This is a genomic window from Enterococcus sp. 2STP, assembly GCF_032465635.1.
Lineage (GTDB): Bacteria > Bacillota > Bacilli > Lactobacillales > Enterococcaceae > Enterococcus_B > Enterococcus_B lactis.
The window spans coordinates 1-57,671 of the sequence record NZ_JAWDJH010000029.1 but is presented as its reverse complement, the minus strand read 5'-3'; the positions used below and the strand labels follow the sequence as shown (position 1 = coordinate 57,671).

51 protein-coding genes and 1 rRNA gene (1 of these 52 running past the window's edge) are annotated in these 57,671 nt (G+C 38.1%); 31 read left to right on the top strand and 21 right to left on the bottom strand.

Features of this window, described 5'->3' with window-relative positions; genetic code table 11:
• Together pgmB and RWU19_RS12640 are read right to left on the bottom strand one after the other, a co-directional pair.
• Positions 1–265, bottom strand: partial view of a beta-phosphoglucomutase gene (gene pgmB, locus RWU19_RS12645; RefSeq protein WP_123837601.1) — the start only. The gene continues 401 nt to the left of window position 1, outside the view; only the first 265 of its 666 coding nucleotides appear in the window; its start codon is at positions 263–265; its stop codon lies off the left edge, out of view.
• Positions 258–2,552, bottom strand: a complete 2,295-nt coding sequence (locus RWU19_RS12640; protein ID WP_123837602.1) for a glycoside hydrolase family 65 protein — start codon at positions 2,550–2,552, stop codon at positions 258–260. The genes pgmB and RWU19_RS12640 overlap by 8 nt, the downstream gene beginning before the upstream one ends.
• 258 nt (positions 2,553–2,810) lie before the next feature.
• Between RWU19_RS12640 and RWU19_RS12635 the strand changes: the two genes are divergently transcribed.
• Positions 2,811–4,976, top strand: coding sequence for a PTS transporter subunit IIBC (locus tag RWU19_RS12635; RefSeq protein WP_123837603.1), 2,166 nt, complete (start codon positions 2,811–2,813; stop codon positions 4,974–4,976).
• Positions 4,977–5,164: 188 nt separating this feature from the next.
• On the top strand, positions 5,165–5,995 hold the full coding sequence (locus RWU19_RS12630; RefSeq protein WP_104764721.1) for an endonuclease/exonuclease/phosphatase family protein: 831 nt from the start codon (positions 5,165–5,167) through the stop codon (positions 5,993–5,995).
• A 101-nt stretch (positions 5,996–6,096) separates the two neighbouring features.
• On the opposite strand, the gene RWU19_RS12625 is transcribed toward RWU19_RS12630, so the two are convergent.
• The gene (locus RWU19_RS12625; protein WP_123837604.1) at positions 6,097–7,797 is read right to left on the bottom strand and encodes a hypothetical protein; all 1,701 of its coding nucleotides are present in this window, start codon (positions 7,795–7,797) and stop codon (positions 6,097–6,099) included.
• A 258-nt stretch (positions 7,798–8,055) separates the two neighbouring features.
• Here RWU19_RS12625 and RWU19_RS12620 point away from each other — a divergent pair, with 258 nt between their 5' ends.
• Both RWU19_RS12620 and RWU19_RS12615 read left to right on the top strand, forming a co-directional pair.
• The gene (locus tag RWU19_RS12620; RefSeq protein ID WP_123837605.1) at positions 8,056–9,216 is read left to right on the top strand and encodes a class C sortase; all 1,161 of its coding nucleotides are present in this window, start codon (positions 8,056–8,058) and stop codon (positions 9,214–9,216) included.
• A 15-nt stretch (positions 9,217–9,231) separates the two neighbouring features.
• A complete protein-coding gene (locus RWU19_RS12615) occupies positions 9,232–9,675 on the top strand; it encodes a GNAT family N-acetyltransferase (protein WP_123837606.1) in 444 nt (147 codons plus the stop codon).
• A gap of 484 nt (positions 9,676–10,159) precedes the next feature.
• Here the strand turns inward: RWU19_RS12615 and RWU19_RS12610 are convergent, their stop codons facing one another.
• Positions 10,160–10,690, bottom strand: a complete 531-nt coding sequence (locus RWU19_RS12610; protein ID WP_002314051.1) for a phenolic acid decarboxylase — start codon at positions 10,688–10,690, stop codon at positions 10,160–10,162.
• Positions 10,691–10,794: 104 nt separating this feature from the next.
• Here RWU19_RS12610 and RWU19_RS12605 point away from each other — a divergent pair, with 104 nt between their 5' ends.
• Complete coding sequence (locus RWU19_RS12605) at positions 10,795–11,349, top strand: PadR family transcriptional regulator (protein ID WP_002293202.1); 555 nt, start codon at positions 10,795–10,797, stop codon at positions 11,347–11,349.
• A 156-nt stretch (positions 11,350–11,505) separates the two neighbouring features.
• Here the strand turns inward: RWU19_RS12605 and RWU19_RS12600 are convergent, their stop codons facing one another.
• Positions 11,506–11,979: a MerR family transcriptional regulator gene (locus RWU19_RS12600; RefSeq protein WP_010731904.1), complete on the bottom strand. Its 474-nt coding sequence runs from the start codon at positions 11,977–11,979 to the stop codon at positions 11,506–11,508.
• A gap of 137 nt (positions 11,980–12,116) precedes the next feature.
• On the opposite strand from RWU19_RS12600, the gene RWU19_RS12595 reads away from it, so the two are divergent.
• The 3 genes from RWU19_RS12595 to RWU19_RS12585 all read left to right on the top strand — a co-directional run bounded on the left by RWU19_RS12595 (position 12,117) and on the right by RWU19_RS12585 (position 15,054).
• Positions 12,117–13,589, top strand: a complete 1,473-nt coding sequence (locus tag RWU19_RS12595) for an MDR family MFS transporter (protein WP_002293204.1) — start codon at positions 12,117–12,119, stop codon at positions 13,587–13,589.
• On the top strand, positions 13,586–14,296 hold the full coding sequence (locus RWU19_RS12590) for a DUF4811 domain-containing protein (RefSeq protein ID WP_123837607.1): 711 nt from the start codon (positions 13,586–13,588) through the stop codon (positions 14,294–14,296). The genes RWU19_RS12595 and RWU19_RS12590 overlap by 4 nt, the downstream gene beginning before the upstream one ends.
• A 473-nt stretch (positions 14,297–14,769) precedes the next feature.
• The gene (locus RWU19_RS12585; RefSeq protein WP_123837609.1) at positions 14,770–15,054 is read left to right on the top strand and encodes a DUF1905 domain-containing protein; all 285 of its coding nucleotides are present in this window, start codon (positions 14,770–14,772) and stop codon (positions 15,052–15,054) included.
• Positions 15,055–15,096: 42 nt separating this feature from the next.
• On the opposite strand, the gene RWU19_RS12580 is transcribed toward RWU19_RS12585, so the two are convergent.
• Genes RWU19_RS12580 through RWU19_RS12570 form a run of 3 tightly spaced genes read right to left on the bottom strand, consistent with a single transcriptional unit; the run spans position 15,097 to position 17,624 of the window.
• On the bottom strand, positions 15,097–15,516 hold the full coding sequence (locus tag RWU19_RS12580; RefSeq protein WP_002315934.1) for a hypothetical protein: 420 nt from the start codon (positions 15,514–15,516) through the stop codon (positions 15,097–15,099).
• A gap of 1 nt (position 15,517) precedes the next feature.
• Positions 15,518–16,102, bottom strand: a complete 585-nt coding sequence (locus RWU19_RS12575; RefSeq protein ID WP_002293209.1) for a UbiX family flavin prenyltransferase — start codon at positions 16,100–16,102, stop codon at positions 15,518–15,520.
• A 46-nt stretch (positions 16,103–16,148) separates the two neighbouring features.
• Positions 16,149–17,624 (bottom strand): UbiD family decarboxylase, encoded by a 1,476-nt coding sequence (locus RWU19_RS12570; protein WP_002329604.1) that lies wholly within the window; start codon positions 17,622–17,624, stop codon positions 16,149–16,151.
• A gap of 180 nt (positions 17,625–17,804) precedes the next feature.
• Here RWU19_RS12570 and RWU19_RS12565 point away from each other — a divergent pair, with 180 nt between their 5' ends.
• Positions 17,805–18,116 carry a hypothetical protein gene (locus tag RWU19_RS12565; protein ID WP_002320403.1) on the top strand — a complete coding sequence of 104 codons (312 nt, stop codon included), beginning with the start codon at positions 17,805–17,807 and terminating at the stop codon, positions 18,114–18,116.
• Between the two features lie 262 nt (positions 18,117–18,378).
• On the opposite strand, the gene RWU19_RS12560 is transcribed toward RWU19_RS12565, so the two are convergent.
• The gene (locus tag RWU19_RS12560) at positions 18,379–20,715 is read right to left on the bottom strand and encodes an ATP-binding cassette domain-containing protein (RefSeq protein ID WP_123837610.1); all 2,337 of its coding nucleotides are present in this window, start codon (positions 20,713–20,715) and stop codon (positions 18,379–18,381) included.
• Between the two features lie 141 nt (positions 20,716–20,856).
• On the opposite strand from RWU19_RS12560, the gene RWU19_RS12555 reads away from it, so the two are divergent.
• Together RWU19_RS12555 and RWU19_RS12550 are read left to right on the top strand one after the other, a co-directional pair.
• Positions 20,857–21,525, top strand: a complete 669-nt coding sequence (locus tag RWU19_RS12555; protein WP_002315931.1) for a response regulator transcription factor — start codon at positions 20,857–20,859, stop codon at positions 21,523–21,525.
• 2 nt (positions 21,526–21,527) lie between these two features.
• Positions 21,528–22,571, top strand: coding sequence for a sensor histidine kinase (locus RWU19_RS12550; protein ID WP_025477355.1), 1,044 nt, complete (start codon positions 21,528–21,530; stop codon positions 22,569–22,571).
• A 233-nt stretch (positions 22,572–22,804) separates the two neighbouring features.
• On the opposite strand, the gene RWU19_RS12545 is transcribed toward RWU19_RS12550, so the two are convergent.
• Positions 22,805–23,686: a LysR family transcriptional regulator gene (locus RWU19_RS12545; RefSeq protein ID WP_123837611.1), complete on the bottom strand. Its 882-nt coding sequence runs from the start codon at positions 23,684–23,686 to the stop codon at positions 22,805–22,807.
• Positions 23,687–23,847: 161 nt separating this feature from the next.
• On the opposite strand from RWU19_RS12545, the gene RWU19_RS12540 reads away from it, so the two are divergent.
• The 10 genes from RWU19_RS12540 to RWU19_RS12495 all read left to right on the top strand — a co-directional run bounded on the left by RWU19_RS12540 (position 23,848) and on the right by RWU19_RS12495 (position 32,433).
• Positions 23,848–24,576, top strand: a complete 729-nt coding sequence (locus RWU19_RS12540) for a DUF554 domain-containing protein (RefSeq protein ID WP_002293223.1) — start codon at positions 23,848–23,850, stop codon at positions 24,574–24,576.
• Between the two features lie 155 nt (positions 24,577–24,731).
• On the top strand, positions 24,732–25,049 hold the full coding sequence (locus RWU19_RS12535) for a PadR family transcriptional regulator (protein WP_002293224.1): 318 nt from the start codon (positions 24,732–24,734) through the stop codon (positions 25,047–25,049).
• A complete protein-coding gene (locus RWU19_RS12530; protein ID WP_024635435.1) occupies positions 25,042–25,650 on the top strand; it encodes a DUF1700 domain-containing protein in 609 nt (202 codons plus the stop codon). Before RWU19_RS12535 ends, RWU19_RS12530 begins: the two co-directional genes overlap by 8 nt.
• A 14-nt stretch (positions 25,651–25,664) precedes the next feature.
• On the top strand, positions 25,665–26,495 hold the full coding sequence (locus RWU19_RS12525; RefSeq protein WP_123837612.1) for a DUF4097 family beta strand repeat-containing protein: 831 nt from the start codon (positions 25,665–25,667) through the stop codon (positions 26,493–26,495).
• A gap of 137 nt (positions 26,496–26,632) precedes the next feature.
• Positions 26,633–27,121 (top strand): DUF5348 domain-containing protein, encoded by a 489-nt coding sequence (locus RWU19_RS12520; protein ID WP_002293229.1) that lies wholly within the window; start codon positions 26,633–26,635, stop codon positions 27,119–27,121.
• Positions 27,122–27,168: 47 nt separating this feature from the next.
• Positions 27,169–28,041, top strand: a complete 873-nt coding sequence (locus RWU19_RS12515) for an SPFH domain-containing protein (protein ID WP_002293231.1) — start codon at positions 27,169–27,171, stop codon at positions 28,039–28,041.
• Between the two features lie 169 nt (positions 28,042–28,210).
• Positions 28,211–28,573, top strand: coding sequence for a YxeA family protein (locus tag RWU19_RS12510; RefSeq protein ID WP_002310770.1), 363 nt, complete (start codon positions 28,211–28,213; stop codon positions 28,571–28,573).
• An 8-nt stretch (positions 28,574–28,581) separates the two neighbouring features.
• Entirely contained in the window at positions 28,582–29,334 is a 753-nt protein-coding gene (locus RWU19_RS12505; RefSeq protein WP_002312797.1) for an ABC transporter ATP-binding protein, read from the top strand.
• Between the two features lie 13 nt (positions 29,335–29,347).
• Positions 29,348–31,150, top strand: coding sequence for an FtsX-like permease family protein (locus tag RWU19_RS12500; protein WP_123837613.1), 1,803 nt, complete (start codon positions 29,348–29,350; stop codon positions 31,148–31,150).
• Positions 31,151–31,383: 233 nt separating this feature from the next.
• The gene (locus RWU19_RS12495) at positions 31,384–32,433 is read left to right on the top strand and encodes an aldose epimerase family protein (protein WP_123837614.1); all 1,050 of its coding nucleotides are present in this window, start codon (positions 31,384–31,386) and stop codon (positions 32,431–32,433) included.
• Positions 32,434–32,478: 45 nt separating this feature from the next.
• On the opposite strand, the gene RWU19_RS12490 is transcribed toward RWU19_RS12495, so the two are convergent.
• The 6 genes from RWU19_RS12490 to RWU19_RS12465 all read right to left on the bottom strand — a co-directional run bounded on the left by RWU19_RS12490 (position 32,479) and on the right by RWU19_RS12465 (position 39,514).
• Positions 32,479–34,635: a glucosaminidase domain-containing protein gene (locus tag RWU19_RS12490; protein ID WP_123837615.1), complete on the bottom strand. Its 2,157-nt coding sequence runs from the start codon at positions 34,633–34,635 to the stop codon at positions 32,479–32,481.
• Between the two features lie 359 nt (positions 34,636–34,994).
• On the bottom strand, positions 34,995–36,368 hold the full coding sequence (locus tag RWU19_RS12485; RefSeq protein ID WP_123837616.1) for a PTS transporter subunit EIIC: 1,374 nt from the start codon (positions 36,366–36,368) through the stop codon (positions 34,995–34,997).
• On the bottom strand, positions 36,368–36,763 hold the full coding sequence (rbsD, locus tag RWU19_RS12480; protein WP_002293242.1) for a D-ribose pyranase: 396 nt from the start codon (positions 36,761–36,763) through the stop codon (positions 36,368–36,370). Before rbsD ends, RWU19_RS12485 begins: the two co-directional genes overlap by 1 nt.
• Positions 36,764–36,784: 21 nt before the next feature.
• Positions 36,785–37,708 carry a ribokinase gene (gene rbsK, locus RWU19_RS12475; RefSeq protein ID WP_123837617.1) on the bottom strand — a complete coding sequence of 308 codons (924 nt, stop codon included), beginning with the start codon at positions 37,706–37,708 and terminating at the stop codon, positions 36,785–36,787.
• Between the two features lie 108 nt (positions 37,709–37,816).
• Complete coding sequence (rbsR, locus tag RWU19_RS12470) at positions 37,817–38,830, bottom strand: ribose utilization transcriptional repressor RbsR (protein WP_002293245.1); 1,014 nt, start codon at positions 38,828–38,830, stop codon at positions 37,817–37,819.
• A gap of 81 nt (positions 38,831–38,911) precedes the next feature.
• On the bottom strand, positions 38,912–39,514 hold the full coding sequence (locus RWU19_RS12465; RefSeq protein WP_002293246.1) for an isochorismatase family protein: 603 nt from the start codon (positions 39,512–39,514) through the stop codon (positions 38,912–38,914).
• Between the two features lie 184 nt (positions 39,515–39,698).
• Here RWU19_RS12465 and RWU19_RS12460 point away from each other — a divergent pair, with 184 nt between their 5' ends.
• The 3 genes from RWU19_RS12460 (at position 39,699) to treC (ending at position 45,435) form a co-directional block, all read left to right on the top strand.
• Positions 39,699–40,400, top strand: a complete 702-nt coding sequence (locus RWU19_RS12460) for an ABC transporter ATP-binding protein (protein ID WP_002310780.1) — start codon at positions 39,699–39,701, stop codon at positions 40,398–40,400.
• A gap of 9 nt (positions 40,401–40,409) precedes the next feature.
• Positions 40,410–43,121 carry an FtsX-like permease family protein gene (locus tag RWU19_RS12455; protein ID WP_123837618.1) on the top strand — a complete coding sequence of 904 codons (2,712 nt, stop codon included), beginning with the start codon at positions 40,410–40,412 and terminating at the stop codon, positions 43,119–43,121.
• A gap of 685 nt (positions 43,122–43,806) precedes the next feature.
• Positions 43,807–45,435 (top strand): alpha,alpha-phosphotrehalase, encoded by a 1,629-nt coding sequence (gene treC, locus RWU19_RS12450; protein ID WP_104764739.1) that lies wholly within the window; start codon positions 43,807–43,809, stop codon positions 45,433–45,435.
• A 61-nt stretch (positions 45,436–45,496) separates the two neighbouring features.
• On the opposite strand, the gene RWU19_RS12445 is transcribed toward treC, so the two are convergent.
• The gene (locus RWU19_RS12445) at positions 45,497–46,678 is read right to left on the bottom strand and encodes an AI-2E family transporter (RefSeq protein WP_002293256.1); all 1,182 of its coding nucleotides are present in this window, start codon (positions 46,676–46,678) and stop codon (positions 45,497–45,499) included.
• 249 nt (positions 46,679–46,927) lie between these two features.
• Here RWU19_RS12445 and RWU19_RS12440 point away from each other — a divergent pair, with 249 nt between their 5' ends.
• Positions 46,928–48,451 (top strand): zinc ABC transporter substrate-binding protein AdcA, encoded by a 1,524-nt coding sequence (locus RWU19_RS12440; RefSeq protein ID WP_123837619.1) that lies wholly within the window; start codon positions 46,928–46,930, stop codon positions 48,449–48,451.
• Between the two features lie 67 nt (positions 48,452–48,518).
• On the opposite strand, the gene RWU19_RS12435 is transcribed toward RWU19_RS12440, so the two are convergent.
• The 3 genes from RWU19_RS12435 to RWU19_RS12425 form a co-directional block, all read right to left on the bottom strand.
• Positions 48,519–49,247, bottom strand: a complete 729-nt coding sequence (locus RWU19_RS12435; protein ID WP_002293258.1) for a LytR/AlgR family response regulator transcription factor — start codon at positions 49,245–49,247, stop codon at positions 48,519–48,521.
• A gap of 12 nt (positions 49,248–49,259) precedes the next feature.
• Entirely contained in the window at positions 49,260–50,540 is a 1,281-nt protein-coding gene (locus RWU19_RS12430) for an ATP-binding protein (RefSeq protein WP_002373258.1), read from the bottom strand.
• A 140-nt stretch (positions 50,541–50,680) separates the two neighbouring features.
• Positions 50,681–51,283: an accessory gene regulator B family protein gene (locus RWU19_RS12425; protein ID WP_002293263.1), complete on the bottom strand. Its 603-nt coding sequence runs from the start codon at positions 51,281–51,283 to the stop codon at positions 50,681–50,683.
• Between the two features lie 245 nt (positions 51,284–51,528).
• Between RWU19_RS12425 and RWU19_RS12420 the strand changes: the two genes are divergently transcribed.
• Both RWU19_RS12420 and RWU19_RS12415 read left to right on the top strand, forming a co-directional pair.
• Positions 51,529–51,735: a hypothetical protein gene (locus RWU19_RS12420; protein WP_002293266.1), complete on the top strand. Its 207-nt coding sequence runs from the start codon at positions 51,529–51,531 to the stop codon at positions 51,733–51,735.
• A 184-nt stretch (positions 51,736–51,919) separates the two neighbouring features.
• Entirely contained in the window at positions 51,920–52,639 is a 720-nt protein-coding gene (locus RWU19_RS12415; RefSeq protein WP_016853096.1) for a deoxynucleoside kinase, read from the top strand.
• 79 nt (positions 52,640–52,718) lie between these two features.
• Here the strand turns inward: RWU19_RS12415 and RWU19_RS12410 are convergent, their stop codons facing one another.
• Positions 52,719–53,402 carry a YoaK family protein gene (locus tag RWU19_RS12410; RefSeq protein ID WP_002315912.1) on the bottom strand — a complete coding sequence of 228 codons (684 nt, stop codon included), beginning with the start codon at positions 53,400–53,402 and terminating at the stop codon, positions 52,719–52,721.
• A gap of 219 nt (positions 53,403–53,621) precedes the next feature.
• Here RWU19_RS12410 and RWU19_RS12405 point away from each other — a divergent pair, with 219 nt between their 5' ends.
• The 4 genes from RWU19_RS12405 to RWU19_RS12390 form a co-directional block, all read left to right on the top strand.
• Positions 53,622–55,808 carry an ATP-dependent helicase gene (locus RWU19_RS12405; protein WP_123837624.1) on the top strand — a complete coding sequence of 729 codons (2,187 nt, stop codon included), beginning with the start codon at positions 53,622–53,624 and terminating at the stop codon, positions 55,806–55,808.
• Positions 55,809–56,157: 349 nt separating this feature from the next.
• Complete coding sequence (locus tag RWU19_RS12400) at positions 56,158–56,568, top strand: Spx/MgsR family RNA polymerase-binding regulatory protein (RefSeq protein ID WP_002286258.1); 411 nt, start codon at positions 56,158–56,160, stop codon at positions 56,566–56,568.
• 13 nt (positions 56,569–56,581) lie between these two features.
• Positions 56,582–56,938, top strand: coding sequence for a Spx/MgsR family RNA polymerase-binding regulatory protein (locus tag RWU19_RS12395; RefSeq protein WP_002315910.1), 357 nt, complete (start codon positions 56,582–56,584; stop codon positions 56,936–56,938).
• Positions 56,939–57,610: 672 nt separating this feature from the next.
• Positions 57,611–57,671 (top strand): 16S ribosomal RNA (locus tag RWU19_RS12390); the annotation flags it as partial.

The window sequence follows — 57,671 nt, the reverse complement described above, 5'->3', positions numbered from 1 at the left end:
CGATTGTCTGGATCATCTCTAAATAATAATCATTTTTTCTTTTTGCTAATTCTGCAAATTCTTCCTTTGAAAAAGAGTGTTCTTTTCCGCCATAAGCTAAAAGCAAAGAGAGAGAGTCTTCTCGGCTGACGCCTTTTAGCTGTTCGTTGAATGTGCGGTCGATCGTAATGCCGATTTCCTGACCAAGCTTTTGCCAAGCACGATAATGGAATTCGGCAGTATCGGTAATGACGCCGTCTAAATCGAACAATACCCCTTTAAACATTTGCTTTCTCCTTTCTTAGCGTTATTTCTAGGCGATCCTCTAAAGTGTAAGACTGTTCATAGACGAAAAGTTCCAGAGGCGTACCTTCTAATAACTCGAAAGTAACTTGTTCATCTGTAACTGAGATGAATAATAAACGTCCGCGATAATTGATATGGAAAGAATAAGCATTCCAGGTTTTTGGCAGAAATGGTGCGAATTTCAATTGATCATGGGCGGTTTTCATTTGAGCGAATCCTTGGACGATCGACAACCAGCTGCCAGTCATGGAAGTGATGTGCAAGCCGTCTTCTGTGTCGTTATTGTAATTATCCAAATCCAAGCGAGCTGTTCGTTGGTACATTTCTACAGCTTTGTTTTCCATTCCTAATTCTGCTGCTAAAATCGAATGGATACTTGGTGAAAGGGAAGACTCATGGACAGTCATTGGTTCATAGAAATCAAAGTTTTTTTGTTTTTCTTCTTTTGTAAAAGTATCGTTGAAGAAATAAATCCCCTGTAATACGTCTGCCTGCTTGATGAAGCAAGATCTAAGGATTTTGTCCCAAGACCAATGCTGGTTCAGAGGAAGATCGCTTGTGGGAATATCGGATACAGGCATGAGATCTTTATCTAAGAATGTGTCATGCTGGACAAAAATACCTAATTCTTCGTCCACTGGGAAGTACATGTTCTCTGCGATATCTTTCCATTTGGCTAGTTCTTCTTCGCTGATAGTGATAGCAGCTTCTTCTTGATAAGTTAAATAATTTTCTCGCGTGTAACGCAAGACCCAAGCTGCGATCGTATTTGTATACCAATTGTTATTGATGTTGTTTTCATATTCGTTTGGTCCAGTCACTCCGTGGATCATGTATTTATTTGCTCGTTTTGAAAAATGGACACGGTCTGCCCAGAAGCGGGCGATTTCTGCTAAAACTTCCAGACCTTCATTTTTTAAATATTCCGTATCACCGGTGTAATTCGTGTAATTGTAGATTGCATAGGCGATTGCACCATTTCGGTGGATCTCCTCGAAAGTGATTTCCCACTCGTTATGACATTCGACGCCAGTGAAGGTGACCATAGGATAAAGCGCGCCTTTCAATCCTTGCTGCTGAGCGTTGTGGATCGCTTGCGGCAGTTGGTTATGCCGGTATTTCAGAAGATTCTTAGTTACTTCGGGTTTGGCTAAAGCGAGATAAAGAGGGACTGCATACGCTTCTGTATCCCAGTAAGTGGCACCGCCGTATTTTTCTCCTGTGAATCCTTTGGGTCCGATATTCAATCGTTCATCTTCGCCGTAGTAAGTAGAGAATAGTTGGAACAAATTGAACCGAATACCTTGCTGTGCTTCTTCGTCTCCTTCGATGACCACATCGGCAAGCTTCCATCGTTCTGCCCAAGCCGCTGTTTGTTCTTCTTTTGCTTGGATATAATTGTTTGTCTGATTTGCTAATTCTGAGACGGCTTTTTCTGCTTGCTGCGCTTCTGGGATATCTCGACTAGTAAGAACGATGATTTCTTTCTCTACTGTCCATGTCTCGCCTTGAGATAATTCAGCAGACAGGCAACCATGTAAGGCTAAAGTATCTTCGTGATAGTCAGGAACGACTGCTTTTCCGTTAACGAAATGACGCATTGCTGCAGTAACAGTGAATTGTTCGATCCCGAAGTTGTTTGGAATAGTTTTGGTTGTCAAATAGCCGATTTCTTCTATGGTTCCACGATCGATCTCATTCCAAAAATGTTCATCATAGTTGCTGTCTTCGTTTTGGACATTTCCATCCAATTTCGATACGAGGTCGACTGTTCCATTACCTTCAAGCATTTCTATAGTCAAATGGATGTAAGCTGCTTCTTTTTTGATAATGCTCAAAAAACGTTCAAAGGAAATACGTACTTTATTAGTAGAAGTAGTGATTGTGAACGTACGAGATAATACACCGTTTTTCATATCTAGTTCCCAATAAAAGTCTTCTGGTTCCAAAGAAGCCAAGTCGATCAGCTGATCGTTGATCGAAATATCTATTGCGATAAAGTTCAAGGCATTGATCACTTTTCCAAAGTACTCTGGATAACCGTTTTTCCACCAGCCGACACGTGTCTTATCAGGATACCAGACACCTGCCAAATAAGTACCTTGATGGTGGTCCCCTGAGTAAGTTTCTTCAAAGTTCCCACGCATCCCCATATAACCGTTTCCAATACTTGTCAAAGATTCTTGCAGTCGAAGATTTTTTTTATCTAATTGGGTCGTGCTGATTTTCCATGGATCAATAGCAAATAGTCGTTTGATCTGTTTCATTGTTCTCCTCCTAATGAGCTGTTTTATACGTTCATAATAAACGCAACCGATTGCGCAAGTCAATAGACAATAGGAAATATTTCATAGAAAAAAGCATAAAAATAAATTTTTTTCTAGCTATTTATAGAAGGGGACTTATGTATTATGGGTTTTAAAGAATGGTATAGACAGAAGAATAAAAAATAAAGCATTTACAAAAAAGAAAACGCACGCTATAATACATTTAACGAAACCGATTGCGTAAAGGAGCTAAACGGAATGAAAAAGATATTTAGTTTTGAGTTTTGGCAAAAATTTGGAAAGGCTTTAATGGTTGTGGTGGCAGTGATGCCGGCAGCTGGATTGATGATCAGTATAGGGAAATCAATTCCTTTGATCAATCCTGAGTGGACGCCGCTTGTTACAACGGGCGGAGTAATAGAAAATATTGGTTGGGCAATTATTGGGAATCTTCATATTTTATTTGCTTTAGCAATAGGAGGAAGTTGGGCAAAAGAACGGGCAGGTGGGGCATTTGCTGCTGGGATCTCATTTATTTTGATCAATCGGATCACTGGGGCCATCTTTGGTGTCACAAGCGATATGCTTGCGAATGAAGATGCGTTTACTCACACTCTTTTCGGTACGAAAATCATGGTTAAAGGGTTCTTTACAAGTGTGTTGGAAGCACCAGCTTTGAATATGGGTGTATTTGTAGGGATCATCGCTGGTTTTGTCGGGGCAATGGCTTATAATAAGTACTATAATTATAGAAAATTACCGGATGCTTTGTCTTTCTTCAATGGAAAGCGCTTTGTTCCGTTTGTCGTTATCTTATGGTCAACGATCGTGGCATTGATTCTTGCTGTTGTGTGGCCAAACGTACAGGCCGGAATCAATAATTTTGGTTTATGGATTGCAGAATCACAGGAAAGCGCACCGATCCTAGCACCGTTTTTATTTGGTACATTGGAACGTTTGCTATTACCGTTCGGATTGCATCATATGCTGACGATTCCTATCAACTATACACAGCTTGGCGGATCGTACGAGATTTTATCAGGCGCACAGGCAGGAACACAAGTTTTTGGACAAGATCCGTTATGGTTAGCTTGGGCCACTGATTTAGTGAATCTTAGAGGTGCAGGGGATATGTCGCAATATGAATTTGTGTTGCATAACTGGACACCTGCTCGTTTCAAAGTAGGACAAATGATTGGTTCTTCGGGTATTTTGATGGGGATGGCATTTGCGATGTACCGTAATGTCGATCCTGATAAGAAAGCAAGATATAAATCAATGTATTTTTCAGCAGCGTTAGCTGTCTTTCTAACAGGTGTAACAGAACCATTGGAGTTCATGTTCATGTTTGCGGCTGTACCATTATATGCCATTTATTCAGTCATTCAGGGAGCTGCATTTGCGATGGCAGACATTTTACCATTGCGGGTCCATTCATTTGGAAATATCGAATTGCTGACGCGGACACCATTAGCTATCAAAGCGGGTCTAGGTGCAGATCTTATCAACTTCGTGTTATGTGTGATCGTTTTTGGTGTTGTTACGTATTTCTTAGCAAATTTCTTGATCAAAAAATTCAACTTTGCTACACCGGGGCGTAACGGAAATTATGACAATGACAGTGAAGAAACCACTGTATCTAACAGTGGAACAGGAACTGCAGACCAGCAAGTGGTGCAGATCATCCATTTGTTGGGCGGAAAAGAAAATATCAAAGATGTCGATGCCTGTATGACTCGTTTACGTGTAAGTGTAAACGATCGGGAAAAAGTTGGGACTGAAGAAGCCTGGAAACGAGCAGGAGCAATGGGACTGATCGTCAAAGACAATGGAGTCCAAGCAGTTTATGGACCAAAAGCAGATGTCTTGAAATCAGATATCGAAGATCTGCTGCAATCAGGAGCAGAGATTCCAGAGCCGCAAATGGTTTCTACAGGAAATGGACAAGCAGATAGCAAGAAATACTTAGGCATAGAACAAGAACTAGTTTCCGCAGCTTCTGGGGAAGTGATTCCTTTAGCTGAAGTAAAAGATCCAGTATTCTCACAAAAAATGATGGGTGATGGTTTTGCTGTTATTCCAACGTCAAGAGAAGTTGTTGCGCCGATCGCTGGAAAAGTGACAAGTATTTTCCCTAGCAAACATGCAATTGGGCTAGAAACGAAAGAGGGCGTCGAAGTTTTGATCCATATGGGGATTGATACAGTCCAAATGAATCAGTCAGGTTTTGAGATTGCTGTCAAAGAAGGACAAGAAGTAGGAACAGGAACGAAATTAGCTGAAATGAATCTTGAAGTGATCCAAAACGAAGAAAAAGATCCAACGATCATGATCGTATTTACGAATGATAAAGTGGAAGAAGTAGTGATCAAGCAATTAGGGACAGTGGCAGCTGGTAAAGTGATCGGCTCCATTAAAATATAAAGGGAGGTTGTGAAATCAGCGTCCTGACCTGAGTATTAGAGAGACAAAACGGAAAAATAGCTCCTCATATTTTGCCGTTTTTGAGCTAATACCGAAGGTCAGCTGATTGAACACTGTTTACTGGGGAGGTTGTGACAAAATTTTGTCACAACCCCTTTTGTTTCGAAATGAAGAGAAGGAGAAGAACCATGAAATTCATGACATTGAACACACATAGCTGGCTTGAGCCAGAACCAGATAAAAAATTACAGGAATTAGCAGATAAGATCCTGTTAGAAGATTATGAAGTGATCGCTTTACAAGAAATCAACCAATTACTGGAATCTGAAGAAGCAGACCCTGCAAAACTAATGAAGTTCTGTCCAGTAGAGAATCAAGTTCCTATCCGCAAAGATAATTTTGCCTACTGTTTAGTCCAGCTTTTAAAAGAACAAGGAAAAGAGTATTTTTGGAGTTGGGAAATGAGCCACATCGGTTATGATAAATATGAAGAAGGAAATGCGCTGCTTACGAAAAGACCATTGGAAAGTCAGGTCCTCACCGTCTCCGAATCTCAAAAGAAAGAAGATTATCGAACGCGCAAGATCTTGATTGGAAAAACAAAGATAGATGATCAAGATATTTTTGTCTCTAGCTGCCACTTTTCTTGGTGGACAGATAAAAAAAGCGGCTTTTATTTTGAGTGGAAAAACTTGGAAAACTACTTTTTTGAAACCCGCGCACCACTTTTTTTCCTAGGTGATTTCAATAATCCGGCAGATTCTGAAGGTTATCATATAGTAAAGGAAAGTGGTCTTCTTCTTCAAGATTCGTATGTTATCGCGAATGAAAAAGGCAAAGCTGCTACTGTAGAAAAGAAGATTGATGGTTGGGAACAAAACACAGAAAAATTGCGTATAGATTTCATTTTTGTCCCTGAAGGAGTACAAGTAAAAAAATATCAACGGATTTTTGACGGGATCGATAGTCCAATCATCAGTGATCACTATGGGGCTGAAATCGAAATAGATGGACGATGAACGAACAAAAATATGACACAAAAAACTAAACAAAAAAAAACTCTCCGATCGATCCTACCGTTCGGAGAGTTTTTTTTGATTGGATGTATCATCCGTTTTGACTAAGCATGTAGATGCTTGTATCTATGATAAATAAATAAGCACAGCAAGGTAAACCAACCAATCAAAGTAAGAGAAAGAATGAAATAGAAATAGATCGGCGTTCGATAATGAAGCGTGAGCTCGTTGATCCCTTTTTGCTGATTCACGATTGGGGTCCCGATATCCGTTAATTCATAATCAGTCAATGTTTTTCCATTTTGCTGTAGTACAGTCCGATCATAAACGATAACAGGGATATGAACCGTTTTGTCCCCAGTATTTTTCCACTTGATTGTCAAAAGACCGCCTGGATGTGTTTTTATGAAAGTTGTTTCGTTTTCTAATATTTCTTCGTTATATCGGTCGTATTTGTTGTCTTTTGTCTCCTTATAGATTGGCAGATAGTCAGGGGTGGTTTTTTGAAAAACGAATAAGCTGGTAGACATATCTTTGCTGAAGAATGTTTTCCTTGCTTCTTCCGGTGTATCGAAGAGGTAAGTATGTCGACTGACAAATGTTTCATTCTCCCACTTTTCTAGATGCTGGTATAAGTTTTGGATCGTCTGTGCAGAAAAAATAAGAATACCCAATATACCTAAAAGACGGAACCACTTTTGCTCAGACCATTGATTTAGTGATAGGGCAAGGTAAAGCAGAAGCAATAGCGTAAATGGGACGAAAAATCGAAATGGAAATTGAATTAAGCTAATAAAAGGCACATTTTTTTCGATCAATGTCGTCCATGGAATCAAGCTAGTAGAAAGAAAAAAGAAAACAAGACTTGTATACAACACGATTTTTTGGAACAAGGTGTTCTTTTGTTGAAAGAAAATAAAAAGCAAAAAACCTGACAATATCAATATCGGAAAGGCTTTAGGATAATGAAGCCAATAACTGCCATCCAGGTCGATCGCCTTTTGACTCATTTCTCTGTTAACAAAGGGAGGAAGAATCTTATTCCCGCTGTAAACAATAGCCAGTCCTGCCCAAATATTTGCTGTCAGGACAAAATAAAGCAAGACCGACTTGATCAGTGGAAGCAGTGCTTTTCCTTTTTCAGTCTGGTTAAAAAAGTAATAAAGATAAAAAGGAATATACATCAAGGCTAACATGATCGAAGACAGTAGATGAATCTGCGTCATAAGTCCAACTGAGATCGCAACTTTGATTACAGGAAACTTTTTATGAAGGACGAAATCAACAATAGGGATCATGCATAAAGGATAGAAACAAGTCCCCCAACTAGTGAATCCTTGATTGATAGACCAATATTGAATAGAATACGTACTCATGAATAAAACGGCTACTGGTACACTTACCCAGTTCCGAACATTGACATATCTTAGTAAGATCAGCATAGAAAATCCTGAAATAAGATAAAGAATAAAATTTGAAAGAATCTGATAGTGAAACCAACTACCTGCAAGCAACACGATCAATCCTTGTAAATAAGCAAAAAATGGGCCGTAAACGGCATTAACGATCCTACCGCTTTGCTGGAATCCATAAAGGGAAGGAAAATAGTGGAAATCCCCATGTTTGATTTGTTGCGCAGCATCGTAGAACCGATTGTAATGGAAGGGGGCATCAGCACCCAAAATTAGTTTATGTGTGAATAAATGAGGCATGAGAAATGCCAAAGCAATGAAAAAAATTGCTAAAAACGGGCCATATTTTTTCAATTGTCGAACTCCTTTGCAAACTTTAGATAAATTCATCATATATCCTATGCGGTAGGGAGGCAAGAAATTAGAAAATTCATGAAAATATTTATGAATTTTACAAGAAAAACATAAGTGAAATTTCTAAGGAGAGAGGATGTGGCAAAGCCATGTCGCATTCCTTGTTTTGAGTCAAAATTTTCTTAATACTCGAAACAAAGTAGCTTTTTCACAATCTCATCGGCTTTCATTTTCTATTTTTTTCCTGAACCCATATAATAAAAGAAAGAACAAAAAAACTTGCAAGGGAGGACGCATGTGAAGCAGAGAAAGCAAAAACAGTCTCGTCGGCTTTTGTTTCGTTTATTTTTATTGATATGTATCGTCGTAGGGTTACTAATCGCTTTGTATCCATTTTATGTGGATTCTTTAAATAGTCTTATGGATCAAAAACGAATGGAACAAGTACAAAAACGAACCGCAGCCGAAAATGAAGCGCAGCGAAAGAAAATGGAGGAGCAAAACCAACGATTAACTGACCAAGGATTCAATCCTGGGGCTGATCCTTTCGATGAACAGAACAGAAATGAAAGCACGACATCCAGCCAATTAGAGGAATGGCTGATTGGAAGTGTCAATATACCTAAAATCCAAATAAATATTTCACTTTATGACCGGCTTAACGGCATGATTCTTGAGAATGGAGCAGGCGTCTTACAAGGAACTTCTTTCCCACTTGGTGGAAATTCGACGCATTCAGTGATTTCTGCTCACAGCGGGTTACCCAATCGACGATTCTTTACCGAGTTAGATCGTTTAGAACACGGAGATACGTTTATTTTGACTGTTTTTGGGGAGAAATTGGCTTATCAAGTTGGGAATATACAAGTGGTACTGCCAGATGACACGTCTGTTCTAACGATTGAAGAAGGAAAAGACTTAGTTACCTTGCTTACATGTACACCGTATATGATCAACACGCATCGTTTGATAGTGACGGGACATCGGATTCCTTATAGTGAATCGGTAAAAAACGAAGAAGAAAAAGGAAATCAGGAAAGAACTTTGCGACAGTTGCTTATTCTTGCAGGAACGATAATAGCTGTAGTCATACTGTTACTGTTTATTGGTCGACTGATTTATCAGTATCGGTTAAGTAAAAAAGTGCTTGATTTTTCATTTATTATAAGTGATTCAGCAGGGAATCCAGTAAAGGGTGGCTCATTTATTTTGAAACATAAGAAAAAAACACTTACTAGAAACGGTGTGCCGTTTTCAGTGCAAAGCGATCATTATGGGAAAGTCAAGCTGGATCAATTGCCTGGTGGGACTTATCGAATCGTGTCAGTTGATGATCCTAAAGTCGCTGCTTCTTTTGGTATCAGAAAATTAAAACAAGAAAAGATGTACTTTTTTGAGGGGCGAAAACTGGTGAAAGAGCTTCAAAAAAATGGTTTTTGGTTTAAACTCAATGACTAAGTAAGGAGAGAAAAAATGATTCGTACAACAACAGAATTGTCTGCTGAAGAACTGGAAACTGTTCTATCGATTTGGCTGCATGCTAATTTGGATTCTCATGGATTCATCTCACCAACTTATTGGGAGAGTCAAATAGAATCTGTTAGGAAAGCTTTGCCAGAGGCAATGATTTACTTAGCAGAAATAGATCAAGAAATCGTCGGTTTTGCTGGGGTGATTGATCAGTTCATCGCAGGGATTTTTGTAAAGAGGGAATATCGGCAACAAAAAATCGGTACGCAACTAATGAAAAAAATAAAAGAAACCAATAAAACACTGACTTTGACAGTCTATCAAAAAAATCAATCAGCTATTCATTTCTATCTTTCACAAGGCTTTGCAATTCAAATACTGCAAAAAGATGAAGCAGTAAATGAGGAGGAGCTTGTGATGCAATGGAATCAAACCAATGATTTTTGATGAACAGAGTAATGAAATAATGCTCCCAGCCTAATTTTTGCTGGGAGCATTATTTCATTTTGAAGTCACTAATTTAACTGTGTGAAGATGCAGTTGTTACGACCTTTGATAAACGGTGTTCAAAAGCTTGCATCTGCGGTAATAAGTCCAACCAATTTAAAAACATAAGGAACTGTTTTTACTTGGCTGTTCTTATTACTTGATGCAGAACAGCTTTTTCACAACCTCTCCACTAAACGGTATTCAATCAGCTGACCCTCGGTATTAGCTCAACAAACGGCAAAATATGAGGAACTATTTTTCCGTTTGTTTCTCTAATACTCAGGTCAAAACGCTGATTTCACAACCTCTTGATAAACGGTGTTCAATCAGCTGCTTCTCGGTAATAAGCCCACTAGCCTAGAAAATATGAAAAGCTATTTTCTGACTAGCGTTCTTATTACTCAAAGCGTAACGCTGATTTCACAACCTCTCTTTCACAACCTTATTTTACTCGTTTATAATTTTCATCGAAGTATTTTCCGCTACGGATATCATCAGGCATGCCATCATATGGCGCTTCACTAATGACATCTTCATTGTCTATACCTGCATCACCCATATAAGTGATGGTAGCAAATTCAGGAACAAGTAATTTTGGATAAGTTTCATATTTTTCACGAGCTGCTTCCATTTCTGCGATATGTTCATTTTGGAAAGTAACAGTGATTTCTGGATGTTCTTCAACCCATTTAGGGAAAAAGATCATTCCGTGAAGTTTCTTTTCATTTGGCATAAAGTCTAATGCCACGTCTGTCCCTGTTGGTTCTGTCCAAGTAATTTTGAATACGCCATCTGTCAATTTAACGATATCAGCTTCTTGGTCTTTTACCCAACGACCTTTGACCATTCCGCCGTGGATACGGTAATCGACAGTATGGTCATTTTTTGCATACCATTCATATTCCCAACCGTTGTCATACGTATAAATAAAGTGAGTTCCAATAAAATCTTCCAATTCTTTAAATTCTTTCATGATTAAGCATCTCCCTCTAAATTAAAACATGTAATAAACTACATGTTTTTGATTACTCGTTTATGATAGAATGGATTTAAAGATTTGTCAAGGAGGAAAAACTGATGGCAAGAAAAAATACACTTCGCTATATTTTATTAGGGTTATTAAGTAAGAAGCAGATGACAGGATATGAATTGAATCAATCATTCAAAAATGAAATAGGAGAATTTTGGCAAGCAAAACATAGTCAGATTTATCCTGAGCTGGCAAAAATGGAAGAGCAAGGAATCATTCAACATCAAGTAGAGATCACAGGCGAAAAATTGGAAAAAAAAGTTTATGAATTAACAGAAGAAGGGAAGGAACAATTAGCAGAGTGGATTCATACACCGACCAATGAACTGCCGGTTAATCGAGACGAATTCGTTTTAAAATTGTATTTCGTCAAAGACGTGAATGATCCGGCATTAGTAGAAATCATCCAGCAGCAGCGTGATCTTCATGAAGAAAAACGACTTCATCTATTAGAGCGGAAAAAAACAATCTTTCCTACAGAAAAAGAAAAACATGAAAATTACGGACATTACTTGATTTTAGCGCATGCGATCAATCGGGAAACAGAATATGCAAGTTGGCTGACGGATGTATTGGAAGAAGAAAACAACCGAAAAAAATAAACTAAAAAATATCCGAACAGTGATGGATGCTTCCTTTCTATGTGAAAGAAATACAGATCACTGTTCGGATATTCTTATGTTCAAACAGGCTTTTTCTAAGTGTTATATGTATCATCTACTTTTTAAAAAGTCTGATGTTTAGGAGATTAGCGGGGCTTAGAATTCTTTTAACAGCTGATCGTAGTCAGCTTTTTCATCGACAGGAAGGAGTTTGTAAGACAATTCGTCTGTCTCGTTGTCATGAATGATGTACATCTTCGCATTCTCTTCTTTGAAGTTACCGATTTGTAAAATCGTATAGCGTTCGTCGATTAATTCGATATCTTTGATTGCTTTTGAAAAAACTTTGCGGACATGATGCATTTTCTTTTGTCGGATTTCTGCCTTTTCTGCAGCTTTAGATAAGGTAAATCCGTCATCTAAGTATTTTTTGATCAGTTCTACTTTTATAACTGTAGGCAAACGATATTTTCTAGGACAATTCGCATCAGCTTCGATCGAACGAATGAATCCCTTTTGTTCCCAATACCTTAATTGACGTGGAGACACACCGACGATATCACTTAATTCACTGATGCCAACAACCAATTGATCGTTTTCCAACAAACGTTTAAGGGAAGCCCCAACCATTTTTGTCACTCCTTTTGTCCTCTTACTTTCCTTAATTATAGCTGTATTAACTAATGTGTCAAGTAGGTTGACAAATGGTAGATTTAGGACTAAAGTATTCTAGTAGTTTCAGAAAAAATTCAGAAAGAAGGAGAAATATGAGTAACAACCAACCCGTAGATATTTACGGAAAACCATATAATCGGACACTTTTAGTTGTTGTCTTATTAATTGGTACATTTTGTACCGTTTTGAATCAGACCTTATTGACGACAGCTTTTCCTACATTGATGAAAGCTTTCGATATTTCAGCGTCTGATGTGCAATGGTTAACGACTGGTTTCTTGCTAGTCAACGGGATCATGATCCCAATAACAGCATGGCTGATCAATAAATTCAGTTCAAGAAATTTATATCTTTCTGCCATGACGATCTTTTTGATCGGAACGATTACTTGTTTTACAGCACCTAATTTTAGTACATTACTAATCGGTCGCTTGATCCAAGCTTGCGGTGTGGGAGTATCGATGCCATTATTGCAAAATATCATGTTGTCTATTTTCCCACCAGAAAAAAGAGGATCAGCAATGGGGATGTCAGGAATCGTTATTGGGCTTGCTCCTGCTTTAGGCCCTACATTATCTGGTTACATCATTGATAACTACCATTGGCGTGACTTGTTTGGTATGGTACTGCCAATCGTTGTTCTTGTCTTGGTTTTAGCATTCTTCCTAATGAAAAGTGTTATTCCACTGTCAAATCCTAGCATTGATATTTTATCAGCTATTTTGTCAACGATTGGATTCGGTAGTTTGCTTTACGGATTTTCTAGTGTAGGTGATGATGGCTGGGGAAGCTTGAAAGTAATTGGTTTCTTAGTCGTTGGTGTGATTTTCATCGCCTTGTTCTCATGGCGTCAATTACATTTGGAACATCCATTCTTGGAACTTCGCGTATTCAAATCATCTACATTTACGATTGCAGCTGTTTTAGCCGGTGTAACGAATATGGCGATGGTAGGGGCAGAAATGGTCGTGCCGTTGTATATCCAAAACATTCGCGGAGAATCAGCATTCCATTCTGGCTTGATGTTGTTGCCAGGTGCTTTGATCATGGGGGCTATGATGCCCGTTACAGGTGCGATTTTCGATAAATACGGCGCGAAACGTTTAGCCATTACAGGGATGTTCATTTTGACAGCCGCAACTGCACCATTTGCTTTCTTGACAAAAACGACTCCAGTTTTATATATCGTGATTCTTTATGCGATCCGTATGTTTGGGATCTCCATGGTCATGATGCCGGTAACGACTTCTGGTATGAATGCATTGCCAAATAACTTGATCAGTCACGGGACAGCGGTAAATAATACATTCCGTCAAATTGCAAGCTCGATCGGTACAGCTATTTTGATCAGTGTGTTGACGAATGTGACAAAAGCAAATATCCCAAGCAAATCTGTATTGGACAATACACCATTAGCTTATAAAGATCAGGCAATCAATGCCACACTGTCAGGTTACCATGCCGCGTTTATCGTAGCGATCATCTTTGGAATCCTTGGCTTTATTATTGCCTTTTTATTGAAGAAAAAAGAACCTGTTCTAACGAAAGCGGGGGATAATGCATGATTATTGGAGTTTTGATTGTCAGCTTGCTTGCTTTTGCTTTAACGAACGTGTTCGCTAAAAAAACATGGCAAACCTTTTTATCTTTGATTTTCGGACTAATCTTCGTCGCTTCACTAAGTTTGATCGTCGCTAATTTGTCCAATCACTTTGGAATGGAAAAAGTAACGGAAACGAAAACAGAAAAAATTGTTTCCAGTGCTGATTCCCAAGGAGCAGATATGCTTTTGTATAAAGCTTTAGGGAATGGAAAAGAAAAAGTGTATCTTTACCGAACGAATGAAAAACAAGAGAAACCAAAAGCAACTGGTACGGATAACGAAACAAATAAAGTAGAAAAGACAGACGGCGATGCTGAAAAAGTGACGAAAACTACTTATTGGGAATACAAAAACGACATGTATAAATTCTGGTTCAATATTGCTGATAACAATCACGAATATGACAGCCGAGTGAATACATTCAAAATCCCAGAGACATGGGTAGAATTAAGTACGGACCAAGCATCCAAGTTAGCTGAATTAGTGAAGAAACAGCAAAGTACGATGGAAAGTGAAGCAAAAGCTTATGTGAAAGACGGTATGGTAAAAGCAATGACTGAAAATCCGCAAATGAGCAAAGCAGAACAAGAACAACGTACGAAAGCCTTAACTGCTGAATTCCAACAACAAGCATTCGCGAAATTAGTGAAAGAAGCAAAAGGCGAATAATATTTTGAACACCGTGTAGGAGGTTGTGAAAAAGCTGCTCTGCATCAAGCAGTAAGAACAATCAGATAAAAATAGCACGCCATATTTTTCATCTGATTGGGCTTAGTGCCGTAGATGCAAGCTTTTGAACACCGTTTAAGGAAGAGGTTGTGAAATCAGTGTTTTGACCTGAGTATTAGAGAAAAAAACGGAAAAATAGCTCCTCATATTTTGCCGTTTTTTGAGCTAATGCCGAGGGTCAGCTGATTGAACACCGTTTAAGGAAGAGGTTGTGAGCCTGCCGTTTCACTCTGAGTCACAAGGAGCAATTTCAAAAAACAGCTTCTCATGTTTGTTGAATATTGTGACTTGTGGCCGAGGAGTTGGCAGGAGAACACCGTTTATTCAAAAAAAGGGAACTGCGACAAGACTTTTGTCACAGTTCCTTCTTTTTTTGCTATGCTATACTAGATGTAAAAAATAGGAGGAATAAAATGAGGAGAACTTATTCTTTTGAATCAAAAATCTATGCTTCCGAAGTCGGAAAGGGTGGCGCATATATTGTTTTTCCATATAATATAAGAGAAGAATTCGGTGCTGGAAGAGTGAAAGTCCAAGCAACTTTTGATAATGTGCCGTACGAAGGCAGTATCGTGAATATGGGCGTGAAAAATTTAGATGGTTCGGTCTGCTATATCCTTGGACTACGAAAAGATATTCGTAAAAACATCGGAAAAGATATTGGTGATATCGTAGCAGTTACAGTGAAGCAAAAATAAAAACAAGAGGTTATGACAAAAGATGTGTCACAACCTCTTCTTTCATAATGGTTTTTCACCATCTTTATAATAAACGGGTTCTTTGATATGGAAATCTGTTTTTTCCAACCAATCTAAAATCTTGTAACCTAACTCTTCTGACATAGGAAAAGAAGCGTTGATTTGTGCATTGGAGATATGGTCAACATGGATACCGGAAGTGATCGTACAGCTTCCTGGAACGGCATTTTTGATGACCACAGCTATTTTTTCGGCTAAGACATCGTCTTTGTGGAAACGACCATCGTGGCTAGGGAAACGTACAGTTTGGATCTCTGTATCACGAGAAAATGTAGTGACTGTTCCGATATGTGGTGTATCTCCGCCTGTTAAAGTAATCAATAAGTCTTTACCGATTACTTTAACAGCGGCTTGGATCGTGAAACCTAGTTTTGTTACTTCAACTATCGTTTCTTTTTCCATATTAATCACCTTGCCAACGTTTTGAATGTTCATTTACAATCCCAAATTGATCCAAAAGTTTCATTGTATGGTGATCAACAAGATCTTGGATCGTTTGAGGCTGATTATAAAAAGCAGGGATCGGTGGTATGATTTGCACACCTAGTCGTGCTAATTTAGTCAAGTTTTCCAAGTGAATGGCATTTAATGGCGTTTCACGAGGGACAATGACTAACTTTCGTTGCTCCTTCATTGTTACATCAGCAGCACGTGCAATCAGGTTGTCGCCTAAACCAACAGAGATACCTGCGACTGTTTTCATACTTGCCGGTACGATGATCATTCCATCGGTCAAAAATGATCCGCTGGCGACAGCAGCACCTAGATCTTTGTTTGAATAATGGTAATCAAACAGGCTTTCGAATTCATTTAGGGATAAGTCGGATTCCAGCTTTAAGTTCTGTTTTGCCCATGGACTGATGATTCCGTGTGTTTCTACCATCGGATATTCTTTTAGTTTCTTCACTAGGTTGATGGCATAAATGGTGCCCGAAGCGCCACTTACACCAATCACGATTTTTTTCTTCCGTTGTGCCAATTGTTCCATTTTCCGCACTCCTTTTTATGATGTCAAAACAGTTGCAGATCATTCATTATTTCAAATATTTTTCCCAATCTTCTACTTCTTGGAATTTTGCACGTACAAAATGTTCTTTCATATCGAAAGGAACTGTACCGTCAAAGATAGTTTTTGCACTCATCCCACGGAAACGAATAGAACCAGGATTATATTCTGGTAATTCTGATGGGTCCAATGGATGGTTTCTCATTCCTGGGAGCACAATAATGTCTTTATCTCCTTGGAAACGAGTGTTGAAAGTCCAAACTACATCGTTCATGTCGAAAATATCAACATCTTCATCGACTAAAATGACTGTCTTCAATTCTTTGAAGGCTGATAAGGCAAGAATAGCTGCTTGGCGTTGAATACCTTCATCCGCTTCGTTTTCTTTACGAATCTGCATGATGGTCATCAATTTACCGCCACCTGCAGGAGGATTGTAGACATTTACTACTTTTCCTGGAATAGCTTTATCAACCAAGGCAAGAATACTTGCTTCTGTAGGAATACCGGCCATAGATACGTGTTCTTCACTTGGACCAATCGTTGTTTGCATGATTGGATTGTCTTTTCGATGAGTAACTGCTTTGACTTTTACTACTTGTACAGCTGGATTAGCATCCCCAGTATAACCAGGAAATTCTGGCATTGCTTTCCCTGAGTTCGTGTTGATATCTTCTTGCATTGTTTCATTTGGCATGATTTCTGCTTCAATGATGAATTCAGCACGAGCAATACCCACTTCATCGACTGCTACACCATCAACGATTTGAATAGGTTCGTTACGCAAAGCTCCTGCACACCATAGTTCGTTGTAGCCAAGTGGAGTGGTAGGTGGTTCGAAAGTCGTACCAATGGCAATTGCTGGATCTAAACCAATATTGATAGTGATAGGCATTGGTTTATTCAATGCTTCAAATTGTTTTTGGAAGTGACCAATGTGGCGTCCACCAGGCATGATGTACATACCGATCGTATCTTTGTCTTCTAGGACCATACGATGGATCGTTACATCGCTCATTGTTTTTTCTGGATCTGATCCTAAGACTACACCCATCGTGATGTATGGACCTGCATCTTCAGGAGTATTTGTAGGTGCAGGCAAAATGTTGCGAATATCGAAGTCTGCATCGGTAGCTAGATGAACGACTTCTTGTGCTGGAGCGTCTGCTTTGTCTACTTTCACAGGTTTGATTGGATTTTCTACAGCGTCTTTCAAGAAACGGCCAAGTGTTCGATAATCATGGTGCAAAATTTCACCTACACGTTTACGACTAGCCATTGTCCCGATGTTCACACGTGTGCCGGGGAAACCTTTGATATTGTTGAAAGTCATAGCTGGTCCTTCTTGGGTCGGACGTTTTACTGTACCGCCAGCACCGATATAACGGTAAACACCAGATAATTCTGCTTCAGGATCGATTTCAATATCTGTTTCGTGATATTGACCTGGAAGTGTTTTTAGTTCTTCGATGACTTTTCTTAAATCATACGGTTGATCTGTCATGAGAAATTCCTCCTTAGTTGTCTTTACCTATCTATAGTAAAAGGTACAAAGGAGGAAAACAATTCAACTTGTTTGATAAAATATTCCTTAATGGAATGGATACGGTTTTTTGATAATAGAATAAATTATGATATACTTATCACAATAAGAAAGCGCATACTAAATGCTAATGGAAGGAAAGTGAAAAAAATGGAGGAGTCATTTCCTAAAGCAGTAAAAGTGGAAAATATAGCGAATATTTTGAAAGTTACATTTGAAAACGGGGAAGTAAAATACGTGAAATCTCATTGGACAGAAGAGATAACCGATGCCTTGCAATTTGGAAAAAAAGGAAGAGGAAAAAGAAAAAATCTTCTCGCTTTGTCTACTAATATGTGGATTGGGACTGAAGTAACGATTGAAGCAGATGGAACAGTATTCATAAATGGAAAAGACAAATATACACCGCAAGAACTGTGGCTCAAAGGGGAAAACCATATTCCAGAATTATAAATAGGCAAGAGGTTGTGACAGAAGTGGTCAGCTTCAAGAAATAAGAAGGAATTTACGAAAATTGCTTCTCAAATTTTTGTGACATTTCGGCTTATTTCCGAAGAAGCTACTTCAGGAACACCGTGAATCAGAGGTTGTGACCGAGGAGTTGGAAGGAGAACGCCGTTTATCGAGAGGTTATGAAAAGCTGTTTATTCAAAAAAAGGGTGGTGACAACAATTTTGTCACCACCCTTTGTAGTAATTGGAAAAAACGAATAGCTTTATTCTGCACGCAAAGCGATAGCAGCGTCTTTTTTCGCTGCCATTCGTGCAGGAAGATGACCGCCAAGCATCGTCAATACAGTAGAGACAATCACTAGAATGATCGCATGGACAGGATTTAGTTGCGCAACATTTTTTAGATCCGTCATGCTGTACAAGATGCTATTGATAGGGAATGTAGCTAGCCAGGCAATAAACACACCTAGTATCCCAGAAGAAATACCTAAAATACACGTTTCTGCGTCAAATACGCGAGTGATGTCTTTTTTCCGTGCACCTAAAGCTTTTAGTACACCGATTTCTTTTGTCCGTTCAATCACAGATGTATAAGTAATGATACTGATCATGATCATACTTGTTACTAAAGAGATCCCTGCAAAAGCAATGAGGACATAAGTGATAGCATCCATCAATCCGCCAGTCAGTTCAGTCATCGTTCCAGCTAAATCAGTATAAATGATTTTATCTTCATCTGATTTGCCTGTATTGTAATCATCTAAATAATCCAAGATTTTTTCTTTGTCTTCAAAATTGTTCGGATAAATCATGATACTTGAAGGCAAGCTGTCTCCGCCTAAATAACTAAGCAATGTTTGTTTGGCATTTTCGTCAACTTTTTCAGTAGTTAAGACATTTACATCACTGTCTTTTTGGGCTTTGACGATTTCGGATTCTTTGTTCTCATTGACGATTTGAGTCGTTAATTGGTCACTATAAGCGATTCCTGGCGATAAGAGATTCATTGTAGAAGAAGACTTCACGCGTAGGATTCCTGAAATCTTCAATTCATCTGAAGAATTCTGGTACATCGAATCATAATCTGTATTAGGAATGAAATTCCCAGTTGGAAGTTCTGTATAGTAAGTATTGTTGTTTACTAACTTGAATGTTGTACCGACGATCTCATCGAAATCAAGTTTTTCGTCTTCCTTCACATCAAATCCAAGATTTTTCAATGCATTGATATTAGTATTATTGTTGCCGTCTACGATCAGCACGACATCTGTTGCTGAGGCTGGATAACTTCCGGCAAGTAAAGAATAATTGTCTTTTAAAAAGTTTTCTTTGCTAGTGTCAAGCTGTGTAGGGAAACTTGACACTCCCACACCTGTCATTGCTGACATCGTACTAGACAAGGAAAGAGATTCCGCATCAGGGTTTTGATTCGAGAAGCTGACAGGCTGTACTTTGCCATTTACATCACGTAAAAGATTGATTCCTGTTGTACGAGTAAACCCAATATTATTACTTAAATTAGGATCGATGCCTGTTACATAATCGACGTAGGTTTGATCGATTTTATTCGTATGCTGTGCTTTGTCTTCTTCGCTGACTTTTGCTGTGATCGTTTTGCTGTCTGGATACTCTGCTTTGCTTGCACCTAATCCAGCATCGTCACGGGTCTGGTTAGTCGTTACCTTAGAAATAGTGATCGGAAATTTCGCCATCGTTTCAGCTTGCGTGTTATCGATTTGCTTTTGGAAACCAGAAGAAAGGGAAAGGACGATCGCGATTCCGATGATCCCGATACTGGAAGCAAAGGAAGTCAAGAAAGTACGTCCTTTTTTTGTTCGGATATTGTTGAAAGAAAGCTTCAACGCTGTCCAAAAACTCATCTTCGTTCTGCGTAGGTTAAATTGATCATCTTTTGGTCGTTCGATGTGAGGATGGGAATCCGTTAAGATCTTACCATCAGAAAATTCAATGATCCGGTCTGCATATTGATTGGCCAGTTCAGGATTATGTGTGACCATGATCACTAATTTTTCTTTCGATAACTCTTGGATCAGTTCCATGATCTGGATACTTGTTTCTGTATCTAAAGCTCCGGTTGGCTCATCACACAAAAGGATATCTGGATCATTAGCTAGCGCTCGAGCGATTGCTACCCGCTGCATTTGTCCACCAGATAGCTGATTTGGCTTTTTGTGCATATGATCTGTCAAGCCGACCCGATGCAAGGCATCTTCTGCCCGTTTTCGTTTTTCGTCTTTAGAAACACCACTTAATGTCATCCCAAGTTCAACATTTTCAATAATGCCTAAATGACCAATCAAGTTATAACTTTGGAAAATGAACCCGATAGAATTGTTTCGGTAGGCATCCCAGTCGTTGTCTTTGAAGTCTTTAGTAGATTTTCCGTTGATCACCATATCACCGGAATCATAATTATCTAGTCCACCAATCACATTCAGCATAGTCGTTTTACCAGAACCACTAGGACCTAAAATCGCTACGAATTCTTTTTGTCTGAAAGCGACAGATACACCATCCAATGCTTTAGTGGTGGTTTCGCCGACTTTATAATATTTTTTTATATCTTTTAATTGAAGCATAATCACCCTTCTCCCGTATTGAAATATTCGGTATACTAATAAGTATATCAGAACAATGATCGTAGTATACAAAATAAATGTTAACTGAAGATGAACTGCAAGAAAAAATCTAGAAATTTTTCAAAAAACAGAGGGAGAACAATGAATCGTATTTTAATAGTAGAAGATGATCCGCAATTACAGTTGCTTTACCGTTCTGTGTTGGAACGAGCGGGCTTTTCAGTCATCACTGCACTGAATGGAGAGGATGCGCTGAAAAAACTAGAAGCGACACGTATAGAATTGATCATTACAGATATCATGATGCCGAAAATGGATGGCTATGACTTGCTAGACTCATTACGTAGCACCAGATTTGACACACCTGTTCTGATGATTACGGCAAAGGCCGATTTTGAGGATAAGAAACGCGGGTTCAAACTAGGAGCAGATGATTATATGACAAAACCCATCGATGTCAATGAGATGATCCTACGTGTAGAAGCATTGCTTCGACGTTCAAAAATCAATTACAGCAGTAGCTTGATGATTGGACAAACAAAATTAGAGCTGGATACTTATACAGTGTTACAAGATCAGCATTCGTTGATTCTGCCTCAAAAAGAATTTCTGCTTCTGTATAAATTACTGTCTTATCCCAACAAGATCTTCACTCGCCAACAGTTGATGGATGACATTTGGGGATTAGATACGAATACAGAAGAACGAACGATCGATGTACATATCAAACGTTTAAGGACCCGTTTTGAAAAGACGGAAGATTTTCAAATCATGACAGTACGGGGACTAGGCTATAAGGCGGTTATTTAAAGATGAAAAAAAAGCTATTTTCACAATTATGGATCTATTTTGCCAGTATTGTCTTCATTTCGATCTTAGTGACACTGCTGTGTTTTCTCGGTTTTATTTTCTTATTGTCTCGGCATTCTATCTCACCTGCTGAATCGGCTGGAAAACCAACGCTATACCCGTTATTCGTCTTTGCAGGGTTCAGTATGATCGTGGGTACAGGAATATCGATTTTTGTTGGGCGGCGTATTCTGCATCCAATCAGTGCACTAGGGACAAATATGAGTCTGGTAGCAACGGGAGATTTTTCGATTCGAATGGATGAGCAGCAGAAAGTAGCAGAAGTACAGCAACTGTATAAAGATTTCAATGTTATGGTCCAAGAACTCAATAGTATCGAAACATTGAGGAATGATTTTGTGTCCAGTGTATCCCATGAATTCAAAACACCATTAGCAACGATCCAAGGATATGTACAATTGTTACAAGCCCCAAATCTCTCTGACGAAGAACGCCAAATATTTTTATATCGGATTATCGAAAGTATCACGCAGCTTTCACAATTAACAGAGAACATCTTAAAATTGAACAAACTGGAAAACCAGCGTATCCAACTGGAAAAAAAAGAGTACCGATTAGATGAACAAATTCGAGAAGTAATCGTTTTTTTGCAGCCTAAATGGGAGAAAGAACAGCTAGAATTGGATATCGAACTGGCTGCAGTAAATTACACAGGCAATGAAGAGTTTTTGTACCAAGTGTGGTTGAATATCATGGATAACGCCATAAAGTACAATCAAGTCAATGGACAGATTCATATCAAACTATTTGAGACAGCCACAGAGATTGTACTGGAAGTGACCGATTCAGGTGTAGGAATGAATGAAGAGACCAGAGATCGAATGTTTGAAAAATTTTATCAAGGAGATACAAGCCGTCAAATTTCTGGGAATGGGCTAGGACTTTCACTGGTCAAAAAAATTCTAGAACTGCATGATGGTCGTATTGATTATAGCAGTATCGAAGGAGTAGGAACGACAGCAATGATACGGTTAAGTAAACAATAGGAAAAAGAATAAAACCCCCTAAAAATTCGATTGAAGGTTTTTAGGGGGGGAGTCGTTTTTTTGTGATTAGGGAAATGTTCTTACGGTTCTTTCGACATAAAATCGCTGCTTTCTTATTGAACTACGAGAAATGATAGATGTGTCATTGAAACAAGGATATGATGCAAAAAAGAGAGCGAAAGTCATGAGTCGCTCTCTTTTTTGGATGGATTGATAGACAGAAAATGAAGGGCCTAGTTCTCTTCTTGTTTCAAATACTCCCAAAATGTGTCTGAAGCCAAAGAATGTTCACCGATTTTACGCGTAAATGCGAGATAACTTTCTTTTGTTGGAGAGATGGGGAGGATCACAGTATTTTCTTTTAACAGATTTTTGACTGTTTTTTCCATAACAATAGCAATCCCCATGTCATTTGCAATCATATTGATGATCAAGTCGGTCCTAGATCCTTTATAAGAGATTCTCGGTTCAAATCCAGCTTTGCGACACAAGTCCAGCACAGGTTGATACAAGTTCGTAGTAGGGCCAAGAACCAAAAAATTCTCCTTTTTCAGTTCACTTAGATCCAATTTCTTTTTAGCAGCTAAAGGATGGGTTTTAGGCAGAACTGCTACAAAATCGTCTGTTTCAGTAGGTAGCCACTCAATCGAACTTGGTGGGGCCTGGAAGCTTCTGGCAAAGTGGATCGTATCACTATGCTCATTTGTATCGTCATAAGTCAGTTCGATACTTTCCACTTCTTTCAACTGGACCGTAAATTCAGGATGACGTTTCAAAAATTCGGTAATCTTGGAAAAGCCTTGGTAATTGATCATGGTTGGTATCGTTAAGATATTTAATGAAAGATTGTTTTCTTGCGTATAGGTTTCAAGCACTTCTTGCATGGCATGGTATTGTTCTACGACATTTTTTACATAAGGGAGCAACAAGCTTCCAGCTTCGGTCAACTCGATTTTTCTATGGGCACGTTCGAATAATTTGACGTTTAATTCTGTTTCTAACGAAAGAATCTGTTTAGAAATGTTTCCTTGGGTGGTGAATTGTCGTTCAGCAGTTTTGGTAAAATTCATCGTTTCGGCTAAATCAAGAAAAACTTCAAATTTATGGATATCCATCATATTCCTCCTACTTATTCCAATAAAGAATACTTTAACACAAAAAATGAATTGGTGTAACCTACTCTGTCTGGTACAATCTTTCTTGCAGTGAAAGCAGTGATTGCAGAAAATTTTCTGTAATAATTTTCGCTTTATAGAGAAAGAGAGGAGTTTTTTTGATGCCAACTGGAGTTTTGATCAATGTAGGTTCCGTTTTGCTTGGCGGACTAATTGGCGGATTAGTAGGAAATAAATTAAGCGAACACTTTAAAGCGCAGCTGACGATGGTTTTTGGTGTGTGTTCAATGGGGATGGGTATCTATTCCATTGCGCCAATGAAAAATATGCCAGCTGTTATTTTTGCTTTGGTGATAGGAACAGCGATTGGACTGATTGTTCATTTAGGTAATGGGATTAACAAGGGCGCTGCGTTGATGCAAGTGCCTATTTCTAAAATCTTTCCTAGTGAAAAGCTTGGTATGACCCACGATGAATTTATCAGCACATTAGTGACGGTCATTGTTTTATTTTGTGCAAGTGGTACGGGGATTTATGGAAGCTTAGATTCTGGGATGACTGGAGATAGTACGATTTTGATTTCTAAATCTGTCCTTGATTTTTTCACAGCAGCAATTTTTGCATGTAATTTAGGATATGTCGTTTCCGTAGTAGCGATTCCCCAATTCATTATTTTTTATATCTTGTTCTTATTGGCAAAATTTATTTATCCATTGACTACACCAGATATGATCTTAGACTTTAAAGCTTGCGGTGGATTCTTGATGGTTGCTACCGGTTTTAGAATGATCAACGTGAAAATGTTCCCAGTAGCTGACATGATACCGGCGATGATCGTTATCATGCCACTAAGTTGGATGTGGACGAATTGGATCATGCCACTGTTATAATAATAATCAAAGAGAAGCCATTTTTTGCTGACTAAAAGGGATCAAACCTTTTAGTCAGTTTTTTTGTATTTGACAAACTGATTTTGAAACTATATTATATTTCGTATAATATAGATTGTAATAAAATATTACACTTGAGAATAGAAGGTGACGTAATGCACATCCAGATTCCAACTGTTCTTCTTGATGGCACTGTGTTAGCAGCATTAAGCAAAGAAGATATGTATGGTTATGCCTTAACAAAAATCGTACAAGAAAGTCTCTCAGTCAGTGAATCTACACTTTATCCGGTTTTGAGAAGATTGAAAAAAGAAGGGTATCTTGAGACCTATGATGAACCTTTTGAAGGTAGGAACCGTCGATATTACTCGTTGACACCAATAGGAAGTCGTCATTTAGAAGAAATTATTGATGAATGGATTGTTTTTCGAGATTCTTTAGACCGATTATTGGAGGAGAGCACAAATGAATGATTATTTGAATGAAGTTGTGGATCATCTTCAAGAAATTCCTGAAGACGATCGTTTTGATTTGATCCAATATTATGAGGAATATTTTTTAGATTCCGGAAAAACATTAGATCAGGTCATTGATGAATATGGTACACCAAAGCAGTTTGCTTTAAAATTAAAAATCAGTTACTTTTCAGAAGAAGAACAAGCAGAAGACGAGTTAGTGAGGAGTCCAAAAAGACAAATGCGTCTGATTTGGTTAATCATTATCGGTTTATTTGCTTCTCCTGTCCTCATTCCACTAGCATTGGGGTTTATATTGGTTATTGGGGGACTATTGATTGCTTTGCTGGCGCTCATTTTTAGTATCTATGTTCTATGTATCAGTATCTTAGGTATTGGCTTATTCATGATCATCTCAGGAATCAGTGTGTTTGGTCAATCGATTCTGAGTGGGTTATTCTTTATCGGTGTTGGTCTGTTCGCCACGGGAAGCGCAGTATTTATTTCGCCACTGTTGCTGAAAGGAACAAAAGGGCTTTTTTATGTCATGATGAACTTTGTTAAATGGATGGGACGGCGTTTTATTACAAAAAGAGATCTGCATTCAGCGGGCGCTTGAAGGAGGACAGATAAATGAGATTGAAACATTTTTTGATTACCGGTATTATCCTGATGGTTACTGGCGGACTCCTAGCAGGTGCAACTTATACATTAGGCGCTCAAAAGAGTCTGACTTGGGATGATGGCCCTCGATTGATCGATATGGTGACGGAGACGAAAAAAATCAAAGAGGCAAACAAAATCGTCATCCATGCAGAACATCAAACCGTGTCAGTCATACGCGGGTTGGATTTTGAGATAAAAACGACCTACGATAAGACAGAAAAGCCAGAAATAAAGGAGAAAAATGGTGTATTGACCGTGAATGCAGTCAAAAAATCAGAAGGTGCGATTATTAGTTTGGAAGACACCAGTGCACAAATCACTATTGTTGTCCCTGCAGATCAGGAATTATCTGAATTGACAATCGAAGGGAATAATAGTGCAATCGACATCAACGAAGTATCGATCAAAAAAGTAAATACTATGACACACGATGGTTGGATATCATTCAATGAATTTACGGGAGGAACAATAACGGCGAAAGATGAATTAGGTTCTCTTCGTTTAGATGAAGTCAAGGTGGATAACTTGACCGTCATAGGAGAAAGCAGCAATTTACATCTAGAAGACAGTTTGGTCAGCAAAGAAGGAAAAGTCACTCTAAACAGTAGTAATTTATCTTTGCATGAGATGGAAAACAGTGGCTATACTCTCCAAACATCTGGTGAATCTCATATTGAAAAAGACTACCAGCCATTAACAAGTACTTTGTTAGAGCAAGGACAGAAACGGTTGAAGATCACTGCCAAAGACACTTCTATCAATATCACGACAGATCAAGAAGACAATGAAACAGATTGATCGAGCAATCAACTGGATAGTTTAAGAAAAAACAGCAAAGATCGGAAGGATCTTTGCTGTTTTTCATCGCTTAACACACATAACTATAGTAAAATAAGTAAGAACATATCTATAAAGAAAACAGGGTGAAAAAGTATATGAAGGCAGAAGAAGGTCAAAGAGAAAAGTTAAAAACAGAAATGGAAAGATTACATACTTATATCACTCAACTAAGTCAAACCTTCTATGATCCAGATAAAGAAAAAGTGATGGTCAACTATCCGAACAATTCAGAAGGTCGTCAATTAGAGCAAGTGTACCATGAAGTTTTCAAACATTTATTGACGGTGAAGAAAGAACTGGACTATTATTCTTTACCGATTATCGATACAGGAATATTGAAGTATGATGGGGAGAAGGAACGATTTATCTTTAAATCTGTTCGGGAAGACTTGCCTCTTTCAGCAGGAATGGATCTAGAAATCTTGGTAGAAGACTATTTTACAGAAGAAAAACACTGGGTTCGAACAAGATTGGATTATTTGCCGCAAGCAGCCGGAGGAACACAAGCAAGCGGTTGGTACATCACTGAAGACAAAGATTTGGAACTAGAAGGTGCAATGGCGCGAATTCGAAAAAAGGATTAAAAAGCAACACTATATTTATTGAAGGATAAAGGAGCGCAGAAAGTAGAATGAGAGAAAAAAGAGCAATTTATATCAATGGTTATGCAGGAATCGTCGGTTTGGTCGTATTAGCTTTAGTTGGTTTATTTTTCTTCTATTTAGGCATGTGGCAAGCGAAAGTTTGGGCACTATTTTTAAGTATTTTTCTTTGGCTGATCGCGTTACTGTTGCTAAGTTCGGCAACTGTAGTCAGCCCTAATCAAGCAAAAGTGATTTTGTTTTTTGGACAATATTTAGGTACGATCCGGGAAAATGGCTTTTTCCTTACGATTCCTTTGGCACAAAAAATGACTGTTTCGTTGAAAGTTCGGAATTTCAACAGTTCTGTTTTAAAAGTCAATGATTTAGACGGAAATCCCATCGAAATCTCAGCGGTAGTCGTGTTTAAAGTCATTGATACAGCAAAGGCATTATTCGATGTAGCGTATTATCAAGATTTTGTAGAAATCCAAAGTGAGACAGCCATCCGGCATATCGCTAGCCAATATCCGTATGATACCTTCAATGATGATGATTTGACGCTTCGAGGAAACACTACGGCAGTGTCTGACGAGTTGAAAAAGGAGTTGCAAGAGCGTTTAGCAGTAGCAGGTGTCGAAGTAATCGAAACACGATTGAATCATTTAGCCTATGCAACAGAAATCGCCAGTGCCATGCTGCAACGTCAACAAGCAAGAGCTATTTTGTCTGCTCGACAAACCATTGTTGAAGGAGCTGTCACGATCACTCAAATGGCTTTGGAACAAATCGAAGAAGGACAAGAAATCAATTTCACCGATGATCGAAAAGTCCAATTAATCAATAATTTACTTGTCTCAATCATTACAGACAAAGGAACGCAACCCGTTATCAATACAGGCGATATGAAAGACCGTAAGTGATATAGTTTTTGTAAGATAGGAAGAAGGAGTTTAGGACGATTGTCTTAAACTCTTTTTTAGTTGTTCAATGAAAATGACAAAATTGAAAGAAGAATGATAGATGATTCGAAGGCATAATTGTTCGTTTTTTTCTATAATCAATATATAAAGTAAGAGAGAAGGGGAAAAAGTGAAAAAACTTCTGATCGGACTACTTGTTTTCATCGTTGTGGCACTTGCAGGGGTGAAAATCGCAGATTACGTAGTGATGGGCGGAGAAGAATACTATGTACAGATTACGACAGATGGTGCAAAAACAGTCTCCAAAGCAGACTCTGGACAAGAAACAGTCAACTATAGATATATCCTGCCTGGTTATACGAAAGAGGGTAAGGAAAAAGAACTAGATTTCAATGGGCAATTGACTCGACCGCTTCGTAAAGGAGCATATTTGAAAATCACCTGGAACAAAAAGAAAGGTGTCACTTCATATGAAGAAGTCGAAAAAAAAGATGTGCCGAAAACAGCACTAGAAAAACTAATTAAAGGGTAGGGAAAGAAATGAACAAAATAGTCGAAGTACAGAATGTAACAAAAGTATACGGGAAAAACAATGAGAAAAAGACGCAAGCATTAAGCGGCATCAGCTTCGATGTAGAAAAAGGTGAATTTATTGGCATCATGGGTGCTTCCGGTTCAGGTAAATCAACGCTTTTGAATATTTTATCCACATTAGACAAACCAACAGATGGACATATCCGAATCAATCAAAAAGATGTGACGACATTAAAAGGAAATCAACTAGCAGATTTTCGTGCGAATGAAATCGGCTTTATTTTCCAAGATTTCAATTTATTAGAAAGTTTGACAGCACAAGAAAATATCGCTGTTCCTCTTTCTTTACAAGGTGTCAGACCAAAAGAAATCAAGCAACGTGTCCAAAAAATTGCAGAACGTTTATCGATTGCTCATATTTTGGAAAGCTATCCTTCTGAGATTTCCGGTGGACAAAAACAACGGGTCGCTGCCGCACGTGCGTTGATCACACAACCAACGATTTTATTAGGCGATGAGCCTACAGGTGCGCTGGATTCTAAAAGTGCCCGTGATCTTTTAGATACGATGGACGAATTGAATACAAAAGATCATGTATCGATTCTTCTAGTGACGCATGATCCATTTTCTGCAAGTTATTGCCAACGTATTTTATTCATCAAGGATGGCGGTATCCATCAAGAAGTGAAACGTGGAGATCAAAGCCGGGATTCCTTCTATCGGGAAATACTATCTATTCTTGGAAACTTGGAACAGTAGGGGGAGATTGACTATGCTTTGGAAATTATCACTTACTGGGATCAAGAGCCGTTTAAGAGATTACTTGGTATTATTCTCAGGATTAGTTATGGCATCTGCCATTTTTTACATGTTTGAATCAATGGCGAGCAACGAAGCCTTTTTGAAAAGCAATACGGTCGTTGCTTCTACAGTTATCATTTTCCGATTAGGTTCTGTTTTACTAGGGATCATTACCTTCGTTTATATTTTATATGCGAATTCCTTTTTGATGACGATGCGGCAAAAAGACTATGCCATGTTTATGATGCTAGGAGCAAAAGGTAGAAAAATCGCACAGATGATTTTTTCTGAAACATTCGTAGTAGGGATCGTGGCTACTTTAGTAGGTTCAGCTGTCGGGGTAGGTTTGACAAGTATCGTCCACCGATTATTAGTGGATCAGTTAGATATCAATATTTCGCATTTTACATCTTTTAGCATTCATGGGTTGTTGATCACTGTTTTGTTTTTTGCTGTTTTGTTTTTATTAGCAGCTGTTGTCAATGCTTTTTCGATTGTCAAAAAACCGATTTTAGCATTGATTCGTGCGGATCAGACACCAACAAGAATCAAGCAGCATAAATTCTTGTTCTTCCTTGAAGTAGTACTAGGGATTGCTTTTCTAGGCTGCGGTTATTATATGATGAAGAACGTGGAGACCTATCAAGTTTTTGGTATGGGAGTAGCTCTAGTCACGATCGTATTGGGAACTTATTTCATTTTCCATTCTGTGATCATTTTCTTTTTATCATTACTAAAGAAATCAGAACAGATCTCGTTGAAGAAATTGAACAATTTCACATTGTCACAGTTAAGTTTTCGTATTCGTGAATATACACAAATGCTCTCCATGGTTGCTATGCTGTTTGCCTTAGCACTGGGCGCTTTGACGGTAGGATTAGGTTTTAAAAATGAAATTGCAGACTTGACAGAAAATGCTACTGGTTATGACCTAGTGATGAATAATCCTCGGGCAGAAGATCAGCAAAAAATCAAAGAACTTTCACCAACACTTTCTGCTTCTTATACTCAAAAAGAAGATGCGGGAACGATTTACTATAATGCAAGTGAATTTGCGGCTCAACCATTGATCATGATAAAACATGAAGATGGAACACCGCCGAAGATCACGAAAGAAAAAGTTCCTGCTGAAAAAATGAATGAACTGACTGTGCAAGACGAGCTTCGTGGCTATGAATTGCCGGAACAGCAAGAAAAAGAAATCAAAGTAGTCAGTCAATCAGAATTTGATCAACTGAACTTGCCACAATCTACTTTACAGCTAGTTCAGGTAAAAGACTTCCAAGCAAACTTGGAACCAATCAAAGCACTGGCTACACAAAATAAAACAAACAATCCATCTTTGCAAAAAGTAGAGTACAGCAACCAGAAGTATGAAATGTATGAAGTATATAATAGTATATTCTCTGGTTTTGAATTTATGGGATTCTTCTTAGGTTTAGCTTTCTTGACCATGCTTGCTAGCTGTTTGATGTTCAAGATCTTGTCAGGAAGCAAGAGTGACATCGCTCGTTATGAAATGCTTGAAAAGATAGGAACACGACGCGGACTGCTTAAACAATCGATCCGTAGAGAAGTAGGTGTGTTATTCTTAGCACCAGGAATCTTAGGTGTAGTCCATGTCTTATTCGGATTACAAATGTTTGGTCTATTCATGCAAAATCCATACAAAGATATTTGGGTGCCATTTACGATCTTCTTCGTATTGTATTTCATCTACTATGTACTGACGACATGGTTGTATACTGGAATCGTATTGAAAAAGAGGTTGTGACAGAAGTGATCAGCTTCAAGAAATTTCGGCTTATCTCCGAAGAAGCTACTTCTGGAACACCGTTTGTTCAGAAAGAGGGACTGTGACAAGATTTTTGTCACAGTCCCTCTTTCGTGATCTTTTATTAGAATATAGTAAATTTTTTCTCGTTACTCACGGAATAAGCTGTTAAGAAAACGGTTTCCATGTATACTGGAATCAGTACAAATGAAAGAAAAGAGGGTGCAAGGAACATGGAAATCAATGAACAAAATTTTGGCGGAAACTATCACTTGATCACGATCACGAATCAAAATGGGACATCTTTGTCTGTCAGTGATCTAGGTGCACGAGTCGTCCATTTTCAAACAATGATCGATAATGAAAAACGAGAGTTGATTCTAGGCTTTGATGAAGCAAAAGAATATCTGGAAAAAGATCCTTATATCGGAGCTTCAATCGGACGTATGGCTGGACGGATCACGAATGGCACATTCAAATTAGATGATGAAACATTCAAAGTAAAAACAGATCCAGATACTGGCCATTGTTTACATGGCGGTGCACCTAGCTTTGAATCCAAGCAGTGGCATTATACAGTTATTAATGGTGAAAACGAAGCCTCGGTCATTTTCTATCAGACTAGTCCAGACATGGAAAATGGATTTCCTGGCACTTTAGACGTAGAAGTACGGTATACACTGACGAATGATGATACATGGCGAGTGACAGTCCAAGGGATCAGTGACCGGAAAACGGTATTCAATCCGACGAATCATGTTTATTTCAATTTAACTGGTGATCCAGCACAGCCAATCGACGAACATACGCTTTGGTTGAACAGCCGATTATTCGCTACGCTCAATAAAGATACGACGCCTACAGGAGAAGTGGTTTCAGTAAGCGGTACAGCATTTGACTTTCAACATCCTAAAAAATTAGGTGAGGTATTCGCCAGTGATTTTCGCCAATCAACGATGGTAGGCGGTATCGATCATCCATTTTTATTAAAAAAACAGGCTGATCTGCTAAATGCAGCGGAATTGACGAGCCCTGATGAAAAAGTATCAATCCAAGTAAAAACAGATGCTTCGGGAATCGTGATTTTTACCGCAAATTTTGGAGAAGATGGGCCAGAAATGCGCGGGAAAAAATTAGTAGATCATGGTGGTATCACATTTGAGACTCAAGAATTGCCAGGTGCAGAGCGGCTTGAAAGCTTTGGAGATGTCACTCTGGAACCTAACCAAGTACGCGAGTTTGTAACGGAATACAAAATAAATAAATATAAAGAAATAGAATAAATTAAAAAAGGGGAGGTGACACTGTCACACTCCCTTTTATTTATTCTATTTCTTTAAAGGCAGATCAAGCCAGAATGATTTGTCTAAACTTAACAAAGTTAGTACAGGAACAGTTGCAGCTTTAACTGTACGAGTAGTTGTCTCTGGTATCTGTCTTGCCGTGAAGTTGTTCCACAAATCCCAGATCGAAGCGACACGGAAGATGGAAGAAGCATTGTTGACGCGTTTTATCGTTGAAAATTCTAATCCTGTGATTGGCACGCCATCTGTTGTCCATTTGATTGGCACATCGAATCGCTTAGACATATGGAGGATTTCAGTGCTTGCTTCTTCAGTTGTTGCTGCTTCTTTTTTCGGTTCGTCATATTTTGTCAGGTCGTACGCTTCGATGATCGCATTTAATTTTTGTGAATATTGGCGATCTGTAGCATAACGTCCTTCCAAATATTTGGTTGCTTCTTTGTAGTCTTTTGTTTCCGACTTCCAAGTTGGTTTGTAGAAATCAGGATTGCCAGTCAGTCCATTTTTGATCAAGTCGGCATAGTCTTCCAAACTTTCCTTGTAAGAAGGATACTTACGGAATTGTGCGCGGATTTGGTAGCTTTGTCCGGAACTATCTTGTTCAAGTGTATTGAAGGTCACGCTGCTTCCTTTATACGATCCTTTGATACCAAAAAGGTTATGATTTGGTTCGCTTGATAATAAGCTGTTTCCAGATCCACTTTCCAGGATGGCTTGAGCCATCATGACTGATGCGTAGATTCCTTCTTTTTGGCCGATTTCCTGTGCATCATCTGCAATCTTTTTCAGGAACTGATCAGTTGTTTGGTTTTGACTGAAATGGAACGAGCCATCTAATCCATCTAAAATAGATGAGCCGCCTGTCAGCGAACCTGAAGCAGCAGGTAAACCTGCTAAGTTTACTCGGACAGCAAAATCAGGCGTGAAATCTGAAATAGAAGTTACTCGAACTTTATCTCCTGGTTGGGGCGCATGGATAAATTGTCCGTTCCCAATATAGATACCTACATGGTGAGTAACACCGGAAGAAGGTCCCCAGAAGACGAGATCGCCAGGTTGGGCCTGACTTACTGGAATCTGCGTACCTGCATATTGCTGTTCGCCTGTCCAGCCACCGATATAATGACCGGTTGCTTTCATATATACGTAATAAGTCAAACCAGAACAGTCAAAAGTATTTGGACCTTTTGCTCCCCATACGTATGGTTTTCCAAGATGCTTGAATGCTTCTCGAACGATTGCTTGTTGGACATTTGTTGCATTTGTAGGCAATACAGCATCAATTGGTGATTTTACAACAAAATCAGAAGAAGCAGAAGATGGATTCTCTATACCGCTTTGATTTGCTGTATTTGGACGAGACGAAGCATTGTTCGTTCCGCCATTCGATGAACCATTGTTTGGATGGTTTGGTTCTCTCTGAGTATTTCCATTGTTATTCGATCCAGATGGGTTTGTTTGATTCGAAGAATTCCCGCTGTTCGAATTATTGTTATTATTATTTGAATTATTTGAACCATTATTATTGTTGCTATTGTTGCTATTGTTGTTATTACCCTCATCTGGTTTATTTGGCGTTTCCGGATCTGGTGTACTAGGGACTTCTTCACTAGGATCAGTTGGTTCCTCTGTTGAAGTATCCGGTACAGGTTCAAATTCTGCAGTAATAGATAAATTGTTCGTACCTACTGTAAAAGTCTTTGCCTCATAGTTCACTTCTTTAGCACCATTCACAGCGACGGAAGCAATTTGTTCACCTTCAGCTGGCGTAATAGTGTAAGTCACCTTTGTTCCTGCTGATAAACCTTCTACCGTTCCGCTTTCTGTGATATTCAAAGGTTGCTGTTCAGCGGTATCCTCTGACGAAGCAGTTAATTGGATCTTCCCTATCAAAGAAGGAGCAATCGTAAGGGTATATGTCTCGGCTGGTTTTTCATTTTCTGATGGATCAGCCGGATCAGTTGGTTCGGACGATTCTGTTGATGAGTCAGTTGTTCCGGTTGTGCCTTCTGTAGAAGAATCCGTAGTTTCGCTAGTAGATGAGCTGGAAGTAGACGTACCTGTTGAGACTGTTTGATCGGTTATTTGATTATCTACAGCAAATACGGCATTAGTCGACAAAACAGTAGGAGCAATCAGCCAAGTAGCAGCTAGCAAACGCATCGTTTTTTTGTTTTTCATAATAAACTAGTCCTTTTCCTTTCATTGATTTTCTGTTTTATTCAGCATTCATAAGTTATTCGATTGAACAGATAATCGTGTCGAAAAGCTTTTTCTTTCCATGAATCTGCTTGTGTATTCTAAATAAAACAAGTTGTAAAAAAGCAACGAGCAGTCATTCGTTGTGGTTTGATGTTCATTTTATTGCATAAACCATCTTTGTTTGGGGATAAACAAGTGGGGATAAAAATGGTCATGCATATGTAAATTATACCAAAGATTGGAGAGCATCACAAAAAATTTATAAAAATAACGATCCTAAAAAAGAAAAAAACTGAAATATGTGATAAGCATCTCATACTTCAGCCTTTTTTCGTTCATTATTCGTACGACATTAGGTCCTCATCAAACCCGCTAATAAGGGTGGTGATCATTGCTACGACTAGACTAACAGCCAATCCTGCTAAGTACCAGAAAAAAGTACCGGAAATAAAGGCTGGCAATGTGGTCAGGCTACCAAATACAAAAGCGATCGCTTTCACTTGAGCAAATCCCATGACAGCTCCACCAGCAGCTGCACCGATGCAAGCAGCAACAAATGGTTTTTTCAATGGAATCGCGATTCCGTAAACAGTAGGCTCGGTCACTCCCGCAAGTAAAATCGAAGCGAAAGCAGAACCAGAAATCGAACGTGTTTTTGAACGTTTACTTCGGAGGAATACCCCTAAAGCTGCACCAGCCATTCCAAAATTAGCTGCTCCTGTCAACGGAACGATACGGTCGAACCCATAAGCTGAGATATTGCTGATCATGACAGGATTTACAGCCCATTGGATACCAAATATCACCAAAATGTTCCAGCCTCCAGCGATGATTGCTCCACTGATCGGTCCGTTAATATCCATCATCCAAGTAATTGCTGCAGCTAAACCTTCACCAAGATAAACACCGGCAGGTCCGAAGACCATTAATGTCAAAGGAACCGTGATGACTAATGAAAGTAAAGGTACAAATACTAATTGCATGTTTTCACGAATATATTTTTTAAGGAATCTTTCGACAAAAGAATAAAAGAAAATACCTAAAATCGCCGGCATGACAGTAGACGTGTACTGCATCAGCACTACAGGAATCCCCAGAAAATCAGTAGCTGCTTTACCACTATCTGAAAGTAAAGAGGTCAAATTTGGCTCAATCAGCGCTGCAGCAATGACAGCCGCGATATATCCATTCACTTTAAACGTTTTGGCGGCAGAAAAAGCGAGAAAGATTGGCAGAAAATAAAAGACAGCATTCGACGCAGCAGACAAAATATGATAAGTCCCGCTCGTTTCACTAAGCCAGCCAATCGTAGTTGCTAAAACAACCAGACCTTTTAATATACCAGAACCGGCAAATAGGGGAATGATTGGCGTAAAGATTTCCGATATCAAACCAAATAGTTTTTCGATCGGATTTAACTTTTCTTTCGGAGCTGAATGATCGATTTGACGTGTCAATTCCTTATAAGCAGGGGCCAATCCCTGATCCATAATTACTTCTGCATATCTATCGAGTAAAATGAAATATTTGATGGAAGGGATTTGCTGCTTTAATTTTTCTACATTTGCTGCTGGCTGTTTTTGTAATTTGATACGAAGCCGAGTCGCACATGGGAGGACAGAATCAATATTGTCTTTTCCCCCTAACTGATCAATCAGCAGATGAATCTGTTCGGACAGTACCATCTGTTCAGGATTCATTGTCGTTTCCATTAGAAGACCACTCCACTCACTAAGATAATATTGGCATAAGGTGTCATCTCGCCTGTACGAATAAATGCATGGCAGTTATTCAAATCTTTTTTCATTTCTTCATGTGGGATAAAGCTAATCGGTGTATCTGGTAACAGTAATTTGATTTTTTCCAATATTTCCGGATTCATTGTCTTTATTTCTTCTGCCAATTCAATGGATTGTACTTCAAGTTCTTCTAAAACGTTCTCTAAAACAGATAAAAAGCTTGGAAGTCCGTTTGAAACAGCTAAATCTATTTTTTCAGTACCAAAGGGAACAGGCATGCCTGCGTCCCCGATACTTAATTTGTCAAAGTGTCCCATTTGTGCGATTACTCGTGAAATATCTGAATTGATGACTTTTCCTTTTTTCATGTTTGTTTCTTCCTCTCGTTGTTAATTTATGACTGCTGATTGTTCTAAAGCTTCACGGTAAGGGATAGAAGGTTGCGCACCGTAAGACTGTACGGCAATAGAAGAGGCTAGATTTCCATAAAGGATCGCTTCTTTCAAGTTACCAAGGTCTGGCTGAAGTGTGCTGCTCAATGCCCCAATAAATGTATCACCTGCGGCTGTCGTATCGACAGCATCTACTTTAAAAGCAGGGACGATACCGTGTTCTTTTTCTGTGTGGTAGAAAGCACCGGCACTGCCCAATGTAATGATTACTGTTCCAATGCCTAATTCATGCATTTTTTCAGCTGCTGCGACCAAATTGTCATGGTCTGTAACTCTGATTCCTGTAATAATTTCTGTTTCTGTCTCATTTGGTATAATGATATCTGTCTTTTCGAGTAGTTCAGTAGGAATGGTTTCTCTAGCTGGTGCAGGATTCAGGATCGTTGTTTTTCCTGCGTCTTTTGCAATAGAAAAAGCTAGGATCGTCGCATCTAAACTACTTTCGAATTGAGCAATAATAAAGTCACTGTTTGTAATCAATTCTTTGTTCTTTCGAACTTCTTGTTCATGGAAAGCATTATTTGCGCCTGCATGAATCAAGATACTGTTTTCTCCTGCGGCATCCACCATAATCATTGCTTGTCCGGTTGCGGCGCCCTCAATTTCAGCAATTCCAGATGTATCGATGTTTTCTTTTGTCAGTAGATCCAACAATTGCTGTCCTTCACTGTCAGTTCCAACACCTCCAATAAAAGATGTTCGTGCGCCTGAACGTTTGGCTGCCACTGCTTGGTTGGCGCCTTTGCCTCCGCCAGCGTGAAAAATCTCATGTGCATGCATCGTTTCTCCTGGTTTTGGCATTTTGGTTAAACGAAGGGTAGTGTCTATATTAATACTTCCAATTACTGTAACCGTGTTCATTTCACAAACCTCCAACTATCTCATTTATTTTGATGGGAAGAATTATTTTTTAAAACGTTTTAGTAAAACGTTTTAATAGTTCGATAAAAATATAGCACACCTTGAAAGCTATTTCAAGGGTGCAGTCGAAAATCTTTTTTCTAGTCGTACAGGTAGCCGTTTTTCTTCCCACTCTTTTTCTGGGAATTGGATTCGATCTAACAATAATTGGGCAGATGTTTGCCCCAATTCGAAGATTGGTTGTGCGATTGTCGTCAGTTTTGGCTTGATATATTCGCACATATCTATATTATCATAGCCAATAATGCTATAGTCTTCTGGGATGCTTTTTCCAGCTTCCTCTAATCCGCGATATAATCCAAAAGCTAATTCATCATTTAAAGCAAACACACCAGTTGCAGCAGAATCAAGAAGTTTGGCTGTGATTTGGTAGCCGCCTTGTTTTGAGAACTGTGTAGGCAAGAGGATCAGTCGGTCATGAGGGATTTGGTAAACATCAAGAGCAGATTTAAACCCATCAATCCGAGCGTGGACATTTTCTGGCAGATTTTCAGGATAGACAAGGGCGATCGTTTGATGTCCTAGACTAAGTAGGTGCATACCTGCCAGATAACCACCGCGAAAATCGTCTGTTCGTACGGCATCACTAAATCCTTCAGATTTTTTTTGATCCAAAACAATGAAGGGCCGGCCTTGTTTTTTCAAATTTTCGTTGATTGCATTCGTAGAGACAGCAGAAGTCGCAATAATGAATCCATCCACACCTCGACGTGTGAGCTCGGCTAGGTACTCGATTTCTTTTTGATGATCAGAATCAGCATTACATAATATCGTGACGAAGTTCTGATTGTACAAGATATCTTCAATTCCTCGCATCAATGTACTGAAGAATGGATTCGTGATATCAGGAACGAGTACGCCAATCGTTTTCGTTTCCTTGGTAATCATTTGTCTAGCAAAATAATCAGGTTGATAGCCTAATTCTTCTTTAGCAGCTAAAACTTTCTGAACGGTTTTCGGACTGAATTTCTCTGTATTTCCATTTAATATCAAGGAGACAGTTGTGATTGAAACACCGGAAAGTTTAGCGACTTCTTTGATTGTGATCTTTTTTTTCACCATGTTCATACTCCTATCTAAATCCTGTGGTTATTTTCCCATGAAATCAAAAAGAAGTAAATGAAAATCACATACGCTAGTACCCTATTTGCTTTGTTGGATCGCTTCGATTATTTGTTTCGTTGAACGTACTCGTGCAGTTTTCGGAAATATCTTTTTTATGAACAATTGATGCGATTCTTTGTCGCGATCACTACAAGCATCTTCAGCAAGCACGACATGGTACCCGTGTTGAAAGGCATCTAATGCAGTAGCATATACACCGTTTGTTGTCGCTACACCGCTTAAAATGATGGTTTCGATTCCACGACGGCGAAGTTGAAGATCAAGAGAAGTACCAAAAAAAGCACTTGGATTGTATTTTGTGATAGTCAACATATTGTCTGTATCTTTCAAAGAATCCTTCAAAAGTAAATCAGTGAATTCTGGAGGTACAGAAGCAGCAGTCATTCCACCCATATCAGTTTGTTGACTCAAATAAGGGAAAGTGGAGATGTCTACATTCACTAAAACTTTCAAGGCAGCGGTACGTTTCAATGTTTTTGCTAACGAATCATTGTTTGTCAGAATAGATGCTGCAGTGTGTGGAGAGAGTGTACCGTTATTTACGATCCCTTTTTGCATGTCGATCGCGACAAAAGCAGTTTTTGATAAATCAAAAATCATATTTTTCTTTAAATCATTCATGATGTTCCTTCTTTCAAATAACAATGTTTTTTATGTAAGTAAATCATAAATCGTTTATTTGTCAACTAAATAAAGAATTCCTTTCTTTAGTCTAGAGAAATTCAATGGTAAAATGAATAAGTGTGAGAAAACGCATTCGATGCATAGATATAGCGAGAAATATCGTGAAAATGGAGGAATCAGAGTGAAGTATGTCGAAGTAAAAAATGAATACAAACGATACAAGATGGGAGAAACGACCATTACAGCAAATGACGATATTTCTTTTTCAATTGAAAAAGGCGAATTAGTGATTATACTTGGCCCTAGTGGAGCGGGAAAGTCAACGATTCTTAATATTTTAGGTGGGATGGACACACCTGATGAAGGGCAGATTATTATTGATAACACAGATATTGCACAATTTTCAGACAAGCAGCTTACTGCTTACCGACGAACAGATGTAGGGTTCGTCTTCCAATTCTACAATCTCGTTCCTAATCTAACAGCAAAAGAAAATGTGGAATTGGCAACGGAAGTTTCCCCTGATGCGCTTGATCCTGTCGAAGTATTGACGCAAGTGGGCCTAGCTCATCGATTGAATAACTTTCCGTCCCAATTATCAGGAGGCGAACAGCAGAGGGTTTCCATTGCTCGAGCATTAGCCAAAAACCCTAAACTGCTTTTATGTGATGAGCCGACAGGTGCACTGGATTTTGAAACAGGAAAGCAAGTATTGAAATTATTGCAAAATGCTAGCAGACAACACGGCAATACTGTTTTGATCATTACACATAATTCTGCTTTAGCGCCCATCGCTGACAGAGTTATCCACATCAATGATGCGAAAGTAAGGTCAGTTGAATTGAATGAGCATCCTTCATCCATTGATGAGATTGTATGGTAGGAGGATTTTATGAAAACAAAAACATATCTTAAAGCAGGTTTTCGCGAAATCCGGCAATCTAAAGGGCGGTTCATTGCAATCATCCTTATTGTCATGCTAGGAACACTTTTATTCGTAGGTGTCAAAACTGCTGGACCTGTCATGCAAAAAACGATGGATCACTATGTTGATACAGCAGGACTTTCTGATTTGCAAATCGTTTCTACTGGTGGTTTGACACAAAAAGATATCGCTCAAGCAGAAAAGATCCCAGATGCAAAAGTAGAAACAGGGAAACAGTTCTATTATTCCAATACTGGCAAAAATGAAGTGATTCAAATCTTTTCTTATAACAAAAATAGCAGGCAGAACAAGCTACAATTAATTGATGGAAAACGCCCGGAAAAATCCAACCAACTTTTATTAGATGAAAAAGCGGAGAATGAAGGGTATAAAATCGGTGATGTCTATCAGATTGATTCAGATGAATTGAAAGAAAAAGAGTATACCATCACTGGCTTTGTCCGTTCTCCATTGTTCATCAACAATTTGGAGAGAGGATACGCGAATGTCGGAAATGGTAGCGTGGATTATTTTGTCTATTTGCCTGAATCCAATTTCAAGACGGATATTTATTCTGTCTTATATCTGGATTTTACGAACGTAAAGAATTTGAATACGTACAGCAAAGCTTACAAAGATAAAATGGAGCAAAATCAAGAAAAGGCAGAAAAGTATTTACAAGATCGACCCGAAGAACGCTTAGAAGAGCTGAAAAAATCGGCAAACGAAGAATTAGAACCAGCACAGCAAAAAATAACAGAAGGCAAAGCACAAATAGCACAGGGAAGAACACAGTTAGAAGATGCTAAAAAACAGTTAGCGCAGCAGTCAGCAGCTATCCAGCAGCTTCCTGAAGCGCAACGGACAATCGCTGTACAAACTTTGTCTCAACAAGAAGCTCAACTCGCTGAACAAGAAAGGCAGTTAGTTGAGAAAGAACGAGAACTAGCTTCTGCAGAGGAAGAATGGAACGAAAATGCAGAAAAAATTGAAAATTTAACTAAACCATCATACCTATACAATGAACGTTCAGAAAATGTCGGGTTTCAAGAATTTGGTGATCTGGCTGAACGTATCGCAGCAATCGCCAATGTTTTTCCTGTTTTCTTTTTCTTTATTGCCGCATTGATCACCTTTACGACAATGACGCGTATGGTAGAAGAAAACCGCAGGGAAATCGGAACATTGAAGGCGTTAGGTTATACGAAAGTTGAAATCGCAAAAAAATATGCAATCTATGCAAGTCTAGCCTCAGGAATAGGCATTGTTTTAGGAACGATATTAGGAACGAATCTTTTACCAAGGATCATTTTTGAACTATCTAACGAGCGATATGACATTGGGAGTGCCCTTGTTTTTTATGACTGGCCACCGATTTTACAAGCAGCTGCCGCATTCTTCATTGCCGCATTTGGCGCTGCAATGATTGTTTTGTTCAAAGATCTAAGAGAACGGCCTGCTGCACTGCTTCAGCCGAAAGCACCGAAGCCAGGGAAACGTATTTTTCTTGAATACATCACTCCGCTGTGGTCACGCCTTAGCTTTAATCAAAAAATCAGTTATCGAAATCTCTTCCGATACAAGTCAAGAATGCTTATGGCGATTATCGGAATTGCTGGATGTGCCGGTCTGATGGTTGCGGGCGTGGGATTGAAAGATTCTCTAAGTTCTGTCTCAGCCAAACAATTTGGACCGATCATTGACTATCAAGCAATTGTTACATTAGATTCATCCACGGAAGAGAATCATCAAAAAGCAGCGGATATGTTGCAGCAGCAAGAAAAAGTAAATGAGATCCTAGCTATTCATACTCAAACCGTAGAATTGAGAAAAAAAGGGCATGCTTCACAAAGTCTGACAGTGATCGTACCGAGTAAAACAGCTGATTTTGATCGTTTTATCCATTTAACAGATCTTGAAGAGAACCCACGTTCCTTACCTAAAGCAGGAATCGCTATTACGCAAAAAGCAGCAGAACTATTTGACTTATCTACAGGAGATCATATATCGCTTTATGATGAAAATCAAAAAGAATGGAAAGTCGAAGTAAAAGAAATCGTGAAAAACTATCTAGGCAGCTTTATTTATCTGTCCCCTGAATATTATGCTTCAGTGACTAATCAATCGATGTCGGATAATGCATTTTTGCTGCGTACAGATAAGATGACAACGAAAGAAGAAGAAATGCTTTCCGAGAAACTGCTGGCTACAGACGCTGTGACAAATACGTCTTTCATGTCCAAACAAATCGAAACGCAAGAAGAATCAATGGCGAACTTAGACTCGGTTGTATTAATCTTTGTCGTATTGTCAGGATTGCTGGCTTTTATCGTCTTGTATAATCTAACTAATATCAATATTTCTGAACGTGTACGCGAATTATCTACGATAAAAGTCCTTGGATTTTTTGATAAAGAAGTCACGATGTATATTGTTCGAGAAAATATCATCTTTACTCTCTTAGGGATCATTGGAGGATTTGGTGTAGGATATGTATTGACTGACTTTATCTTACAACAAGCATCTATGGAGAATGTCATCTTTCCATTAGTGATTACATGGTGGGCTTATGTTTTATCAGCAGGATTAACCATCGTATTCACGGTTATTGTGATGATTGTTACCCATTTCAAATTAAAGCATATCGATATGATTGATGCGTTGAAATCGAATGAATAAAAATAGAGGTTGTGAAATCAGCGGTTTGACCTGAGTATTAGAGAAACAAACGGCAAAATAGTTCCTCATATTTTGCCGTTTTTTGAGCGAATACCGAAGGCCAGCTGATTGAACACCGTTTAAGAAAGAGGTTGTGACAGAAGTGGTCAGCTTCAAGAAATAACAAGGAATTTACGAAAATGGCTTCTCAAATTTTTATGACATTTCGGCTTATTTCCGAAGAAGCTACTTCTGGAACACTGTGTATAAGAGGTTGTAAAATCAGCGGTTTGACCTGAGTATTAGAGAAACAAATGGAAAAATAGCTCCTCATATTTTGCCGTTTTTTGAGCTAATACCGAGGGTCAGCTGATTGAACACCGTTTAAGAAAGAGGTTGTGAGTCTGCCGTTTCACTCTGAGTCACAAGGAGCAATTTCAAAAAACAGCTCCTCATATTTTTCATTTGAAAGGACTTATTGTCGTAGATGCAAGCTTTTGAACAACATTTATAGAAGAAACAAGAACTTTAAACAAGAGACTAGACAAATACATGTCTGTTCTCTTGTTTTTTATTGGACAACACCCTCTTAGGAAGTATAAAGATAAATTTTACAAACGCTTTCGGTTCAGTTATAATAATAAATGATAACTTGTATATATAAGTTGTGATAAGTAAGAAATCAGTTGAATGGAGGCAAATATCCATGACATTTAAAGACAAAGTCATTTATCAAATCTATCCCAAATCTTACAAAGACAGTAATGGTGATGGAATTGGAGATTTAAAAGGAATTAAAGAAAAACTGCCATATTTGAATGATCTAGGGATCGATATGATCTGGCTAAATCCTATTTATCCAAGTCCTCAAAAAGACAACGGTTATGATATCTCTGATTACACAGCCATCGATCCTATCTTTGGTACGATGGAAGAATTCGAGCAACTAATAGCTAAAGCAAAAGAATACCAAATAGAAGTCATGCTTGATATGGTATTGAATCATGTTTCGACAGAACATGAATGGTTCAAAAAAGCACTAGCAGGGGATCAGTATTATCAGGACTTCTTCATTTTAAGAGAAGAACCAACGGACTGGGTATCAAAATTTGGTGGAAGTGCTTGGTCACCTTTTGGAGATACAGGGAAATATTATCTGCACTTATATGATCAGACACAAGCTGACTTGAACTGGCGGAACCAAGCAGTAAGAGAGGAATTATTCAAAGTAGTTCGTTTTTGGATGGAAAAAGGGGTAAAAGGATTCCGTTTCGATGTTATCAATGTTATCGGTAAAGACGAGCAATTGAAAAACAATAAAGAAAATGATGGTAAACCTGAATATACGGACAAACCAATCACCCATACGTATCTAAAAGAATTGAACCAAGCAACGTTTGGGACGGATTCCACTATCATCACAGTCGGTGAAATGAGCTCTACGACGATCGAAAATTGTATCTTGTATACAGAACCTAGTAGAGAAGAATTATCAATGGTCTTTAATTTTCATCACTTGAAGGTCGACTATGAAAATGGCAATAAATGGTCAACTCCTCCATTTGATTTTGCAGAATTAAAGCGACTGTTCCATACTTGGGGAGAAAAGATGAGTGATGGTAATGGCTGGAATGCTTTATTTTTTAATAACCATGATCAGCCACGTGCGCTCAATCGGTTTGTAGCTATCGATCAGTATCGAAAACAAGGAGCAGAGATGCTAGCAACCATGATCCATTTAAATCGTGGAACACCATATATTTATATGGGAGAAGAAATCGGCATGGTCGATCCAGACTATTCCTCAATTTCCGACTATATTGACGTAGAAAGTTTGAATGCTTACAAGTTGCTCCTTGCACAAGGATGCACAGAAAAAGAGGCGTTCCGTCGAATCAAAGCAAAATCTCGTGATAACTCTCGAACACCCATGCAATGGTCCGATGCAGAACAAGCAGGTTTTACTACAGGAAAACCTTGGTTAAAAGTTGCAGGTAAGCTAGAAGAGATCAATGTAGAGAAAGAACAATCTTCTGAGGATTCTATTTTGTCCTATTATAAGAAATTGATTCGATTGAGAAAAACATATCCAATCGTTGCACAAGGCGATTATCATGCTTATGGAGCAGATCATCCGCAAGTTTATGGCTATCTTCGCCAATTTGAAGGGCAGCAGCTACTTGTATTAACAAATTTCTATGATAAAGATACAAGGATCACCATTCCAGAAGGATTCACAGAAGCCGCTATTCTTATCGATAATTATCCCGATACTGTTCTCCATCAAAACCTGGAGCTAAAACCATATCAGGCAATTGCTTTACTGAAAAACTAAAATAAAAAAGTATAAAACGCCGATCCTAAGAGCTATTCTCGTGAGATCGACGTTTTGTGTTTTATTTAAAATAATCTTCTTCAGAAAATGAAGAGTGTTCATACTCTCCTTTGTCGCCATAAAATTTATTGTAGCGTTGTTTGAATTTACGGAAAATAAAAGTAACGAGTAATTTGACTAGCGTATAGATAGGAATACCGAAAATAACGCCCACAATTCCCATTAGATCACCCATGACAAGCAAAACGATCAAGATCGTAATCGGATGGATCTGCAAACGATCACCCATTACTCGAGGAATCACCAAGTCACCATGGAGAAGTTGTACGGCAAACCAGACAATGACAAATTTGACAGCCATAAAAGTAGAGTCTTGGAATGCAATGATCAAACCCGGGAAAAAAGCGATAAACGGTCCAATATATGGAATAATACATAATAACCCAGCAGAAATAGCTAAAACACTGGCAAATTCTAATCCGATCAGTAAGAAACAAACCCAGTAGACTGCTCCAAGGATAAATGAAGCAATGATCTGCCCCTTTAGAAATGAACCCAATTGTTGATTAGCAATCTTTGTCAAATTTTTAAAATCTGTACGAAAGGCTGGTGGGACAATCGCTAAAACTGACTGATAAAATTTTTGAGGATTTCTCAAAAGAAAAAAAGTGACAATGGGCCCAGTAAATAAAGTAATGAAAATAGCTGTAACAGTTGAAAAAATATTGCTGATCCGTTGTGCGCCGCTTTCCCAATAATTTCCAATAAAGCCAGCTATATCAGACGTCACGTCATCAATAGAAGTAAAAAATTGATTAAATGAATCGGCAAAAGGTGTTTTTTCCAAAAATTGACGGAGACTCTCTTGGAAATCTTGAAATAAATCTGGCAAACTGCTAATCAATGTTTTTGTCTGTTCTTCAAGAAAAGGAACAAGCCATACACTTCCAAGCCCCAATAAAAATAAAATAATCACATAAACAATAATGACTGACAGGTTCCTCGAAAGGTGCTTGCTTAAACGTTTGATGACTGGTTCCAAAAGATAATATAAGATCAGCGCAAACAATAATGGGGGCAAGATAGTAGCGATAATAATCCCAACAGGCTTGAATATAAATGAAATCTGATGGAAAAAATAAATGATCAGTGCCAGCAGGATCACCATACCTAAAACATAGTAAGAGGTTTTGCCTCCCAAAAAGCGGATCAAACGATTCGTTGTATCTGTTTCTTTTTTCACTCATTTTCCTCCTTTGTCTATAACTTTATTATAGACAAAAGAGGGGATAAAAGGAAAATGATAGAGGTTGATGGAAAAAATATCGTGAATCATCCATACAAAAGTTCTCCTCAATTAAAATAAGAAAACGCTTGACAGCTCTTTTAACCCTATGATAAATTAAATTCTGTTGCTAAAACGTAACTATTACGATTTGCTAGAGGCGAATCGGAACATTCAAATGAAAGAAGATGAGAAGGAGTGTTATAAATGAAACGACTGATAGGTATATTGGCTACACTGGTTTTAACAGGTATGTTAGCTGGTTGCGGGGCAAGTGGAGAAGCAGGGGACAGTAAAGAAAAATTGAGCGTGATGACGACCTTTTATCCTATGTATGATTTTACAAAAGCAATCGTCGGGGATGAAGGAGAAGTAGAATTATTGATTCCAGCAGGGTCTGATTCCCACGATTATGAACCTTCTGCTAAAGACATGGCAAAGATCCAAGATACAGATATCTTTGTTTATAATGATGAAAACATGGAAACATGGGTCCCCGCAATCCAAAAAACATTACAAGAAGGCAACGTCCATACGATAAAGGCGACAGAAGGTATGCTTTTACTTCCGGGAAGTGAAGAAGGACATGATCATGACCATGAACACGGGGAAGAAGGTCATACACATGAGTTAGACCCGCATGTATGGTTAGCACCAAGTTTAGCAATCAAGCAGGTAGCAAGCATACGTGATCAGCTAATTGAAGCCTACCCAGAAAAACAGGAAGTATGGACAAAAAATGCAGCAGCCTATACCGAGAAACTTCAAGCACTCCATCAGCTTTATCAAGAAACATTTAAGCAAGCAAAACAAAGATCTTTTGTCACGCAACATGCTGCATTCAACTATCTGGCATTAGAATATGGATTGAATCAAGTATCTATTGCTGGTCTTTCTTCTAGTGAAGAACCGTCTGCGGCGAGAATCGCTGAACTGAAACACTTTGTTAAAGAACATGGGATCAACTATATTTATTTTGAAGAAAACGCCAAAGATAGTATCGCCAGAACGTTAGCAAACGAAGCAGGTGTATCTTTAGAAGTATTGAATCCTTTGGAGGGGTTGACGAATGAACAAATAGAAAATGGAGAAAACTATCTTTCTATCATGGAAGCAAACCTCGAAGCGTTGAAAAAAACGACAGAGACAGAAAACCCGTTAGAAGATACTTTGACCCCCAAAAAAGAAAAGAGCGTCTATAACGGTTATTTCGAAGACGAGGAGGTACAAGATCGCTCTCTTTCAGATTGGTCAGGAACTTGGCAGACAGTAGATACGTATGTAGAAGATGGGACATTTGATCCTGTTTTTGAATATAAAGAAAAATTGAATCAGGATAAAACAGCACAAGAATATAAAGAATACTATACGAAGGGCTATCAAACAGATATTGCTTCAATCAAGATCGGTGAGAAAGAGATGGCATTTACGTTTAAGGATGGAACAACGAAACGTTCAAATTATCGTTATGTAGGGAAAGAAATCTTGACCTACGAAGCAGGAAACCGTGGTGTAAGGTATCTATTCGAAGCAGAAGATAAGGAAAGTGGCGCGTTTAGATATATTCAATTCAGTGATCACACGATTGCACCGGCTGACTCCGAACATTTTCATTTATATGCAGGAAATGAAAGTCAAGAAGCATTGCTAAAAGAAATGGAAAATTGGCCAACATTTTATCCAGACACAATGGATGGCCGTGAAATTGCACAGGAAATGCTTTTGCACTGAGAGACAAAAAGAACCGAAGGGTTTGGATCGGCTGATTATTTAGTCGGTCCAAACTATTCGGTTCTTTTTATGAAATTAACTTTTTTAATCCACGGATAGAGACAGGGATAGTCTCACCGTTTGCCAACGTGACTTCTCTGGTTTTTTTATTAATCGACCGCACGTTTTGTGTGTTGATAACATAAGATTTATGGCAACGAATAAAATTCCGATGCATTTTCTCGATTTCTTTGATCTTCTCGTAGAATTGCAATTGAGCATGAGTCAAATGAACTTCCAATTTATGTGGTGCGCCTAACGAAGTAGAAAAATATTGGATTTCTTTGATCGGTAAAAATTTGATCTCATCATTGAACTCTATTTTGAAGATATCTTTTTGGATCTGGGACATTTGAAAATCTTCAAAAATTTTGCTCAGGATCTGCTCGACATTTTCTTTTAAATCATAAAGGTCTTCTTTCACAATATAGTCAGTCGGCTCAATGTTGCTTTTTAAGATTTTCATCGACATTTCCGTATGAGAAGTCACGTAGATGATTTTTCCTAAAGGATCTAATTCACGGATCAATTTACCAATCGCTACGCCATCCATTTCACTGTCTTCTAATTCAATATCTAAAAAGTAAATACCAAAAGAAGAAGTTCTGATCTTGGCCGCATTGAGAAGTTCTTCCGGATCAGAGGTAGAAATATGAACATAACTGTCTAAGTTTTCAATCATGATCCTGTTTTTGATCACCGTTGATAAAACTTCCAATTGTTTTGGATCGTCTTCACAAATATAAATGGGAATCATATCATTACTCCTTTATTTTATTTGTATATAAATCGTTTGAGAAAAACGTTGGTTTTCAATTGATGTTTCAAGGAAAAGATAAGGGTTTGTCTTTGTCAATTCATCCAAGATAAACAAGCCAAGTCCTTCGTTTTTTGGATTTGTTTTTGTTGAGAAACCTTTTTGTTTCAACTGGTTTAACGGTAATGTATTGGTTGTTGTATTGATTACACGAATCATCACGGAATGATTTTTCTTGATGATTGTCAATTCGATCTTTTTCTTCTTTGCAGCACTAGCTCCTTCAATCGCATTGTCCAAGATAATACCAAGCATACGTACAAGGTTTACCGTATGTTTCGTATCCAACTCGATTGGCTTAGGAAAATGAAGCTGGACGATCAATCCTTTTTCCTGTGCCATCATAAGTTTTAATGACAGCAAACTGCGTATTTCAGGAACTTTCATATTATCCAACATACTTAGATTGGCCGGGAAAAGGTTCATCATCTGGCGTGTAGGCAATATCGTTTGATCGTAGTACGACCGTAATCCTTCCAAGTCGCCTTCTGCAATGTAGCTGTGAAGAGAAAAGAGCAGATTTTGGTAATCATGTTTGAATTCTCTCAAGTCTTGATAGTTTTTTTCCAGATCTTTGATATAATCCTGCTGCATCCTGACTTGTTGCTCTAACAACTGATCAGCTAATTTCTTATTAGAGATTTTCCAATAATAAACCAAGATGATCAAGCCGACACACAGATAGAGAATAAAAAAACTAGTATTCAAAGCTAAGACATCAGGTGTTTCACCAGAAAAACGGGTATAAAAAATAATGATATAGTATGTAAATAATATCAACGTCCCAATCGTACCGATCATACGGCGGTCCACTGTGTGAAACCAAGTCTCTAACGATTTTTTAAAACAAAAAGCTAATAAAGCAGATAAAAGAGCGGATAAGGCAATGTGAAAATACTGCAAGGAATCTCCTGGTTCAACAACCGCAGATTTCAAAACAAAAAAATCGCCGATGCTTGTTAAATGATCTCCTAAAAGCGACGTCAATAATCCAAAAGGAAGCGCGTAAACTAATTGTTGACGCGAAGTCGAAAAGAAGAAAAAAGTAAGCATCAGCATTCCTATAGCAATTAGAGCAGTAAAAATCCCTAAAACTGAGTAGACCCATCCAATCAAAACGCAAGAAATCAGAGTGACTCCTGCAAACAGATAATTGTATCGGATATGATGGTCAATCAATAAGATACAAATTGTGTAAATCAAATATTGCAACGCTATGGACCATAAAAACATAAAGTACAGCTCCCATTGATTTTTACCAAATTATAGCACAATTAGCGTATTATTTTTTTAATTTTTCAGGGATTTTGAATTCAGAACTCATACCAAAGCAGCAGCCAGATACAAAAAAGTCAGATAAGTTAGTTAATTGTTTAATGATTGTTTTTTTCATGAAAGATTCCTCCAAAATTCATCAAGTAGTTTGTAATAGGAAGCAACGTAGCTATTTCTAAAACAATCCCAAGTAGCAAATAGGTAGAAAAGTAAGAAGCTGAGAAAAATAAAGTGATGAGAGAAAAAATTAGAAACATGCTGATCGCCTTCTTTAATAATGGTGGACGTTTCTCGGGTTCAATGGGATTGATGGCTGTACCTCTTGATCCATAGCGAAGCAGTAACAAAAAGCAGCTGATTAACAAAAAGACCATCATTGGGAAGGAGATAGTCAATTGCAGATGTTTCATCACCAAGGGAACGCCCCATAAATAAAGCAGTGTCCACAGCAGACAAACGAATTCAGAGTCGGAATGCAATCCATAAGCATATCTGCGGATGCAGATATAGGAAAGAAAGGTGATTCCTGTTTCCGCCCATGAGCCCGTCACCAGAGAAAACACTAGAACGACCGCTAGTTTTCCAAGGTTGTTCAATAAAACTTCTAAGGCAAATTTTACTTGGACATACACCATATCTTCTTCCGATTTGTCTCCGCTGAATAAGGTTTCTAATAATTTGTTCACAACTTTATCTTTCATCTCATACGTACCTCCACCACAAATTCTATGCTAAAAAAAATAAAAAACGTGTTTTGTTTCATAAAAAGTGGTTTTGACATCAAAACCGTCATGATTTCCTTAAAAAAATCTTCATTTTTTTAAATCCTTTCCAAAAAAGGTGACAGTTTTGATACGAAAAGTACATTTTATGACAAGTTTGTGTTTTTTCGAGTATTTTATGTTAAAAATTTACTGACCTTAGAAAAGGTGATGGAGGGATTCTTATGGAAAATGAACAATTGTTTGAAGTCGGCGAAACATATGCATTTAAATCTGATTTATTTGAATCACCAATAAAAGGAAAAATAGAAAAAATCTATGAAAATAGCGTGATGATACGTGTCATGAATTGCGCAGCAGAAGACAATGATACCGCTCATAATCTGCACTGGCAGTTAGTCGTACGCAAATCAAGTACAATAGAAGAATAAAAACAGATAAAATGTTGAGAGCATAAAAGAGTAGAAGTTCATCCATTCTACTCTTTTATTTTCATGAATAGGCGTGACTTCTAGCTACTATTGGCGAAGCAGCCTTTAAGGAGCAGATAAAGTCAAGGCTTTTATTTCTATAAATGAAGTAGTAAAATGAAGAACAGATTTTATTACAGGAAGGATGCCGATAATTGTGATTATTGTTGCAGGAACGATCGGTGCAGGGAAAAGCACACTGACTGAAATGCTTGCCCAAGATTTAGAAACAAAACCTTTTTATGAGAACGTGGAGGATAATGAAGTATTGCCACTGTTTTATTCTAATCCGGAAAAGTATACTTTTTTATTGCAGATATTTTTTTTGAACAAACGTTTTTTGGCGATTAAAGATGCTTTCAGCCATGATGACAATGTACTAGACCGCTCCATCTACGAAGATAGTATGTTGTTTCATCTGAATGCCGATTTAGGGCGTGTTTCTGAAGTAGAAGTAAAGCAGTATGAGGGTCTTTTAGAGACGATGCTGAAGGAATTAGAAGAAATTTCGCCGCAAAAGAAACCGGATCTACTGGTTTATATTCGTGTATCCTTTGAAACTATGTTAGCAAGAATCAAAAAACGAGGTCGGGAATATGAACAGCTAGAGCAAGATCCTGAACTCTATTCCTACTATAAAGAACTCAATCGACGTTATGAAGAATGGTATGAACAGTTTGATATATGTCCCAAAATAGTAATCGATGGGGACAAATACGATTTCGTAGCCGATCCAGCATGTGGAGAACAAATCGTACAAGAAATCAAGATGCGGGCAAAGAAAATGACAGAAGAGGCAGATGGCCAGTCGATCCGCTACACTACAAATAACCCGAAAGCAAAGGGTATCTTTACAACTAAATAATAAAAAAACTAAGCAAATTGCTCACTCACAAAATTTCTTTGTGAACAGCATCCTGCTTAGTTTTTTTGATTCAGGGGAATCAAAAGGTGAAACGGTTCGTATGATAAAACTGCCATAACTGAAATGTCTGAGTGAGGGCCATGATCAAGAATAAAATAGAAACGACCAAAATCGAATGGGCGCCAAACAAATGATGACAGAATACAAGGACAATAGCCCCTGCGATAAAGGCAAGAACGACAGTTAAATAGTGGAAAAATCGATCAAAATCTGCTTTTTCTTTAGAAATACAATAATCATATAAATTTGTTGCTACCCCTTTTAAATTTCCTGTTGTGAATAAATTGGTGTAGGCACGCCCGTTGATTTTATCAAAAGCCACCCACTGGATCGAGGCCGTAAAAGCAATTAAAATCGTTACTAATGCGGGATGCTCATGGACAGGTGCCAAACTGACAAAGAAAAAAATCACCGCTTCATAATATAGAACAAATAAGCGCCAGAAATGTTTTTCTTTTTTTCTAAAATAATCAATCAAATACTTTGTTAGAAGAATTCCTAAGAAAAAGAAAAGGGTAGACAATACTTTTTTGCCAACGCTTAGCCACTCTCCGTCAAAAGCTTGGATGATCGATAGGATGATATTGCCAGTTTGAGCAGAGGCAAAAGCACCATACTGGATATAAGTATAACTGTCCATTGCTCCTCCGATAAATGTCAGCAAAAGACCTATTGTACGCCCTTCGTGAAAGGAAGTCTGCATTTTTTTCATCACCTTTTATGAATATAATTTTGTCTTCCTTATCTTAGCATAAACGATTGAAAAAAAGGAAAAATTTTCAGAAAACTAAAATCATCTCGCTCCCCATTTTCATTTTTAGAAAGGTCTGTTAGTATAAAGAAAAAATAGACAACGAGATTTTAAATAATCAAATTGGAAGAAACAACTTCAAAGAAGAAAGATGGGAAGGAAATCAATCAGTTGGATGAAAAAGAAATTCTCCGATTACAAAAAGAACTGAATCGTTGGGAGAACAAATATAAAAAGCTTCAACAAGTCTTTCGGCTACAAGAAGAAATCATTGCTACCTATGAAGCGGCTTATGGAGAAGCCCCTGGACTTATTGAGGAAGAAATGCAGGAAAAAGAAAGCAAAGAAAACAACACTTTCTTTAAAATGATGGAGAAACGTTCTTATAATCGCTTCAATCAAGAACAAAAAGCAGCTATCACATACGATATGCAGAAACATCTTCGAATCATAGCGGGAGCTGGGAGCGGCAAGACGCAAACAATCTGTGCAAAAGCGGTGTACCTGATGACACAAAAACAAGTAGACGAAGAACGCATACTGATGATTACTTTTACACGGAATGCTGCAAATGAACTAAAAAAACGAGTAGATAATTTCAGCCAAAGGAAAACTGCTGTCCATATCGGAACATTCCACAGTATCTTTTTTAGGATATACAATGAGATTTGTCGAAAATTCCCTGATGTGGCAATGCAAGGGATACAAGGAGACTTTTCAAAAGATACTGCGCAAAAAGTAAATGCTGTTTTGCAACAGCTGATACGTAAATATAATCTTTGTCTTTTTGATCAATATGGAGAAAAAACGATTGCTTCTCGCTTAGACTATTGGCAGAATATGAACCTATCAATAGAAGAAATGATCCAGTTAGTTAAAGAAAAATATGATTCCATTGATAAGAATGCAAGACAACCGATATCAGAACGACTGTATGGATTGCTCACAGAACTCCAAGAACAAAAAAGAAGGCAGCAATTGTTAGAGTTCAATGATGTACTCCAAAATTTGAAAAGCGCTTTGGAGAATGACGAGATTCAGCGCTATATTGGACAGAAATATGATTATCTGTTTATTGATGAATTTCAGGATACTAATCCACTTCAATGGGAAATCGTGAAGCGGATGACAAAGGAAAACGGGATCAAGTTAATCGTTGTTGGAGATGATGACCAAAGTATCTATGGATTCAGAGGATCAGAGCCAGCATATATCAAGAACTTTGAAAAAGAATATCCTACTAAAACTCTTTTCTTATTAACTAATTACCGCTCTCGGGCAGCTATTGTCCAAGGAGCGAATAGATTGATCAGCTATAACAAAAATGATCGGATACCAAAGGCGATGATTCCAGCACAAAAAGAAGCGGGCATTATGGAGGCTTATTTGTTCTCAGATACAAAAGCAGAAAGCCAGTGGCTGATAAGTCAAATTCAGTCATTTATTCAAAAAAATGGGAAATATAAGGAATCGATCATATTATACCGATCGGCTTCGCAAACACAGCAACTTGTCCAATCTCTGCTGAAAACGAATATTCCTTTTGTACTGGAAGCAGATAGTCCATATGAAGGTATCTTTGGCATCAAGTCTTTCCAACAGTTCTATCAAAAAATCGTTCATTGGCAAACAGCACAGAATCCGCAAAAGAAAAATCAGGCCTATCAGCAGTTGCTGCGGCAGCTGATGGTAGACTGCTATCTGAAAAAAAGTGAATGTGATCAATACTTTTCTCCTAAATATCAAAATACAGCCATTACGGATTATATTTTGTCGGTAAGACCTAATTTAAAATCCAAATCTGCAGAAATCCGCCAGTTTGAGGAAGCGTTGCGTAAAACAGACCAGCATCAAGAAATCTATTCGCTTGTACAAAGCTATCTTCATCTGCCACGTATAGCTAAGGAAATCGATCAGAGTGATCAAGAATGGATACGAGAAGAAGTAAAGCAACATGCTACTTTTAGAAGTATCCAAGCCTTATCGCAAGAAACCCAAGCAACAGCTAAAGAATTAAAAACCCGCTTGATTGCTTACAGACAAGGAAAACTTGATGCGCTATGTATCCAGAGCATTCATAAAAGTAAAGGTCTTAGTTACAGAAATGTCTTTTTAATTGGCTGTAACGAAGGAAGTTTGCCTTATAACGGAGCAACAGAAAAGAAAGTCATTGACTCTAATGAAATAAAAGCAGAACCAGCGACGACGATAGAAGAAGAACGAAGACTATTTTATGTTGCGATGACTAGAGCAAGAAATCGTCTGTATCTATGTGTACCTCAAATGAAAAATACAAGAAAATTGAAAGTATCGAGATTTGTCAAAGAAACCGGTAGTCGTATGAAAAAAGGAAAGTGATGGAAAAGAGGTTGTGACAGGAGTGGTCAGCTTCAAGAAATAAGAAGGAATTTACGGAAATTGCTTCTCAAATTTTTGTAAAATTTCGGCTTATTTTCGAAGAAGCTACTTCTGGAACACCGTTTATTCGGAAAAGGGAGGTGTGACAAGATTTTTGTCACACCTCCCTTATTTATTTTTGAAAAATGAGAATACTATTATTAAAATAGGGAATAAATAGAATAATTCTCATTATTTAAACGCAAATAATCGATTTTTTTTCGACTTTTTTTATTTTTTATTAGCTAATAATTGGTATTTTAAAAGAAATTGCTGTAGAATTGGATTATAATTAAAAAGGAGTGAGAAAATGATAAAAGTATATACTTCGCCTAGCTGTACTTCCTGTAGAAAAGCAAGAGCATGGTTGCAAGCGAATCAACTTGAATTTGAAGAGAAGAATATTTTTGCCGAACCGTTAACAGAAAGTGAGATCAAAAAGATCTTAGCAGCGACTGAAGGAGGAGTTCAAGATATTATTTCCACTCGGTCGAAAATTTACGAGAAGTTGGGAATAGATTTTAACGAATTAACTTTAAAGCAAATGATCGTCCTATTCAAAGAATATCCTTCATTATTGAGACGGCCTATTTTGATTGATGAAAAAAGAATACTAATCGGATTCAATGAAGATGAAATCCGGTCATTTGTCCCTCGTGAAATTCGGTGTGTTGCTAGAAACCTAATCTATTTACAAAACAATAACATCTTAAATTCATAGGGAGGGAGTCTTCGTGGAAGTGAAAGTCTATGGATCGGCGCACTGTGTAACCAGTCTGAAGGCGAAACAATGGTTAGAATACCATCAATTGCCTTATCAATTTGTTGACTTAGAAGAACGCGATCTAAGTACAGAAGAAGCAGAAGAATTATGCAGTTTTGAAGAAGTGCAAGCAGAACAGCTATTTGCGACTTGGTCTGAGGCTTTTCATAACATTGCGATAGACCTTTCCTCTGTAGGTAAAAAACAACTGATTTCTTTATGTACACAACATACAAAACTCCTCAGACGTCCGTTGATCATTATTGATGAAGTTCTATTTATTGGATACAATGAGCAGTTGATGGAGCAACTTATCCTAAATAAATAGTCTTTACCTATTTTAATCAATTTCTGAGCGCTTCGTACAGTTGGAACAGTCGAACACTTAACATCAAGTGTGTTATGTGTTCTTTTTTTTGTCTTTATTTTTCTACTATAAAAGATATGCTCGATTTATTTGGTCAAAATTCAAATGTACGAGGGAAAATAGGCTGAGAAATATATTGACATGTGTAAATTTACATGATATATTCATTTTTGTTGTTTTAAGTAATACGCAAATAAAGCAGCATTAAAAAAACTTGAAAAATAGTTATTGACATGTTGATGATGACATGATAAGATAACTGAGTCGTTAAAAAAGAACAGCTTACGAAGCTTGATTCTATCGAAAAAAACTTCGAAAAAGTTCTTGACAAATAACAAACGATAAGTTATGATAAATGAGTTGCTGAAAGATTTCGAAAAACGAAATCGAAAAAAACTTTTAAAAAGAGTTGACAATCACTTGACACTCTGATATGATATAAAAGTTGCTACGGCAGCCAAAAACAAATCGGAAAAACACTTCCGATGAAGTAGACCTTTGAAAACTGAACAAAGTAAGACAAACCAAATGTGTAGGGCGTCTTGATTCAATTCAAGACAACAAACATTTTTAACAAGCAAGCAATATGCTAGCAAACAAATTGAGCTTAACAATCGCAAGATTGTTCGAACTTTTTATGAGAGTTTGATCCTGGCTCAGGACGAACGCTGGCGGCGTGCCTAATACATGCAAG

Bases quoted from the DNA above. Each gene is read 5' to 3' on its own strand.
- RWU19_RS12595 (WP_002293204.1), top strand. From the start codon at position 12,117: ATGAGTAACAACCAACCCGTAGATATTTACGGAAAACCATATAATCGG.
- RWU19_RS12535 (WP_002293224.1), top strand. From the start codon at position 24,732: ATGCACATCCAGATTCCAACTGTTCTTCTTGATGGCACTGTGTTAGCA.
- RWU19_RS12560 (WP_123837610.1), bottom strand. From the start codon at position 20,715: ATGCTTCAATTAAAAGATATAAAAAAATATTATAAAGTCGGCGAAACC.
- RWU19_RS12605 (WP_002293202.1), top strand. From the start codon at position 10,795: ATGGCAAGAAAAAATACACTTCGCTATATTTTATTAGGGTTATTAAGT.
- treC (WP_104764739.1), top strand. From the start codon at position 43,807: ATGACATTTAAAGACAAAGTCATTTATCAAATCTATCCCAAATCTTAC.
- RWU19_RS12580 (WP_002315934.1), bottom strand. From the start codon at position 15,516: ATGGAAAAAGAAACGATAGTTGAAGTAACAAAACTAGGTTTCACGATC.
- RWU19_RS12415 (WP_016853096.1), top strand. From the start codon at position 51,920: ATGCCGATAATTGTGATTATTGTTGCAGGAACGATCGGTGCAGGGAAA.
- RWU19_RS12615 (WP_123837606.1), top strand. From the start codon at position 9,232: ATGATTCGTACAACAACAGAATTGTCTGCTGAAGAACTGGAAACTGTT.
- RWU19_RS12525 (WP_123837612.1), top strand. From the start codon at position 25,665: ATGAGATTGAAACATTTTTTGATTACCGGTATTATCCTGATGGTTACT.
- RWU19_RS12585 (WP_123837609.1), top strand. From the start codon at position 14,770: ATGAGGAGAACTTATTCTTTTGAATCAAAAATCTATGCTTCCGAAGTC.
- RWU19_RS12440 (WP_123837619.1), top strand. From the start codon at position 46,928: ATGAAACGACTGATAGGTATATTGGCTACACTGGTTTTAACAGGTATG.
- RWU19_RS12625 (WP_123837604.1), bottom strand. From the start codon at position 7,797: ATGATGAATTTATCTAAAGTTTGCAAAGGAGTTCGACAATTGAAAAAA.
- RWU19_RS12610 (WP_002314051.1), bottom strand. From the start codon at position 10,690: ATGAAAGAATTTAAAGAATTGGAAGATTTTATTGGAACTCACTTTATT.
- RWU19_RS12555 (WP_002315931.1), top strand. From the start codon at position 20,857: ATGAATCGTATTTTAATAGTAGAAGATGATCCGCAATTACAGTTGCTT.
- RWU19_RS12400 (WP_002286258.1), top strand. From the start codon at position 56,158: ATGATAAAAGTATATACTTCGCCTAGCTGTACTTCCTGTAGAAAAGCA.
- RWU19_RS12455 (WP_123837618.1), top strand. From the start codon at position 40,410: ATGAAAACAAAAACATATCTTAAAGCAGGTTTTCGCGAAATCCGGCAA.
- RWU19_RS12545 (WP_123837611.1), bottom strand. From the start codon at position 23,686: ATGGATATCCATAAATTTGAAGTTTTTCTTGATTTAGCCGAAACGATG.
- RWU19_RS12500 (WP_123837613.1), top strand. From the start codon at position 29,348: ATGCTTTGGAAATTATCACTTACTGGGATCAAGAGCCGTTTAAGAGAT.
- RWU19_RS12640 (WP_123837602.1), bottom strand. From the start codon at position 2,552: ATGAAACAGATCAAACGACTATTTGCTATTGATCCATGGAAAATCAGC.
- RWU19_RS12540 (WP_002293223.1), top strand. From the start codon at position 23,848: ATGCCAACTGGAGTTTTGATCAATGTAGGTTCCGTTTTGCTTGGCGGA.
- RWU19_RS12465 (WP_002293246.1), bottom strand. From the start codon at position 39,514: ATGAATGATTTAAAGAAAAATATGATTTTTGATTTATCAAAAACTGCT.
- RWU19_RS12530 (WP_024635435.1), top strand. From the start codon at position 25,042: ATGAATGATTATTTGAATGAAGTTGTGGATCATCTTCAAGAAATTCCT.
- RWU19_RS12490 (WP_123837615.1), bottom strand. From the start codon at position 34,635: ATGAAAAACAAAAAAACGATGCGTTTGCTAGCTGCTACTTGGCTGATT.
- RWU19_RS12435 (WP_002293258.1), bottom strand. From the start codon at position 49,247: ATGATTCCCATTTATATTTGTGAAGACGATCCAAAACAATTGGAAGTT.
- RWU19_RS12575 (WP_002293209.1), bottom strand. From the start codon at position 16,102: ATGGAACAATTGGCACAACGGAAGAAAAAAATCGTGATTGGTGTAAGT.
- RWU19_RS12430 (WP_002373258.1), bottom strand. From the start codon at position 50,540: ATGTTTTTATGGTCCATAGCGTTGCAATATTTGATTTACACAATTTGT.
- rbsK (WP_123837617.1), bottom strand. From the start codon at position 37,708: ATGAACACGGTTACAGTAATTGGAAGTATTAATATAGACACTACCCTT.
- RWU19_RS12425 (WP_002293263.1), bottom strand. From the start codon at position 51,283: ATGAAAGATAAAGTTGTGAACAAATTATTAGAAACCTTATTCAGCGGA.
- RWU19_RS12515 (WP_002293231.1), top strand. From the start codon at position 27,169: ATGAGAGAAAAAAGAGCAATTTATATCAATGGTTATGCAGGAATCGTC.
- RWU19_RS12590 (WP_123837607.1), top strand. From the start codon at position 13,586: ATGATTATTGGAGTTTTGATTGTCAGCTTGCTTGCTTTTGCTTTAACG.
- rbsR (WP_002293245.1), bottom strand. From the start codon at position 38,830: ATGGTGAAAAAAAAGATCACAATCAAAGAAGTCGCTAAACTTTCCGGT.
- RWU19_RS12495 (WP_123837614.1), top strand. From the start codon at position 31,384: ATGGAAATCAATGAACAAAATTTTGGCGGAAACTATCACTTGATCACG.
- RWU19_RS12635 (WP_123837603.1), top strand. From the start codon at position 2,811: ATGAAAAAGATATTTAGTTTTGAGTTTTGGCAAAAATTTGGAAAGGCT.
- RWU19_RS12550 (WP_025477355.1), top strand. From the start codon at position 21,528: ATGAAAAAAAAGCTATTTTCACAATTATGGATCTATTTTGCCAGTATT.
- RWU19_RS12600 (WP_010731904.1), bottom strand. From the start codon at position 11,979: ATGGTTGGGGCTTCCCTTAAACGTTTGTTGGAAAACGATCAATTGGTT.
- rbsD (WP_002293242.1), bottom strand. From the start codon at position 36,763: ATGAAAAAAGGAAAAGTCATCAATTCAGATATTTCACGAGTAATCGCA.
- RWU19_RS12520 (WP_002293229.1), top strand. From the start codon at position 26,633: ATGAAGGCAGAAGAAGGTCAAAGAGAAAAGTTAAAAACAGAAATGGAA.
- RWU19_RS12505 (WP_002312797.1), top strand. From the start codon at position 28,582: ATGAACAAAATAGTCGAAGTACAGAATGTAACAAAAGTATACGGGAAA.
- RWU19_RS12570 (WP_002329604.1), bottom strand. From the start codon at position 17,624: ATGACAGATCAACCGTATGATTTAAGAAAAGTCATCGAAGAACTAAAA.
- RWU19_RS12410 (WP_002315912.1), bottom strand. From the start codon at position 53,402: ATGCAGACTTCCTTTCACGAAGGGCGTACAATAGGTCTTTTGCTGACA.
- RWU19_RS12485 (WP_123837616.1), bottom strand. From the start codon at position 36,368: ATGGAAACGACAATGAATCCTGAACAGATGGTACTGTCCGAACAGATT.
- RWU19_RS12630 (WP_104764721.1), top strand. From the start codon at position 5,165: ATGAAATTCATGACATTGAACACACATAGCTGGCTTGAGCCAGAACCA.
- RWU19_RS12420 (WP_002293266.1), top strand. From the start codon at position 51,529: ATGGAAAATGAACAATTGTTTGAAGTCGGCGAAACATATGCATTTAAA.